Annotated in this window: 36 protein-coding genes and 2 pseudogenes; 22 read left to right on the forward strand and 16 right to left on the reverse strand. The window is 71.6% G+C overall.

Annotated features, from left to right (window positions below):
• The 3 genes and pseudogenes from FVS66_RS04240 to FVS66_RS35400 form a co-directional block, all read left to right on the forward strand.
• Positions 1-2,039, forward strand: a pseudogene (locus FVS66_RS04240) (hypothetical protein); the annotation flags it as partial.
• A 105-nt stretch (positions 2,040-2,144) separates the two neighbouring features.
• Complete coding sequence (locus FVS66_RS04245) at positions 2,145-2,522, forward strand: hypothetical protein (RefSeq protein ID WP_149179625.1); 378 nt, start codon at positions 2,145-2,147, stop codon at positions 2,520-2,522.
• Positions 2,522-3,010, forward strand: a complete 489-nt coding sequence (locus FVS66_RS35400; RefSeq protein ID WP_222946893.1) for a hypothetical protein — start codon at positions 2,522-2,524, stop codon at positions 3,008-3,010. The genes FVS66_RS04245 and FVS66_RS35400 overlap by 1 nt, the downstream gene beginning before the upstream one ends.
• 463 nt (positions 3,011-3,473) lie before the next feature.
• On the opposite strand, the pseudogene FVS66_RS04255 reads toward FVS66_RS35400, so the two are convergent.
• Positions 3,474-4,115 (reverse strand): annotated as a pseudogene (locus FVS66_RS04255) (Clp protease N-terminal domain-containing protein); the annotation flags it as partial.
• Between the two features lie 372 nt (positions 4,116-4,487).
• Between FVS66_RS04255 and FVS66_RS04260 the strand changes: the two are divergent.
• Complete coding sequence (locus FVS66_RS04260) at positions 4,488-5,579, forward strand: acyltransferase domain-containing protein (RefSeq protein WP_262386804.1); 1,092 nt, start codon at positions 4,488-4,490, stop codon at positions 5,577-5,579.
• Between the two features lie 199 nt (positions 5,580-5,778).
• Here FVS66_RS04260 and FVS66_RS04265 read toward each other — a convergent pair whose 3' ends face one another.
• A complete protein-coding gene (locus FVS66_RS04265) occupies positions 5,779-6,339 on the reverse strand; it encodes an SUKH-4 family immunity protein (protein WP_149179628.1) in 561 nt (186 codons plus the stop codon).
• A 281-nt stretch (positions 6,340-6,620) separates the two neighbouring features.
• Positions 6,621-7,991 (reverse strand): Fic family protein, encoded by a 1,371-nt coding sequence (locus tag FVS66_RS04270; protein WP_149179629.1) that lies wholly within the window; start codon positions 7,989-7,991, stop codon positions 6,621-6,623.
• 278 nt (positions 7,992-8,269) lie between these two features.
• Here FVS66_RS04270 and FVS66_RS04275 point away from each other — a divergent pair, with 278 nt between their 5' ends.
• Together FVS66_RS04275 and FVS66_RS04280 are read left to right on the forward strand one after the other, a co-directional pair.
• The gene (locus FVS66_RS04275) at positions 8,270-9,451 is read left to right on the forward strand and encodes a helix-turn-helix transcriptional regulator (protein ID WP_149179630.1); all 1,182 of its coding nucleotides are present in this window, start codon (positions 8,270-8,272) and stop codon (positions 9,449-9,451) included.
• Positions 9,452-9,529: 78 nt separating this feature from the next.
• Positions 9,530-9,730, forward strand: a complete 201-nt coding sequence (locus FVS66_RS04280) for a hypothetical protein (protein ID WP_149179631.1) — start codon at positions 9,530-9,532, stop codon at positions 9,728-9,730.
• Between the two features lie 250 nt (positions 9,731-9,980).
• Here FVS66_RS04280 and FVS66_RS04285 read toward each other — a convergent pair whose 3' ends face one another.
• Entirely contained in the window at positions 9,981-10,778 is a 798-nt protein-coding gene (locus tag FVS66_RS04285) for an exodeoxyribonuclease III (protein WP_149179632.1), read from the reverse strand.
• Positions 10,779-10,846: 68 nt separating this feature from the next.
• Between FVS66_RS04285 and FVS66_RS04290 the strand changes: the two genes are divergently transcribed.
• A complete protein-coding gene (locus tag FVS66_RS04290) occupies positions 10,847-11,332 on the forward strand; it encodes a GNAT family N-acetyltransferase (protein ID WP_149179633.1) in 486 nt (161 codons plus the stop codon).
• A 160-nt stretch (positions 11,333-11,492) separates the two neighbouring features.
• On the forward strand, positions 11,493-12,533 hold the full coding sequence (locus tag FVS66_RS04295) for a peptidase (RefSeq protein ID WP_149179634.1): 1,041 nt from the start codon (positions 11,493-11,495) through the stop codon (positions 12,531-12,533).
• Between the two features lie 107 nt (positions 12,534-12,640).
• Here FVS66_RS04295 and FVS66_RS04300 read toward each other — a convergent pair whose 3' ends face one another.
• The 3 genes from FVS66_RS04300 to FVS66_RS04310 form a co-directional block, all read right to left on the reverse strand.
• Positions 12,641-14,161: a ricin-type beta-trefoil lectin domain protein gene (locus tag FVS66_RS04300; RefSeq protein ID WP_187645378.1), complete on the reverse strand. Its 1,521-nt coding sequence runs from the start codon at positions 14,159-14,161 to the stop codon at positions 12,641-12,643.
• A 630-nt stretch (positions 14,162-14,791) separates the two neighbouring features.
• Positions 14,792-16,234, reverse strand: coding sequence for an aspartate ammonia-lyase (aspA, locus tag FVS66_RS04305; RefSeq protein ID WP_149179636.1), 1,443 nt, complete (start codon positions 16,232-16,234; stop codon positions 14,792-14,794).
• A gap of 215 nt (positions 16,235-16,449) precedes the next feature.
• Positions 16,450-17,454, reverse strand: a complete 1,005-nt coding sequence (locus tag FVS66_RS04310) for an asparaginase (protein ID WP_149179637.1) — start codon at positions 17,452-17,454, stop codon at positions 16,450-16,452.
• A 134-nt stretch (positions 17,455-17,588) separates the two neighbouring features.
• On the opposite strand from FVS66_RS04310, the gene FVS66_RS04315 reads away from it, so the two are divergent.
• The gene (locus FVS66_RS04315) at positions 17,589-18,044 is read left to right on the forward strand and encodes an Lrp/AsnC family transcriptional regulator (protein ID WP_149179638.1); all 456 of its coding nucleotides are present in this window, start codon (positions 17,589-17,591) and stop codon (positions 18,042-18,044) included.
• A gap of 27 nt (positions 18,045-18,071) precedes the next feature.
• On the opposite strand, the gene FVS66_RS04320 is transcribed toward FVS66_RS04315, so the two are convergent.
• The gene (locus FVS66_RS04320; protein ID WP_149179660.1) at positions 18,072-18,701 is read right to left on the reverse strand and encodes a MerR family transcriptional regulator; all 630 of its coding nucleotides are present in this window, start codon (positions 18,699-18,701) and stop codon (positions 18,072-18,074) included.
• A 155-nt stretch (positions 18,702-18,856) separates the two neighbouring features.
• On the opposite strand from FVS66_RS04320, the gene FVS66_RS04325 reads away from it, so the two are divergent.
• The 4 genes from FVS66_RS04325 (at position 18,857) to FVS66_RS04340 (ending at position 22,610) form a co-directional block, all read left to right on the forward strand.
• The gene (locus FVS66_RS04325) at positions 18,857-20,476 is read left to right on the forward strand and encodes an NAD(P)/FAD-dependent oxidoreductase (protein ID WP_149179639.1); all 1,620 of its coding nucleotides are present in this window, start codon (positions 18,857-18,859) and stop codon (positions 20,474-20,476) included.
• Complete coding sequence (locus FVS66_RS04330; protein WP_149179640.1) at positions 20,473-21,372, forward strand: alpha/beta fold hydrolase; 900 nt, start codon at positions 20,473-20,475, stop codon at positions 21,370-21,372. The genes FVS66_RS04325 and FVS66_RS04330 overlap by 4 nt, the downstream gene beginning before the upstream one ends.
• Positions 21,369-22,259 carry an SDR family oxidoreductase gene (locus FVS66_RS04335; RefSeq protein ID WP_149179641.1) on the forward strand — a complete coding sequence of 297 codons (891 nt, stop codon included), beginning with the start codon at positions 21,369-21,371 and terminating at the stop codon, positions 22,257-22,259. Before FVS66_RS04330 ends, FVS66_RS04335 begins: the two co-directional genes overlap by 4 nt.
• A 99-nt stretch (positions 22,260-22,358) precedes the next feature.
• The gene (locus FVS66_RS04340; RefSeq protein ID WP_149179642.1) at positions 22,359-22,610 is read left to right on the forward strand and encodes a hypothetical protein; all 252 of its coding nucleotides are present in this window, start codon (positions 22,359-22,361) and stop codon (positions 22,608-22,610) included.
• 241 nt (positions 22,611-22,851) lie between these two features.
• On the opposite strand, the gene FVS66_RS04345 is transcribed toward FVS66_RS04340, so the two are convergent.
• The gene (locus FVS66_RS04345; RefSeq protein WP_149179643.1) at positions 22,852-26,106 is read right to left on the reverse strand and encodes a S41 family peptidase; all 3,255 of its coding nucleotides are present in this window, start codon (positions 26,104-26,106) and stop codon (positions 22,852-22,854) included.
• A gap of 238 nt (positions 26,107-26,344) precedes the next feature.
• Here FVS66_RS04345 and FVS66_RS04350 point away from each other — a divergent pair, with 238 nt between their 5' ends.
• Both FVS66_RS04350 and FVS66_RS04355 read left to right on the forward strand, forming a co-directional pair.
• Positions 26,345-26,917, forward strand: a complete 573-nt coding sequence (locus FVS66_RS04350) for a TetR/AcrR family transcriptional regulator (RefSeq protein ID WP_149179644.1) — start codon at positions 26,345-26,347, stop codon at positions 26,915-26,917.
• A gap of 214 nt (positions 26,918-27,131) precedes the next feature.
• Positions 27,132-29,414, forward strand: coding sequence for an MMPL family transporter (locus FVS66_RS04355; RefSeq protein WP_149179645.1), 2,283 nt, complete (start codon positions 27,132-27,134; stop codon positions 29,412-29,414).
• Between the two features lie 64 nt (positions 29,415-29,478).
• On the opposite strand, the gene FVS66_RS04360 is transcribed toward FVS66_RS04355, so the two are convergent.
• Positions 29,479-29,841 (reverse strand): SsgA family sporulation/cell division regulator, encoded by a 363-nt coding sequence (locus FVS66_RS04360; protein WP_262386805.1) that lies wholly within the window; start codon positions 29,839-29,841, stop codon positions 29,479-29,481.
• 268 nt (positions 29,842-30,109) lie between these two features.
• Here FVS66_RS04360 and FVS66_RS04365 point away from each other — a divergent pair, with 268 nt between their 5' ends.
• From FVS66_RS04365 to FVS66_RS04380, 4 genes are all read left to right on the forward strand, one after another.
• Positions 30,110-31,246, forward strand: a complete 1,137-nt coding sequence (locus tag FVS66_RS04365; RefSeq protein WP_149179646.1) for an energy-coupling factor ABC transporter permease — start codon at positions 30,110-30,112, stop codon at positions 31,244-31,246.
• Between the two features lies 1 nt (position 31,247).
• The gene (gene cbiQ, locus FVS66_RS04370) at positions 31,248-32,009 is read left to right on the forward strand and encodes a cobalt ECF transporter T component CbiQ (protein ID WP_149179647.1); all 762 of its coding nucleotides are present in this window, start codon (positions 31,248-31,250) and stop codon (positions 32,007-32,009) included.
• 92 nt (positions 32,010-32,101) lie between these two features.
• Complete coding sequence (locus tag FVS66_RS04375) at positions 32,102-32,869, forward strand: ABC transporter ATP-binding protein (RefSeq protein WP_262386806.1); 768 nt, start codon at positions 32,102-32,104, stop codon at positions 32,867-32,869.
• A gap of 48 nt (positions 32,870-32,917) precedes the next feature.
• Positions 32,918-34,081 carry a serine hydrolase domain-containing protein gene (locus tag FVS66_RS04380; RefSeq protein ID WP_149179649.1) on the forward strand — a complete coding sequence of 388 codons (1,164 nt, stop codon included), beginning with the start codon at positions 32,918-32,920 and terminating at the stop codon, positions 34,079-34,081.
• Between the two features lie 62 nt (positions 34,082-34,143).
• Here the strand turns inward: FVS66_RS04380 and FVS66_RS04385 are convergent, their stop codons facing one another.
• Both FVS66_RS04385 and FVS66_RS04390 read right to left on the reverse strand, forming a co-directional pair.
• The gene (locus FVS66_RS04385; RefSeq protein WP_149179650.1) at positions 34,144-34,350 is read right to left on the reverse strand and encodes a DUF397 domain-containing protein; all 207 of its coding nucleotides are present in this window, start codon (positions 34,348-34,350) and stop codon (positions 34,144-34,146) included.
• The gene (locus FVS66_RS04390) at positions 34,340-35,227 is read right to left on the reverse strand and encodes a helix-turn-helix transcriptional regulator (RefSeq protein WP_149179651.1); all 888 of its coding nucleotides are present in this window, start codon (positions 35,225-35,227) and stop codon (positions 34,340-34,342) included. Before FVS66_RS04390 ends, FVS66_RS04385 begins: the two co-directional genes overlap by 11 nt.
• Before the next feature lie 463 nt (positions 35,228-35,690).
• On the opposite strand from FVS66_RS04390, the gene FVS66_RS04395 reads away from it, so the two are divergent.
• Both FVS66_RS04395 and FVS66_RS04400 read left to right on the forward strand, forming a co-directional pair.
• Positions 35,691-36,089 carry an ATP-binding protein gene (locus FVS66_RS04395; protein WP_149179652.1) on the forward strand — a complete coding sequence of 133 codons (399 nt, stop codon included), beginning with the start codon at positions 35,691-35,693 and terminating at the stop codon, positions 36,087-36,089.
• The gene (locus FVS66_RS04400) at positions 36,079-36,276 is read left to right on the forward strand and encodes a hypothetical protein (protein ID WP_149179653.1); all 198 of its coding nucleotides are present in this window, start codon (positions 36,079-36,081) and stop codon (positions 36,274-36,276) included. Before FVS66_RS04395 ends, FVS66_RS04400 begins: the two co-directional genes overlap by 11 nt.
• 135 nt (positions 36,277-36,411) lie before the next feature.
• Here FVS66_RS04400 and FVS66_RS04405 read toward each other — a convergent pair whose 3' ends face one another.
• Positions 36,412-37,263: a helix-turn-helix transcriptional regulator gene (locus tag FVS66_RS04405; RefSeq protein WP_149179654.1), complete on the reverse strand. Its 852-nt coding sequence runs from the start codon at positions 37,261-37,263 to the stop codon at positions 36,412-36,414.
• Between the two features lie 27 nt (positions 37,264-37,290).
• Positions 37,291-38,037: a DUF6879 family protein gene (locus FVS66_RS04410; protein WP_149179655.1), complete on the reverse strand. Its 747-nt coding sequence runs from the start codon at positions 38,035-38,037 to the stop codon at positions 37,291-37,293.
• Between the two features lie 592 nt (positions 38,038-38,629).
• Between FVS66_RS04410 and FVS66_RS04420 the strand changes: the two genes are divergently transcribed.
• On the forward strand, positions 38,630-39,286 hold the full coding sequence (locus FVS66_RS04420; protein ID WP_149179657.1) for a class I SAM-dependent methyltransferase: 657 nt from the start codon (positions 38,630-38,632) through the stop codon (positions 39,284-39,286).
• Between the two features lie 31 nt (positions 39,287-39,317).
• Here the strand turns inward: FVS66_RS04420 and FVS66_RS04425 are convergent, their stop codons facing one another.
• On the reverse strand, positions 39,318-40,169 hold the full coding sequence (locus FVS66_RS04425; RefSeq protein ID WP_149179658.1) for a DMT family transporter: 852 nt from the start codon (positions 40,167-40,169) through the stop codon (positions 39,318-39,320).
• Positions 40,166-40,666: a YbaK/EbsC family protein gene (locus FVS66_RS04430; protein ID WP_149179659.1), complete on the reverse strand. Its 501-nt coding sequence runs from the start codon at positions 40,664-40,666 to the stop codon at positions 40,166-40,168. The genes FVS66_RS04425 and FVS66_RS04430 overlap by 4 nt, the downstream gene beginning before the upstream one ends.
• Positions 40,667-40,829: the final 163 nt, after the last annotated feature.

The raw sequence follows: 40,829 nt of genomic DNA on the forward strand, positions 1-40,829 counted from the left end.
AGGCGGCCGCCGAGGCCGACGCCGCCGCCGCGCGGGCCACCCGGGCCGCCGGCACCGCCCAGTCCCTGGCCAACAGGGCCGCCGCCGCTGCCCGGGTGGCACGCGACGCCGCCAACAGCGCCGCCACCCACGCGGAGAACGCCGCCAAGGCGGCCGACGACGCGGCCGCCAACGCGGGCAAGGCGATCGAGTACGCCAAGCGGTCGACCGCCTACGCCGAGGCGGCCGTGCAGGCGGCCACCACGGCCTCCAACGCGGTCAAGGAGGCCCAAGCCGTCGAACAGGCGGCACGCGACGCCGAGACCGCCCGCATCGCCGAGGACGAGGCACTCGGGATCGAGGAGGCACGCCTCGGGGCGCAGGCGGAGCTGGACGACGCCAACCAGGTCAACAGGGCGCGCACGCAGGCCGACCAGACCGCCACGGAGATCAAGGACCTCATCGCGGCCGCCGAGGCGGCGCTGGCGTCCGGAGACACCGCCACCGCCGTGACGACCGGCCGGAAGGCCGCCGTCAAGCTCCTCGACTCGGCCGGTACGTGGACCCGGGAGGCCGCCGAGTTCGCCCTCGCCGGCACCGACCACGACGTGGTCAACTGGATCAGCGCCGACCGCCTGCTCGCCCAGGGCCAGGACGACCGGGAGAACGTCCTCGCCATCGCGAAGGCGGCCCCGGTCACCGTCGCCACGGCCGCCCACCAGGCGCTGGCCTCCGAGGACCCGAACGCGGTCCGCGCCTTCCTCGACCACGGGGTCATCGAGGCCGCCGCCGAGGACAACCGCGTCATGGTGCTGAACATCCTCAACCAGAGCCCCGGCTCCGCCGTCAAGGCGAAGGCCGAGGCGGCGCTGAACGACGGCAGCGCCCTGGCCCTCCACCGCTTCCTCAGCGTCGAACTGTCGGAGGCGACGAAGGAGGACGACAACGTCGAGGTGTTCCGCCTCCTCGACTCCGGCGGCCCCTACATGCGCTCGGCGGCGAGGATCGTCCTGCAGGGCTCCGCCCGCATGCGGCGCGCCTTCGTCCTGCGCGACAAGTTCAACATCGCCCGCCTCGACCAGGACCACGCCACGCACGTCGCCGCAGTCCGCGCCGCCATCGCGCACGCTGCGAAGATCGCCGCGAAGGCGCTCGAGGACGCCGCCCTGGCGTCCAAGGCGGCCGCGGAGGCCCGTCAGGCCGCGCAGGAGGCGTCCGAGTGGGCGGCGAAGGCGAGCGGCTACGCCAGCGATGCCGCAGATTCCGCGGCGCAGGCGAAGTCGTACGCGGACGCCGCGGACAAGTCGGCCGCCGACGCGGCCCAGTCGGCGAAGAACGCGCAGGCGGCCGCGGCCACCGCGCGCGGTGCGGCCCGTACCGCGAACTACTCGATGCGGCAGGCGGCGGCGTCCGCGAAGCAGGCGGTGACCTTCGCCGCGAACGCGCAGGCATCCGCCACCCAGGCGCAGGCATCCGCCCAGCAGGCCGGCCAGGACGCACAGGCCGCCGCCGACGCCGCCAGCGAGGCCCGCTCGATCGTGGCGGCCAAGCGGAGGGCCGAGGCCGAGGCGGAAGCGCAGCGGGCGGCCGAGGAGGCGCGGCAGCACGAGCAGAACGGGACCAACCCGTCCGACAGCCCCGAGAACGACGACGACGGCGACACCAAGTTCTGGGGCCTGTGGCCCGAGGACACCGGTGACCCCAAGGACTGGGCGGACGCCACCGGGCACTGGAGCACGCTCTTCGGAACCGCCTCGGTCGTGCTCGGCGTGGGCGCCCTGGTCTTCCCGCCGGCCGCACCGGTGCTCGGGGCGCTCGCGCTGGGCGCCGGTGTCATCTCCTGGGGTCTGCAGGGGGTCAGCGCCTACTTCAAGGGGAAGGGCTACGGCTGGCGGAGCAGCGAGTTCCATGAGGCACTCGGCCTGTTCGTGGTCGGCGGCATATTCCTCGGCAAGGGCAGGCTGCTCAGCAAGTTCGGTTTCGCCGAGGAGATCGGTGCCAAGGTCTCGGGCGTCGTCGAGGACACGGCGACCGCGGTGATCGGCTGGCTCACCTGGTAGGTACCGTTCGCATGCCGGCGGGGGTGCCGCGTGCTCGCGTCGCGGGCACGCGGCACCCCCGCCCCACCAGGCATGTCAGTCCGCAGGACCGGCGAAAGGCAGACCGTGCTGACCTCTTCATTCTCCGTCACCGAGTGGTGGATAGCCGCCATCGTGTCCGGTATCGCCCTGGCGGTGGCGGTGCAGTCCATGGTCACCACGAGAAAGGACAAGCTGAAGGCGGTACTGCTCCCGCTGGCCGGTGCGGCTTTCCTCGTTCTGAGTTCGGCGGCACGCGGGTACGAGGGAGAGACCCCGCTGATGCTGTTCACCGCGACCATGCTGGGCTTGACGGCCACGAGGATCATCTTCGCCCGGTACCTCAGGCGTCAGCTCGATCTGGTGCGTTCCGGGCAGCCCATGAAGGAACTGACGGCCCTGCAGACCGTCGTCTTCTTCGTCACCTTCACGGCCGTCGTGGCGGCCATCGCGGTCTTCCTGTGATGGTTCTCCGGATCCTCGCGGTGCTGGTCCCCGAGATGGTGATCACCTGCATGCTGCTGCGCTGGCTGCCGGTGAGGCAGGAGCGGTGGATACCGGCGATACCGCTTCCGGTGATCGCCGTGGTGGCGCTGCTGCTGCGGTTCGTCGCGCAGGTGCCGTGGTCGGCCGCGCTCGCCGCGTGCACGGGCTTCCTGTGGGGTGTCGTGCCGGCGCTGGCGCCGTTCCGCGGGTGGGTGTCGTCGTGGACACTTCCCGTGCGGGGGGATGCCCGTCTGCGGGCGCACGAGGTGGCGCTGGTGGCGCTGGGCGTGGTGACGCCGCTGTCGACGAAGGGGACGAAGGCGGCGATGGAGAAGGCGTTCGCGGTACGCCAGGTGACGCGGGCGCGGGGCCCGTTCCCGCTGATGGCCGGTGTGGCCCTGCTCGTGCTCCCGGTGGTGTGCGCGGTGGGCGCCTGGTCGGCCGCCGACGCGCTGGGGTGGGCCTGAGAGCCGGGCGTGCGAGATCACAACGCCCGCGGGGTCATGGGCGTTCGTGCTGTGCCACCGCTGCACATCGGGCTGGAGGCGATCACACACCTTCGCCTGGCGGATGTCATCGATCCACATGTTGCGGCAGACCTTGCGCAACCAGCCGCGACGGGCGTTCACGTCCACGTCGGCGATCGATGACCACCGTTCCGCGGCCGCCATGAAGGTTTGCCGCACGAGGTCTGCCGCGGCGGCTTCGTCGGCTCCCATCCGCACCATGGCGTAGCGCGTCAAGTCGCCCGCTTCCCTGTCCCAGAGGGCCGCCATCTGTTCCGCGACCTCCTGCGGGATGCGCCGTTGTGTCATTCACGTCACCCCCCGGTCTGTTGCTGGGGCGCCCCCCACGCATAAGGCTGCGGCGGCAGCGGTTTTCCACTGCAGCAGGCAGCGAGGGCCCGGACCCAGTGTGCGTTCTGCCGGGCCCTCGTCGTGCGCGCGTCAGTCCGTCGGGGACTCCGGTTCTGTGATTGTGATCGAGGCGAGCGCCTCCGCGATGTCGGTCTCGGCCTTCGAGGCGCAGGGCCTCGCGGAACGTCAGCTCCAGGACCTTCTTCGCGTCCGTGTCATACGGGATCAGCAGGGGGACCTCGTCGGCCTGCGGGGGCAGCGTCGGCGTCACCGCGTTGCGCACCGCCGCCGCCGTGAGCGACTCCGGCTCGGCGAGCAGGCCGAGGGCAAGGTGGCCGGGCAGGATCTGCGCGTTGCCGGCCGCCCGGGCCTCCTCCTGCGCCGCCACGACCACGCTGCGGGCGCGCGGGGTGAAGCGGCTGAACCCGGCGTTCGGGTCCATCTTCGCAGCGTCCGGGTCCTTCGGCACGAACCGCTTCTGCGCGGCCTGCCGGGTGACGCCCATGCTACGGCCGATGTCCGTCCAGGAGGCGCCGGAGCGGCGGGCCTGGTCGACGAAGTGGCCGATGAGGTGGTCGGCCAGGTCCCCGAGGTGGTCGGCCGCGAGGACCGCGTTGGAGAGCTGGTCGAGTGCGTTGGTGTGGACCTTCTTGATGGCCTCGATCAGGTCGTCGAGGCGTACGGCAACGTTCGTACCGCGTGGGTTCGTCGTCATGATGCAACCGGCAGGTTGACGCCTCGAAAGCGTCAACCACCAGTTGACACGGCCGGGCTTGGGGCCGGGCCGGGATGGTCGTGGTCCTCTTCGTAGACCCGGCCGCGAAGGTCGCATCCTTCAGGCTGTCACGTCGCAGATGCGGGTGCTGTGCATTCCCGGAGACCCCGTTCATGTGGTTCACCGTCCCAATCTCGACGTGCCCGGAGCCGGGATGCTGGAGGGCGACAAGTTGCCAGCCGAGTGTCTCCGGCAGCGGGGCGTCGGCGGAGGCCCAGGAAACGGCCAACGCCGCGGCGCGGAAGACGAGTTCTTCATCGTGGGTGGGTGGTTGCGGGGCCGTGAGTGTCGTGATCTATATTTATCGTCGTGATGACGATAAAAGCAAGTGCCGACGCGGTCGAGGTCCGGGCAGCCTTGGGTCTGGGTGAGGAACACCGTGAATGGACGGAGGCGCTGGAGTGGACCCCGGCCGACGACCATGAGGCCGAACTCCCCGCAGGGCAGCAACTGACGTCCCTGCTCACACGGCTGAAGCTACCGGTCGAGGATCAGGCGGAGATGGCCGAGGCGGCGGAGGAGGCAATCGAGCCCGACACGCCCTGGCGCTGGCTCCTGGACCGCACGGTCGCGTCCCTGCGCGCCACGATGGGCCTAGACACCCTCATGCCCCCACGCCCCGCCCTCACCACCGACAGCCCGACCGGCCGATGGCTCACGGTGCTGGCCTGCCTCGCCGTCGTACCGGACGTCCGCGCCCTGCACGCGAGGATGGAGGTGCCGGACGAGGTGTCGTGGGCGAGCCTGGGGATTCTCGGAGAGAAGGCGGCGGTACGGCGAAGGACGCTGGCGGGGGCGCGGGCGGGGGCGGGAACCGAGGTCGAGGCTGAAGCCAAGGCCCCTTTCTCATACGACAACTACCTCCTTCCGGTGTTCCAGGGTCGTCGCTACCGCCTTGACGGCTTGGACTGCCGGGCGTCGAACGTCTCAATCGACGTACGACTGCCCTACGGCACAGAGCCGTTCGGAATCCTCCCCGACATGGCCTGGGCTCATGAGATCCACTACTTCTTCCGCCGCCTCCCCCGGCGGTACGCGGACGGGGTGCGGTTCGGCTACGACGCCATCCCCTGCCGCATCGGCAGTTGGATCAACGACCCCGCTGTAGGCGACTACCTCCCCGAGGACCACGAGATCCGCCGCTTCATCCGCAAATGCCAGCACTTCAGCCACTATGGCCCCGGCCCGGCGGACGAGACGGGCCTCACCTCCGGCGACCGGGACGCTCTCGAACAAACCTTCGGGCAATCGCCTGCGAACCGTGAAACAGCCCTCCACCTGACCCCCACCACCCCGGTCCAGCAAGCCGTCCTGGAACACCTGGGGGCCGGCAATCACTGGGCTCTGGATCACTGCGGACAAGCCATCTGGGACTACTCGCCATATCCGCGGAGGGCGACATGAGAAGAAGGGCCGGGGCCCTCGCGCGAGCGTCAGCCGACGCCCTGATCAGGAGGGCTGTCCCGCAAGTGATCTCAGACATGCTCCTCATGGGTCGTCGGCATAGATCCGTGATCCGGTCAGGGCGACGTTGTGGAGGCGGCGATGCCGAGCATGGCGTGGTGGACGCCGACGCCCTTCAGACGGCACTGCCGGGCCGAGGTCAGTACAGCCACCGATCCAGGAGCCCCGGCCAGAGAAACCCCTCGTAGCCTATGAAGGCCGCAGAGTCGGTCTCCTTCAGCTCCTCTGCCAGCCGGTTCAGCTCGGCGAAAGCCTGCTCTTCCTCCTCTTCGGAGAGGTACTCCTCGGGGCCGTCCGGCTCGCTGAGAAGCTCTGAGGCAGTGACGCAGCTTCCGTAACGGTGAAGGGCGTCGAGCCACACGTCGACACTCGAGTTGGCGAACCGTGCCTCCCCGTCCGGCATGACGAAGTAGACCACCCCGGTCTCCGGCTCGACGCCGAACGATGACCACTCGGCCGGCTCATCGGGGTCCGCCTGCTCGGTGAGACGGTAGAGCGGGCCGCGGGATGTGAGCAGGACCGGATCAGCCTCGCTCTGAATCACGACTCGCTCGATGAGACGTGGAGCTACCGGAATGCCCACCTCGACGAGCTGCACCTTCATGAAGTCCGGGATCCGCCAGCCAGCCACAACGTCCCGTCTGGCTCGCGCGACATGGCCGAGACCGGCCCACTCAGTCAGCTGGTCATGCGTCGCCATCGAACGATCCTCTTCGGTCGGCTGCAGTCCTGACCCCATCGGGCCGACCTCTGCTCATGTGCCGAAGCACGATGGTTGTCACCATCGGCGGCCCACTGACTTGCGGCTTCAGCATGGCGAGGCAGGGTAGTTGTCACCAGGTCGGCACGCTACTTGTCACCAGCAGCGCGGAAAGCGCGGCAGTTGTCACCGGCTCCAGCGTTCCACCGCCATTGGACCTGCACGACGGCCGTGTGACCGAGCAACTCAGCATGGTCTCATCAGCGCCTCATTCCCAACCACTAGGAGTCGAGGGAGGCGGTGTTGCGTCGGGTCTCCGCGAGGTGGATGTCGATGTACCGCGTGAGGGTCAGCGCGTCCTGCGGCTCGTCGGCCTGGAAGGTGACGCGACGCAGCAGGCTGACCCCGTCGAGCGCGACGCCCTCGCGGGCGAGGACGAAGACGAGGGCGAGGAAGGCGGACCGGGCGTTGCCGTCGTCGAAGGGATGGAAGAAGCACACGTCGAGATAGGCACGTGCGGCCCGGGCGGTGAGGGGAAGGGGCCGCTCAATGTGGTGGGCGCTCTCTGCCAGGCAGGCGTCGAGGCGGGATCGGGTGTCCGGGCCGATGCCGTAGCGTTCCCGGCCACCCTTGGCGAAGGCCGGCAGGTCGCGGAACGGCGGCGGCTGCGGTGTGCCCAGGACATGCTGCTGCCAGCGCTGGAGCAGCTCGAAGTCGAGGGAGGCGCTGCGCGCCGCGTCGGCCCGCAGCAGGTCTAGGGCAGCGAGCAGGCCCCGTGCGCGTGCGGGATCCAAGACGCCGTCGAAGGAGCGTATGTCCTCCGCCGCCCCGTCGCGCGACGGGGCCACTGGTTCGTCCCGGCCGGCTTCCGGAACCTCCTGCCATGGCACGGTTTCGCGCACCGCGAGCCAGCGCTCAAGGTGGTCCGGCGCCGGCCTGGCGGATCGTGCGCCGTCGTCCGGCCGCAGCGACAGTGCGAGCTGCTCCGCGACATCCTCGACCAGCACAGGGTCGGGGCCGGTCCAGCTCGCGAACCGCCCGCCGATCGCCTCGTCGACCAGCTCCTGCGCGACGTCGGGAGCGACACCCCAGCGGCTGAGGAACCAGATGAGCACTTGACGGCAGTGTCCGTGCCAGCCGCTGCCGCAGCCGGTGCGGTCGGTCACCTGCAGGATCAGGTTTCGGGCGGCGCGCTCCCACAGGATCCGCTGGTCCTCGACCTCGGACAGGTCCAACGGGTACGCGTCGAACCACCTGGCGAGGCTCTCCAGCCACTCGCGCCACTCGCACAGCGCCGCGACGACACGGGAGAGAGTCTCCTGCGGTGTGGTGATCGAGTCCCGCGGGCAGCACCAGTTCCCGACGGGTCCTCCGTCGAAGTCGCCTTCGTCGTGCGCCCAGCGCCAGCCCACGGTCCAGCGGCCGTAGTGCTCGGCGAGGGCGTGCGACATGGCGTCGGCCCAGGGCTGTCCCTCGCCCCAGCTCCAGGTGTTCATCGCCAGGTCACCGGAGGGGATGTCGGGGCGGCTGGGCACCCTCCGGGCGGGCCCGAGCGACCGCACCACCTGCGGCGCCGACGCGCTGTCGAAGAAATGACGGGCGGGATCCACATCGTCCCAGGTCAGAAAACTGGGCGCCAACTCGACAATCACCGCGCCAGCCTGCCACGTCCACCCGACCGTGGTTCAAGCGGATTACCGCAGGGACGGAGAAATGTGCGGAAGGGGGCCCTTCGTGACAACTGTGGGGCTCGAGGTGTCAATTGAAGTACTCAGATGTCGGCCGAAGGGGTCTCATTCCGTCAGCCGCCCTGCGCGGGACCGCCCTGCGATCTTGGTGAGGCCGCACTTGCGGGACAGTCCTTTATCCGGCTGTACTGCGCCAGCGGCCAAGCCCTCTGCGGCACCGTGCGTAGGCGTACTCTCGGCCTATGCCTGCCAACTTGGGTGACCGGCTCAGGGACGTTCGCAAGCGTCGGGGGATGACCCAACAGAAACTCGCCCGCGAGTCCGGTGTGTCTGTGTCGCTGATTCGGAAGCTTGAACAGGGTGAGCGGCAAGACGCCCGCCTGGAGACCGTGCGTCGGCTCGCTGCGTCGCTCAGGGTGCCCACCATGCGCCTTGTGACGGAGTCGGCGGAGGACGGAGCGAGCCTCGCCACCCTTGACCAGTGGGCGCCCGTCAGAAGGGCGCTGACAGCCCCGCTGAGGGACGTAGCCGAGCTGGACGAGCCGCCAACAGCGGAAGGGGTGCGCGAGGCGCTCGGTGCTGCTGTGCCCCTGTTCTCCGGGGACCGGTTCGGGGAGTTGCAGGCACTCCTGCCCCCACTGATTCGGGATGCTGACACCGTGGCACGCCTCGATCCCGAGGGGCGCGCTGTCCGCGTGCGTCTATTGCAGCTCACCGGTTGGCTTCTGACGCAGACCCGGCAGTTCGAAGCGGCTGAGTGGTGCCTGGGGGCTGCCCTGGACGGCTCTGCGGACCGGCTGCAAGGTGCGTCCACGGTCAACACGATGTGCTGGCTGCTGCTGCGGCGGGGAAAGCTCGGTGAAGCGCGGGAGTTGGCCACTCAGTGGGCCGACGACACGGAACCCCGGCTCTCACGGGCGACCCCGGATGAACTCAGCGCGTGGGGGTGGCTGCTGCTGCGTCTGTCGGCTGCCGCCGTACGGGACAACCGTGCCGAAGAGGCGGAGGACGCGTTGAGGTTGGCCCACTCTGCCGCCGTGGCCCTGGGACGGGAGTTCGCCCCCGGGAGGGACTTCCTCCGGGCGTTCGGCCCCGTCACGGTGGCGCTCAAGCGAACCGAGAACGCCATGGTTCTGGACCGTCCGGACGTGGTGCTCAAGCTTGCCTCGAAGATCCCGGCGGCAGGCTTCCGCTCCACGTCGAACAACCGCAACCGTCACCTCCTGGACGTGGCCGACGCATACGCCCGGACACGGCAGTACGGGCAAGCCGTCGACACCTTGGCGAGCATCCGCAGTGCTGCCCCGGAGTGGCTGCCGAACCAGCGTTACGCCCGTGACATTCTCGGCCGCGTCGTGGCCGGGCGCCGGACGCTGACGGGGGAGATGCGCTCCCTCGCTGACACGGTCGGGCTGCCCGTGTGACACCCCGTGGCACTTCCTGTTGATCTTGAACAGAACTGCCATTGTTGCTGGTCGGGCTGATCTCTAGCGTCGCATGGCATGACCACCGAACCCACGCGCTACAGCGCGCCCCCGGTTGAACTGCCGTTGCGGCTGGACCTGGAACCGACCCCTGTTGAGGGGTGCCCTGGTTGCACCGAGCTCGCCTCCGTACGGGACCGTGCCCGCGCCGGGGGCGACATGACGACGGTCTCCGACTGCAACGTCCGTCTTCGTCGACACCCGGAGGGCCACCAGTGATCCCCCGCGACGCCGAAAGCGCCCCTGTGGACGATGGAAGGCCGTTACTCACCTTGCGGGTGTCTCGGGACAGCGGGCGCACGTGGGGCGCTGAGACGGTCGTCCGCAGCGCGGAGAACCTGACTCCGTTGCTGTCCTCCGTATGGCCGCTCTGCCAGTGCCCGAAGTGCAGGAGTGCGTAGCGCCCATCAAGCGACCCCGTCCGGCGACGGCGAGCGACCCAGCCGGGCGGGGCCCTCCGCTGCCGCCGCTACAGGTTGAACACCGCTGTCACGGGCGCGTGGTCGCTCCACCGCTCCGCATGGCTGGCGGGCCGCTCCACGTACGCCTTGACGCACCGCTCCGCCAAGCCGGGCGAACTGACGATCAGATCAATCCGCCAGCCCGTGTCGTTGTCGAAGGCGCGGCCCCGGTAGGACCACCAGGAGTACGGGCCCTCCTGGTCCGGGTGGAGGGTGCGGACGACGTCGACGTACGCCGCCTCGTCGAAGACGCGGCCGAGCCAGGCGCGCTCCTCGGGGAGGAACCCGGAGTTCTTCCGGTTGGCCTTCCAGTTCTTCAGGTCGGCCTCCTGGTGGGCGATGTTCCAGTCGCCGCACACCAGGACCTCGCGGCCGTCGGCCGCCGCGCGCTCCTTGAGCTCCTTCAGGTACGGGAGGAACGCGTCCATGAAGCGGATCTTCTCGTCCTGCCGTTCCGTGCCGACCTCGCCGGACGGGAGGTAGAGGCTGGCGACGGTGACGCCCGGCAGGTCGGCCTCCAGGTACCGGCCGGACGCGTCGAACTCGCTCGCGCCGAAGCCGACCCGTACGGCGTCCGGCTCACGCCGTGTGTAGAGGGACACACCCGCGCGGCCCTTCGCGGCGGCCGGGGCGTGCGCCGCGTACCAGCCCTCGGGGGCCCGCACCGCGTCCGGAATCTGGGCCTCCTCGGCCCGTACCTCCTGCAGGCAGACCACGTCGGCGGCCGTGTCGGCCAGCCACTCCACGAAGCCCTTCTTGGCGGCGGCGCGCAGGCCGTTGACATTGGCGGTCGACACAGTGAGCATCCCGGCACAATACGACAGAAGAACCGAGCGACCCGCCACCCCATCCGCATAGAAGTACGATCTGCCGTATGAATATTCAGCCCATGCCTTTCGATCACCCCGACGCCGTCAAGCTCAGCGACCAGGTCCAGCTGGAGTACGCCGAGCGGTACGACGGCGAGGGGGACGTCACCCCACTCGATCCGGCCACGTTCCGGCCGCCGCGCGGTCTCTATCTGATCGCGTACGACGAGTGGGACCGTCCCGTCGCGACGGGCGGCTGGCGTGCGCAGGAGGAGAACGGCGAGGGGTACTGGGACGGCGACGCCGAGCTGAAGCGGATGTATGTGATCCCCGAGGCGCGGGGCCGGGGCATAGCCCGGCGCATCCTGGGCCTGCTGGAGGAGGACGCCCGTGCGGCGGGCCGTCTCCGGATGGTCCTGGAGACCGGGGACATGCAGCCCGAGGCGATCGGCCTGTACACGTCCAGCGGGTACGCGCCGTGCGCCAAGTTCGGCTACTACCGCACGTATGACGCCAGCCGCTGTTTCGCGAAGACGTTGACGGGTCAGTAAAGAAACAGTGACGCGCCCCTGACAATTGTCGGGTGGCGTGGCACGCTGCCTCACGCAGCTCGATCCGGTACCGCGATCCGCTCCCCATCCCTTCGTTCCCCCCACCACCCTGCCCGGGCGGCCGCCCCAGGCTGCCCCGGCACGGCAGAAGGAGACATGTGTGAGACGCCATCGCTCCTCCACGGGCATCCTGCTGACCGCCGGAGCCCTGCTCGCGGGCGCCCTGACCGCCGCCACTCCGGCGAGCGCCGCCCCCGCCCCCGCCCCCGACACCGCGGCCCCCGCCACCCACGCCGTCACGGCCGCCGAGCAGCGGGGCGCCGCCGGATTCTGGACCGCCGAGCGGATGCGCGGGGCCACCCCGCTCGATCTGCTTCTGACCCCCGCCCAGGCACGGAAGTTCAGGGCGCCGCAGCCGGGCGGCAGGCCCACCACCGTCGCACCGACGGCGCCCACGGCTCCGACCGCCCCCGCCGCTGAGGCGGACAGCGCCGCGGAGCCGGTCCTCGGGGCCCTGGCCTTCCCGCAGTCGGGCGGCCCCTGGTCCGGCGGGGGTGCGGTCGTGAAGACGTCGGGCCGGGTGTTCTTCACCTTCGACGGCCGTACCGCCTCCTGCTCCGGCAACGCCGTGACCAGCCAGAACCAGTCCACCGTCATCACGGCCGGGCACTGCGTGAAGTACCAGGGCAGCTGGCACACCAACTGGGTCTTCGTCCCGGCGTACGACAACGGCAAGGCGCCGTACGGGCAGTGGACCGCGACCAAGACCCTCACCACGCCGCAGTGGCAGGCGAGCGAGGACATCAACCACGACGTCGGCGCCGCCGTCGTCTCCCCGCTCAACGGTCAGAAGCTGACGGCGGTCACCGGTGCGCAGGGTGTCCAGTTCAACGGCGGCTACAACAAGCCGATGTACGCCTTCGGCTTCCCGGCGGCCTCCCCGTACGACGGCTCCAAGCTGATCTACTGCAGCGGGAACTCCTCCAAGGACTTCCTGTTCTCGCAGGACCACAGCCTGGGCTGCAACATGACGGGCGGGTCGAGCGGCGGCCCCTGGTTCACCGGCTTCAGCGAGGCGTCCGGCACCGGCCTCCAGGTGTCGGTGAACAGCTTCGGCTACACCTTCCTGCCGAACCGCATGTTCGGGCCGTACTTCGGCAACGAGGCACAGGCCCTGTACAACGAGGCCCAGACCTCCTGAGCCCAGACCTCCTGAGCCCAGACCTCCTGAGCCCGGACCGCCCGCGCCGGCCGGCCTTTACGCCGGCCGGCGCGGGCGACGGCTTCACGGGACTCGGGGCGGCCCGCTCAACGGGCCGTGCGTCGGCCGTGCGACGGGCTTTCGTTCTCCGCGCCGTTCGGGCCTTCCTCCCGGGCCTCGTCGAGTTCGGGCGTCCCGGTGCGGTAGTCGGCGGCGTGCGTCCTTACCGGCTCGGGATCGTCGGTGGACGCCTGCTCCGGCCCGGCGGCCCGCTGTGGTTCCGGCTGCGGCCGGGGTGTCGTCGCCGCCTCCGGGGCCGGTACCGATTCCGCTTCCCGCTCCGGTTCCCCGTCCGCCCGCGGTCGCGGCTCGGGCAGGGTCCCGGGCTGTGTCCCCTGCTGCGACCGCGTGTCCGGTGTGGAGGGGAGGTCCGTGCCGCCGCCGGTGTCCGCTCCGGTCCCGGCCCCGGTCAGCCACCGCTGGGCGGGTGAACCGTCACGTAGCCGTGTGACCACGGTCGTTCCGGCGGCCGGCGAGACCGGGGCGAGCGCCAGGGCCTCGCTCCAGCGCGGGAGTACCGCGCCCTGGATGGTCAGGTCGTACCGTACGGCGGTGGCGACCGCAGGCTCGCACGCGGTGAGGACGACCGTGCCGTCGGGGCGCCCGGAATCGGGGCACAGCTGGGGTGCGGCGGCACTGCGCAGCAGCCCGTCCGGCTCGTACGTCCACAGCTGCGTCGCCGCGCCCGTACAGGCCGCGAGGGTCAGCTCCGCCCCGGCCAGGGGCCTGCCGTCGCGGATGTCGAGGCAGAGGCCGCCCGCTCCCGCGTTGCGCAGCGAGGTCCGCAGGGCGCCCTCGACCGGGTGTCCGGCCTGGGCGGGCGGCGGTGCGGGCGGCTCGGTCTCGGGCGGCGCGGGCGCGCTGTCGCTCACCGGCGAGGTGGTCGGCGGCGCCGGTTCCACCGGCGGCCGCGCCGTACCGCCGCCTCCGCTCCCCGGCCACAGGGCGGCCACGGCGGTCAGGAGCAGGAGGCCGGTCACTCCGGCACCGACGCCGGTCAGCAGCGATCCGCCGCGGCCCCGGAGCCGCGCGGCCAGGCGGCCGCGTACGTCCCTGGAGTGCCGCCTCGCGCGGCGGCCCGAGCCGCCCGGCCCGCCGCGCGGCCGGGACCGCCCGGGGCGGGATTCGAGATAGCGGGCGGCGGCGTCGCCGAGCACCGCCTCGGCGAGCAGCAGGGAGAGCCGTCCGCCGGACTGCCGCAGCTGGTCGGCGGCGTACCGGCAGTACGCGCACCGCGCCAGGTGGAGCTGTATGTCCGGGATGAGCGGGCCGGTGCGGCGCAGCGAGATGTCCAGGAGCCGCCCGTAGTGGCGGCACTCCGCGTCGGGGGCCAGCTCGTGGTGGGCGCTCACACAGCGGGCGCGGAGCAGTTCGCGGGCGTCGTCGAGGCTCTCTGCCGCGCCGCGCGGGTCCATGGCGAGGAGGGCGGCGGGAATGGACAGCCCCTCGGCCTCGACCTCCCGGTGCCACAGCAGTACCTGGGCCGGGACGGGCAGGCTCCGAAATGCGTGGGCGACCAGTCGGCGGTTCTCGGCGGGCTCACCGGGGCGGCGAATTCCCGGGAGCATTGCGGCGACCGGGCCATTCTCGGCCCATGTGCGCAGAACATGAGACGCGCTCACCAAGAAATACGGCCGCAAGGCGCCCGGGGGACCGCCTTGGCCTTCCGCACGCTCTTCGGGAGCGCACAACTTTTCGAGCGCCTGCGCGAATGTCGCAGACGTGACGAGGGTCGCCGTATTCCGCGAAGGCGTGAAGAGGGACACGTAGTCGAGTACCGGCTGCCAGTGCCTGGCCATCAGCGCGGCACCGGGAAAGGGGTCCGGGCCAGGCTCTTCGGCTCCGGTGCGCAGCGCCCCGACCAGGTTCTCGTCGGAGCCCCCGGAGTTCGGCCCGTAGGGAGTCTGCATGGGGCTTCTTTCCATCCAGGACAAGGGAGGGGCGCCACTTGGTGCATACCTTCGCGGACGCTTCGTTTTACGATCGTCCGCTCAGTAGGAAAACCTGCCTGGTGGGCTGTGAGGAGCCTCACTTTTGCACAACTTCCCCTTCCGGAACAAGAGTTCCGGAGAGGGGCCCTCGGGTCGGCGTGATGTTGTCGGTGATTGTCGGCGAATGTCGGCTGGCACCGGCACGTGCCGGCGGGCGCCCGCCGGCGCCCGCCGGCGTCGGTGGGTGTCAGCGGGCGTCGGTGGGTGTCAGCGGGCGTGCGGTCGGGCGAGGTTGTCCGGGTGGAGGATGCCACCGAGTTCGTCCTCGGTCAGGAGGCCCTTCTCCAGCACGAGTTCGTGGACGCTGCGGCCGGTCCGCAGGGCCTCCTGGGCGACGGCGGTGGCCTGCTCGTAGCCGATGTGCGGGTTGAGCGCTGTGGCCAGGCCGATGGAATGGGCGACGAGGTGCGCGAGGTGCTCGCGGTTCGCGGTGATGCCGGTGACGCAGCGCTCGGCGAGCGTCAGGCAGCCGGCCCGCAGGTGCGTGAGGCTCTTGAGCAGGCTGTGCGCGATGACCGGCTCGAAGGCGTTCAGCTGGAGCTGGCCCGCCTCGGCCGCCATGGTGACGGCCATGTCGTTGCCGATGACCTCGAACGCGATCTGGTTGACCACCTCGGGGACGACCGGGTTCACCTTGCCGGGCATGATGCTCGAACCGGCCTGGACGGGCGGCAGGTTGATCTCGCCGAACCCGGCGCGCGGCCCGCAGGAGAGCAGGCGCAGGTCGTTGCAGGTCTTGGACAGTTTGACGGCGATCCGCTTGAGCACCCCGGACAGCTGCACGAACGCGCCCGCGTCCTGGGTGGCCTCGACCAGGTCGTCGGCGACGGTCAGCGGCAGCCCGGTGATCCGACGCAGATGCCGGGACGCGCGCGCCGCGTACTCGGGGTGGGCGTTGAGCCCGGTACCGATGGCCGTGCCACCGAGGTTGATCTCCCGGATCAGCTCGCACGCCTCGCCGAGCCGCTTGCGGTCCTCCTCCAGCATGACGGCGTACGTGGCGAACTCCTGCCCCAGCGTCATGGGTACGGCGTCCTGGAGCTGCGTACGCCCCATCTTGAGGACGTCCGCGAACTCCTCGGCCTTGGCGGCGAAGGCGTCGCGGAGCACCTCCATGGCGTCGAGGAGGCGCTGGGCGGTGAAGTCGAGGGCGATCTTGACGGCTGTCGGGTAGACGTCGTTGGTGCTCTGCCCGGCGTTGACGTCCTCCAGCGGGTGCAGATGCCCGTACTCGCCCTTGGCGTGGCCGAGGAGCTCCAGCGCACGGTTGGCGACGACCTCGTTGGCGTTCATGTTGGTCGAGGTGCCCGCGCCGCCCTGGATGACGTCCACGACGAACGCGTCGTGCAGCTTGCCGCCCCGGATCTCCTCGCACGCGGCGACGATCGCGTCCGCCTTGTCCGCACCCAGCAGCCCGAGGTCCCGATTGGCCAGTGCGGCCGCCTGCTTGACACAGGCCAGTGCGGCCACCAGCTCGGGGTACGCCGAGATGGGCGTCCCGGTGATGGGGAAGTTCTCCACGGCCCGCAGGGTGTGGACCCCGTAGTAGGCGTCGGCGGGGATGTCCCGGTCACCGAGCAGATCGTGCTCGGCCCGGAAGGCGGGGGAGGGGGCAGGGGCGGGGCTGGGGTGCGAGGGCGTGTCGGCCATGGCGGCGGTAGGGCTTTCTGTAGGCAGGGCGGGGCGGGGCAGGGAGGGGTGTCGGTTCGTCGCGGGCATGCGTTCCGCCGGGGCGGTGGGGCCCCTGCTCGATCGAAGCCGAGAGCTCGGGGAGGGTGGGCACAACGGACGTGCATGCCCAGGGTGTTGTGGGGCCGGACGGCGGGGCGGCCGGACGGCGGGGCGGCGGGTCGGTCGGCGGTGGCCTACGCCTCGACGAGCTCGGCAGTCACGGCCTCGCCGAGTGCGTGCCGCAGAATCCGCGTGCGCTCCTCGGACTCCGTCGCCGCGAGCAGCGCCGTCAGTACGGCGATACGCGCCTGCCCCGCCCGCAGCGTCCCGGTCGGCACGGCCCCCGCCGCGACAAGGTCGACTGCGCCGCCGTGGGTGTAGATCTGGGTGACGGGCCCGGACTGGACCCGCGTGGTCAACGCGACGAGAACACCCCGCGCGCGGGCGGCGGCGACGGCGGCGACGATCTCGGGTGTGGCGTTGCCCGCCCCGGTGGCGACAAGGACGATGCCCTGCGCGCCGGCCTCGACGGCGGCGTTGAGGAGCACCGGGTCGCCGTCGGCGTGGTGCATCACCATGTCGACGCGCGGCGGGGTGTCCGGCATGCCGGGCAGGGGCAGAGGATCGGGCCGCCGCGGGTGCCGCAGTACGGAGATCTTGCCGAACCCGATGTTGCCGATGCGGGCACCGGACGGGTCGCGGAACGCGTCGGCGTCGAGGGTCTCGGTCTTGACGGTGCCGCGCGCGGCGTGGACCTTGCCGTCGAAGGCGACCAGGACGCCGAGCCCACTGGCGCGGGAGGCGGTGAGGAGCGCGTCGTGGAGGTTGCGGGGCCCGTCGCCGTCCTCGGCGTCCAGCGGCTGCTGGGCGCCGGTGAACACGACGGGGCGCGGGTCGTCGTGGTGCAGGTCCACGAGGAAAGCCGACTCCTCCAGGGTGTCGGTGCCGTGCGTGACGACGACGCCGTCGACGCCCGGGTCGGCGAGCACCTCGTGCACGGTGCGGAGGAGGGTGAGCTGGTGCGCGGTGGTCAGCCGAGGGCTGTTCACGCTGAACAGGTCGACGACCTCGACCGTGACGCCCTCGGGCACGGCGGCGGTCGCCATGACCTCCTGTCCGTGCGCGTCTGCGGCGAACCCGGAACCCTGCCAGCGGCTGGCTATGGTCCCGCCGGTGCTGATGACGACGATCCGTCCCACGGTGTCCCGACCTTTCCTCGCGCAGGTCTGCGACGTGACATGAAATGTTCGAACGCAATGATAGGAGACTTGTCGCGCAATTTGATCGCCACTTCTCCCCTGCATCCCAAGTCTGACTGGTGAATAATTGCGTCATGGACGATATCGATCGCGCCATCTTGCGTGAGCTCCAGCAGGACGGCCGGCTGAGCAACCAGGAGCTGGCCCAGCGGGTGGGCCTGACGCCGTCCCCCTGTATGCGCCGCGTGCGGCAGCTGGAGCAGGACGGGGTGATCCAGGGCTACCGAGCGGTGATCGACCCGGAGGCGGTGGACCGCTCCTTCGAGGTCCTGGTCTCCATCGAGGTGAAGCGCGACCGCGAGGTGGTGGAGGCGTTCGAGGCCGCGCTCCAGGAGATCCCGGACGTCATCGAGGCGTACCGGCTCTTCGGCAGCCCCGGCTGTCTGCTCCGCATCGCGGTGGCGGACCTGCGGGCGTACGAGCGGCTGTGGATCGAGAGGCTGACCGCGCTGACCGGCGTCACGGAGGTCAACTCCCAGATCGTCATGAAGCGCATCAAGGAGCCGCGCGGCCTGCCCGTGGGCGGCTGACACCGGGCCCCGCGCGAGCGGCAGGGGTCAGTTCCCGCCCCGGATGTCCCGCAGTCGGCGGTCCAGGGCCATCGACAGTTCCGCCTCCACGACGCTCTTCGCCAGGGGGCGCAGCCGGCTGACGTCCTCGTCGCGCGTGTGGGTGTGGAGCAGGTCCGTGAAGAGCTCCGCCAGGGCGTCCGTGTGGGTGCGGACCCGCCGGGCGGCCGCCAGTACCGCCGACAGGGGGACGCCCTCCTTGACGAGGGCCGCCGAGACGTCGAGGAGGCGGCGGCTGACGTGGACGATGTCCTGGCCGTCCGTCGCGAGGTAGCCCAGGTCCAGGGCGGCGGCGAAGTTGTCGGCGGTGACCTGGTCGCCGAAGTGGTCGGCCAGCTGCTCCGGGGTGAGCCGGACCGGCTCCTCCTCCGTCGGCTCGCCGAGGCCCAGCACCTCGCCCACGTCCCGGCCGCTCTCGAAGGCGGAGGCCAGGTCCGCGATGCCGTTGAGGGTGTGGCCGCGCTCCAGCAGCGCGGCGATCGTGCGCAGCCGGGCCAGGTGCTGAGGGCCGTACCAGGCGATGCGGCCCTCGCGGCGGGGTGGCGGTATCAGGCCGCGTTCGCGGTAGAAGCGCAGCGTACGAGGGGTGATGCCGGCCTCCTCGGCCAGCTCCTCCATGCGGTACTCACGGTCCTCGCCCTCGTTCGCCACGCCGCCAACCCTATGTCGTACCGGGGGTAACTTTTGCCTGCGAGACCCCTACCGTCGAGTAAGGAGCTGCTCTACCCTCCCGGACAGTGCCAGTGATTGCTGGCAGAGTCTTGGGAGGCGGCATGAGCGAGCACGCGCGCGAACACGTACGAGTGGCGGTGATCGGGTCCGGCTTCGGCGGCCTCGGCGCCGCCGTCCGGCTGCGCCGCGAGGGGATCACCGACTTCGTCGTCCTGGAGAGGGCGGACTCCGTCGGCGGCACCTGGCGCGACAACAGCTACCCGGGCTGCGCCTGCGACGTCCCGTCGCACCTGTACTCGTTCTCCTTCGCGCCCAACCCCGACTGGCCCCGCACCTTCTCCGGGCAGCCCCACATCCGGGCCTATCTGGAGCATGTCGCCGATGTCTTCCGGCTCCGGCCCCATCTGCGGCTCCGTCACGAGGTGCTGACGGCGCGCTGGGACACGGACGCGCTGCGCTGGGAGATCGAGACCTCGCAGGGCACCCTCACCGCCGATGTGGTCGTTTCCGCGACCGGCCCGCTCTCCGACCCCAAGATCCCCGACATCCCGGGCCTCGACGGTTTCCGCGCGGAGGGCGGCAAGGTCTTCCACTCCGCGCGCTGGGACCACGACTACGACCTCACCGGCCGGCGGGTCGCCATGGTCGGCACCGGCGCGTCCGCCATCCAGATCGTCCCCGCCGTCCAGCCCGAGGTCGGCCGCCTCACCCTCTTCCAGCGAACCCCGCCCTGGGTCATGCCGCGCGTGGACCGCGGTATCACCGGCGTCGAGCGATGGCTGCACCGGCAGCTGCCGTTCACCGGGAAGGCCCGCCGCGGTCTCCTGTGGGGCATCCGCGAGCTCCAGGTCGGCGCGTTCACCAAGCGGCCGGGCGAACTCGGCCTGGTCGAGTCGCTCGCCAAGGCCAACATGCACCGGGCCGTCAAGGACCCCGCCCTGCGCGCCAAGCTCACCCCGTCGTACCGCATCGGCTGCAAGCGCATCCTGCTGTCCAACGACTACTACCCGGCGCTCGCCCGGCCGAATGTCGACGTCGTCGCCTCGGGCCTCGCCGAAGTGCGCGGCCGTACCCTCGTCGCCGCCGACGGCACCGAGGCCGAGGTCGACGCGGTCGTCTTCGGTACGGGCTTCCATGTCACCGACATGCCCATCGCCGACCGCGTCGTCGGCGCCGGCGGCGTCACCCTCGCCGAGGCGTGGAAGGACGGCATGGAGTCGCTGCGCGGCGCCACCGCCGCCGGCTTCCCCAACTGGATGACGATCATCGGCCCCAACACCGGGCTCGGGAACTCCTCCATGATCCTCATGATCGAGTCCCAGCTGAACTACATGGCCGACTTCCTCCGCCGGCTGCGCCTGCTGGGAGACGGAGCCGCCCTCGCCCCGCGCCCGTCCGCCGTCGCCGCGTGGAACCGGCGCGTGCAGGCCCGCATGGAGCGCACGGTGTGGAAGTCCGGCGGCTGCGACAGCTGGTACCTCGACGCCAGCGGCCGCAACACCACGCTGTGGCCGGGCACGACGTCCGAGTTCCGGCGTGCCACGCGGGCCGTCGACATCGGCGAGTACGAGATCGTACGGGCGCCGGAGAAGCCCCCTGCCGAACCGGCCGAGGCCGCCGAACCGGCCGAGGCCGCCGAACCGGCCGAGTCGGCGGAGGCCGCCGCGGCCGCGAAGCCGAAGCGCGCCGCCTCGCGCGGCGAGAAGGAGGCCACGGCATGAGCCCCTCCCCCCGGGCCCTGACCGCCGTCTCCGCCGACGGCTCACCCCTGCACGTCGAGGTGTACGGCCCCGAGGGCGCCCCGGCGGTCGTCCTCGCGCACGGCTGGACCTGCTCCACCGGCTTCTGGGCCGCCCAGGTGCGGGACCTCTCCGCCGACCACCGGGTCGTCGTCTACGACCAGCGCGGTCACGGCCGCACCGCGGCGCCCGCCGCCGGGGCGTCCGGCTACTCGACGCGCGCCCTGGCCGACGACCTGGAGGCGGTGCTGGCCGCCGCCCTCGCGCCGGACGAGAAGGCCGTGCTCGCCGGGCACTCCATGGGCGGCATGACCCTGATGGCCGCCGCCGGCCGCCCTGCCCTGCGCGCCCACGCCGCCGCGGTCCTGCTGTGCAGCACGGGCGCGTCGCGGCTGGTCGCCGAGTCCCTCGTCGTACCGATGCGCCCGGGCCGCGTACGTACCCGGCTCACCCGCGGCATCCTGGGCGCCCGCGCCCCGCTGGGCCCGGTCACGCCCGTGTCGAAGGCGATCCTCAAGTACGCCACGATGGGCCCCGGTTCGGCGGCCGACCGGGTCGCCGAGTGCGCCCGGATCGTGCACGCCTGCCCGCGCGCCGTCCGCGTCGCCTGGTCCCATGTGCTCGCCGGGCTGGACCTCGAAGCCGGCGTACGCGAACTGGCGGTGCCCACCGCGGTCGTCGCCGGCACCGCCGACCGGCTCACCCCGCCCGTCCATGCCCGCGCCCTCGCGTCCGCCCTGCCGCAGTGCGTCGGCCTCGACGAGCTGCCCGGCATCGGCCATATGACACCGGTCGAGGCGCCCGAGGCGGTCACGGCGCGGCTCCGCGACCTCGTCAGCACGTACATCCGTACCGACCAGAGGGAAGAGGCCGTATGAGCAGGAGGCGCAGGGCCGGCCTGGAGGGGCAGGTCGCCGTCGTCACGGGCGGTGCGCGCGGCGTCGGCGAACTGCTGGCCCGGAAGCTGTCCGCGCGCGGCGCGAAGGTGGCGCTGGTCGGCCTCGAACCGGACGAGCTGAAGCGGGTCTCGGGCCGACTGCACACCGAGAGCGACTGGTGGCACGCGGACGTCACCGACCACGAGGCGATGGCCCGGGTCGCGGGTGAGGTCAAGGAGCGCTTCGGCAAGGCCGACATCGTCGTCGCCAACGCGGGCGTGGCCTCCGGCGGTCCGTTCGCCGACTCCGACCCGGCCGCCTGGCGGCGCGTCATCGAGGTCAATCTGATCGGCGGCGCGGTCACCGCCCGCGCCTTCCTGCCCGTACTGACCGAGAGCCGCGGCTACTTCCTCCAGATCGCGTCCCTGGCGGCGATCACCCCGGCCCCCATGATGACCGCGTACTGCGCGTCCAAGTCCGGTGTCGAGGCGTTCGCGCACAGCCTGCGCGCGGAGGTCGCGCACCGGGGCGTTCGGGTCGGCATCGGCTATCTGTCGTGGACGGACACCGACATGGTGCGCGGCGCCGACCAGGACGACGTGATGCGGGAGCTGCGGCAGCGACTGCCGTGGCCGGCGAACCGCACGTACCCGCTGGGCCCGGCCGTCGACCGGATCGTCGCGGGCGTCGAGCGGCGCTCGGCGCATGTGTACGCGCAGTGGTGGCTGCGCGGTATGCAGTCGGTCCGCGGCTCTCTGCCGGGCCTCATCGCCACGGTGGGGCAGCGCGAGGTACGCCGTTTCGAGCCCCGGCTCGCGAGCGTGTCCAAGGGCCTGGTCGGGGCGGGTGGCGAGGCCGACGAGCGGGCGCGTGCGGAGCGTGACTGATCGAAATGCGCGGTATGTCGGGCCGTGCCAGGCTGGTCGGTGCCGGGGCCGGTGAAGGCCCCGGATCCCCCCCCACTTCCACGTAGGAGTGAATCCCGGATGGGCATATCGGACCAGTTCAAGGACAAGGCGCAGCAGCTCCAGGAGCAGGGCAAGCAGCGTGCCCGGCAGGCGAAGGACGAGGCGCAGGAGCGCACGCAGCGCAAGGGCAGGCAGCCGGCGCCGCACAACCCGCAGGGCCCGACCCCGCAGAACCCGAACCGACAGGGTGGGCGACGGCCGGGCGAGCGCCAGGCGGACGAGGAGATGCGTGAGGCGCAGGACCGTCTGAACCAGGACTACGACGCCTGACGCGGCTTGCGCACCGTGTGCCCGGGCAGGGCTGCCTGCCCGGGCACACGCGTGTGCGGCCCCGGCGGGGCCGGGCGAATGGGGGCGGCACTGTGGCCGGTCCCGCTGTGCCCGTCCGTTCCGCCCCGCGGAAGGAACGGGCACAGCGGGCCCGTTCCGCCCCGCGGAAGGAACGACGACTGCCCGGCGACTGTGCCCACACCGACGACTCGCCCACAGCGGGACCTGCGGGAACGCCCCCTCAACCGCGCGGCGGCAGCGGGGGCCTGCTGAGGTTCGGTACGGCGGAGTAGTCGGGGGGCCGGGAAGCCGGGTTCTTCGACAGGAGGTCCAAGGCGACCTCCACCGCGTCGGCGAGCTGGCGGTGACGCCCCTCCGCCCAGTCCAGCGGGGTGCGTTCGACCTCGATGTCCGGCTCCACGCCGTGGTTCTCCACGCCCCACCCGTACGCCTCGAACCACGCCGCGTTCATCGGCACCGTGATGACCGTGCCGTCGCCCAGCCGGTGGCGGCCGGTCATGCCGACGACGCCGCCCCAGGTGCGCTGGCCGACGACCGGGCCGAGGCCCTGGAGCTTGAACACCGCCGTGATCATGTCGCCGTCCGACGAGGTGGCCTCGTCGGCGAGCGCGACGACCGGGCCGCGCGGGGAGTTGGAGGAGTACGAGACGGGCTGCGCGTTCCGGGTGAGGTCCCAGCCGAGGATCTTCCGCGTCAGCTTCTCGACGACCAGCTCGCTGATGTGGCCGCCCGCGTTGCCCCGTACGTCCACGATCAGCGCGGGCCGCGACATCTCCATGCGCAGGTCGCGGTTGAACTGCGCCCAGCCCGAGCCCCCCATGTCCGGGATGTGCAGATAGCCGCACCGGCCGTCGCTCAACTCCCGTACGACCTCGCGGCGCTTGGCCACCCAGTCCTGGTACCGCAGCGACCGCTCGTCCACCAGGGCCACGACCGCGATGCGCCGGGACCGGCCCGGCTCGCCCTCCGCCGGGGCGAAGGTCAGCTCGACGGTCGTCCCGCCGGCCGCCGCGAGCAGGGGGTACGGGCCGGTCACCGGGTCCACCGGCCGCCCGTCGACGTGGGTGAGGACCGCGCCCTCCCGAATGCCGGTGCCGGCCAGCGGCGACCGCGCCTTGGAGTCCGAGGAGTCGCCGGCCAGGATGCGCTTGACGACCCACTTCCCGTCCCGGCAGACCAGGTTGGTACCCAGCAGTCCCATCGCCCGCTGGTAGTGCGGAGGGCCCTCGTTGCGGCGCGCGGGCGTGACATACGCGTGCGAGGTGCCCAGCTCGCCGAGGACCTCGCGCAGCAGGTCGGCGAACTCGTCGGGCGACGCGACCCGTTCGACGAGCGGCCGGTACTGCTCCAGGACGGCGTCCCAGTCGATGCCGCTCATCCCCGGTTCCCAGAAGTACGCGCGCGTGATGCGGCCCGCCTCCGCGTAGGCCTGCCGCCACTCCGCGCCCGGGTCCACCTCGTGCTGGATGCGGCGTGCGTCCACGTACACGGTGGTGTCGGGGTCGCCCGGCTCCGTCGCCGGGACGGCCCGCAGCTCGCCCTCGTCGACCACGACGAGCCGGGTGCCGTCGCCGCTCACCCCGTACCAGTCGAGGTGGGCGACCAGTTCGGTCTTGCGGGCCTTGGTGAGGTTGAAATGCTCCAGCGTCGGCCGCTCGGACGGGTCCGACGGGTTCACGAACGTCTCGCCGAGCGCGCCCGAGATGGGCCAGCGCAGCCACACCAGGCCGCCGCCGGCCACCGGGTGCAGCGACGAGTACTTGGACGCGGCCACCGGGAACTGCGTCACCCGGCTCTCCAGCCCCTCCACCTCGACCAGCACGGTCCCGTCGCCCGCCCGCTCCTCGTCGCCCGGGTCGAGCCCTCCCGCCGCCGGGCGCCCCTCGGGCGACAGCGCGAACGGCGACGGCGTGGTGGACGACAGCGGTACGAGATAGGGGCGGCAGCCCAGCGGGAACGACAGGTCCCCGGTGTGCACGTCGTACACCGGGTCGAAGCCTCGCCACGACAGGAACGCCAGATAGCGGCCGTCCCGTGTGAAGACCGGGCTCTCGTCCTCGAAGCGGCCCTTCGTCACGTCGACGACCAGCCGGTCCTTGATCCGGGCCATCTTGATGTTCCGCAGCGACCGCCCGATGAACGGGTGCGACCAGGTGAGCCACGCCCCGTCGGGCGAGAAGGCGAGATCGCGGACCGGGCCGTTGACGGACCGGATCAGCTCCGTCACCTCTCCTTCGGACTCCTCCGACGCGTCCAGGAGAAGGAGCCGCCCGTCGTGGGAGGCGATCGCGAGCCGCTCGCCGTCCGGGTCGGCGACCATCTCCAGCACCCGCCCCAGCTTCCCAGCCGCCAGCCGGCGCCGCTCCCGGTCGCCGCTCGCGCGCGGCAGATACGCGACCTCGACGGCGTCCTCGCCCTCCGCGTCCGTCACGTACGCGACCCGCCCGCCGCTGCCGAGCATCTCCGGCAGCCGCACCCGTACGCCCGGGGTGTCGGCGATCGACCGGGCGGGCCCGTCGCGGTGCGTGAGCCAGTACAGGCTGCCCCGTACGCAGACGGCGCTTGCCCGGCCGGTCTCGTCGACCGCCACGGACTGCATGTGCTGGGCGGCCGGGATGTGGTATTTGCGCCGCCCCGGACGCGGCCCGCCGAGCCGTACCTCCAGCTTCCGCGGCCGCGAGTCCGGGGTCAGGGCGTCCACGGTCCACAGGTCGCCGGCGCACTGGTAGACGACCCGGTGCCCGTCGGAGGAGGCGTGCCGGGCGTAGAACGCGTCATGGTCGGTGTGGCGACGCAGGTCGGAGCCGTCGGGCAGGCACGAGTACAGATTGCCGACGCCCTCGTGGTCGGAGAGGAACGCGATCCTGCCGTCCACGAACATCGCGCAGTCCAGGTGCCCGCCGATGTCCGGCAGCAGCCGCTTCCCGTGCAGCCACAGCCGCCCGCTCGCCCCGCCCCGGTACCGCTTCCAGGCGGCCGGCTCGTGCGGGGGCCTGCCGGTGAGGAGCAGGGTGCGGTGCTCGCCCTCGACATCCGCGACCTGGATGTCGGCGCACGGCCCCCAGGGGAGGCGGCGGCCGGGGTCGCCCTCCACGGAGACCTTGTACGCCCACGAGAAGTGCGAGAACGGCTGCCCGTGCGAGGCCACCGCCAGGATGTTGCCGTCCGGGTCCCAGCCGCACACCCGGGTGTCGAGCGCCCCCCAGTGGCTCAGCCGCCGCGCCGGGCCGCCGTCCACCGGGACCAGATGGATCTCCGGGTCGAGGCTGCGCCAGCTCGTGTACGCGATCTGCCGCCCGTCCGGCGAGAAACGCGGATGGCCGATCCTCGTCCGGTCCACGGTGAGCCGCCAGGCGCGGCCGGGGGACTCGCCCTCGGGGGTGAGGGGGGCGATCCACAGGTCGTCCTCGGCCGCGAAGCACAGCAGGTCCTTGTGGAGGTGGGGATACCGGAGGTACGCGCCGTCGCTGCTCACACAGCCATGCTTTCCGCGCTCCGGGGGTGCGGCAACTCGGCCGGGGCCTCGCTCAGACGTTCGCCCCGACCCCGCCCGGGGCGCCCGACCCCGCCCCGGGGCTGCCCGCGGCGGCCCGCTGCCGTGCGACGGTCGCGTGACGCGTACCACGTACGAAACGGTTTCGTTTCGCAGTTCGGTGTCGTACGCTCTTCCCGTAGGAAGTGTACGAAACCGTTTCGTTCGGAAGTGGCGCACCATGGCACGCAGCAGACTCACTCCGCAACGCGAGTCGGAGCTGTACGAGGCCGTCATCGACCTCCTCGGTGAGGTCGGCTACGACGGACTCACCATGGACGCCATCGCCGCGCGCACGCACTCCAGCAAGGCCACCCTCTACCGCCAGTGGGGGAGCAAGCCCGAGCTGGTCGCCCAGTCCCTGCGGAACCACAAGCCGGTCCGGATCGCCGAGATCGACACCGGTTCGCTCCGCGGCGATCTGCACGAGATGGTCCGGCTCTCCGACGACTGCCAGATGGAGCGGGACTCCGCGATGATGCGGGGCCTCGCCCATGCCATCCACGACCACCCCGAACTCCTCCAGGCGCTGCGCGAGCTGCTGATCGAACCCGAGATGACCGGGCTCGACGCGGTGCTGCGCCGGGCCGTGGGGCGTGGCGAGGTCGCGACCGACAACCGGGCGCTGTCCCTCGTCCCGCACATGATGATCGGCGCCTTCATCGCCCGGCCTCTCATCGAGGACCGGTCGGTCGACCAGGAGTTCCTGACCGAGTACCTGGACGCCGTGGTGCTGCCCGCACTCGGCGTCTGACGGGCCCGCCCCCTGGGGCGGACCACCAGGGCCCGACCGGCCCGGGCGTTTCCCCGCGCCCGTACCGGATCGGCGCCCACCGGCTCTCCGGCCCCCAGCCGACGGGCCGCCGGAAGATCAAGCCGGAAAGCACCAGTCTGACGCGAACCGCTCACGCTGTCGGGCCACTCCCCATGCCCTGTCGTCCCACCTTCACCTCCGGGAGTACGCCCCAGTGGCCACGTTTCTCTACAAGCTAGGCAGGTTCGCCTTCCGGCGACGCCATGTCGTGATCCTCTTGTGGATCGCGTTGCTGACGATCGCCGGAGTGGGCGCGGCGACCGCGCCCGCCGCGACGTCCGGCTCCTTCTCCATGCCGGGTACGGAGGCCCAGAGGGCCTTCGACCTCCTTGAGGAGCGGTTCCCCGGCGGCAGTGCCGACGGCGCGAACGCCCGGGTCGTCTTCAAGGCCCCGGACGGCCAGAAGATGACCGACCCGGCCAACAAGACCCGAGTCGACGAGGCCGTCGCCGAGCTCAGGTCCGGCTCCGACCAGGTCGCGAACGTCACCGACCCGTACGCCGCGCAGGCCGTGTCGCAGGACGGCACGACCGCGTACATCCATGTCTCGTACAAGGCCAACGGCATGGAGCTGACCGACGAGACCCGCGAGGCGCTCAAGGAGACCGGCGAGGAGGCGCGCGACGCGGGCCTCACCGTCGAGATCGGCGGCGACGCCCTCCAGGCCGCGCCCGAGACCGGCACCGGCGAGATCATCGGTGTGATCGTCGCCGGGATCGTCCTCGTCATCACGTTCGGTTCGCTGATCGCGGCCGGTCTGCCCCTGGTCACCGCGATCATCGGCGTCGGCATCGGCGTCTCGTCCATCACGGCTCTCGCGAGCGCCCTGGACCTCGGTACCACGACCGGCACCCTCGCCTCGATGATCGGCCTCGCCGTCGGTATCGACTACGCGCTCTTCATCGTCTCCCGCTACCGCGCCGAACTCGCCGAGGGACGCGACCGCGAGGAGGCGGCGGGCCGCGCCGTCGGCACCGCCGGGTCGGCGGTCGTCTTCGCGGGCCTCACCGTCGTGATCGCCCTGGTCGGCCTGGCCGTCGTCAACATCCCGATGCTGACGAAGATGGGCGTCGCCGCGGCCGGCACGGTCGCCATCGCCGTCCTCATCGCGCTCACCCTCATACCGGCGCTGCTCGGCTACGCGGGCAAGCGCATCGTGGGCCGCAAGGCCCGCAAGGCCATGGCGGAAGCGGCGACCACGGCATCCGGGACGTCAGCGACGTCCGGGACCTCTGGCGCCTCCGCCGCATCTGCCGCCTCCGCCGCCCCCGCCGCCTCGGGCGTCGACCTGGCCAAGGGGGAGCAGGAGGAGGAGCCCAAGGCCAACGCGGGCACCCGCTGGGCCCGCCTCGTCCTGCGTCGCCCGGTCGTCGTCCTGCTCGTCGGCGTCCTCGGCCTCGGCGCCCTCGCCGTCCCGGCCGCCTCGCTGGAGATGGGCCTGCCCGACGACGGCGCCCAGCCCACCTCCACCACCCAGCGCCGCGCCTACGACCTGCTGTCCGAAGGCTTCGGGCCCGGCTTCAACGGCCCGCTGATGGTCGTCGTCGACGGCGACAAGGCGGCCGCGGACAAGGCCGCCGAGCAGATCAAGGGCCTCGACGGCGTCGCCGCCGTCACCCCGCCCACGCCCAACAAGGCCGGCGACGCGGCCATGGTCACCGTCGTACCGAAGGACCGCCCGTCCTCGACGGAGACCGAGTCCCTGGTCCACGAGATCCGCGACACGACGGGCGACAACGTCCTCGTCACCGGTCAGACCGCGATGAACATCGACTTCTCGCAGAAGATGAACGACGCGCTGCTGCCGTACCTGGCACTCGTCGTCGGCCTCGCCTTCCTGCTGCTGATGGTCGTCTTCCGGTCGGTGCTGGTGCCGCTCAAGGCCGCGCTCGGCTTCCTGCTCTCGGTGGTCGCCGCCCTCGGCGCGGTCGTCGCCGTCTTCCAGTGGGGCTGGCTCGGCTCGCTCTTCGGCGTCGAGCAGACCGGCCCGATCATGAGCATGATGCCGATCTTCATGGTCGGCGTGGTCTTCGGCCTCGCGATGGACTACGAGGTCTTCCTCGTCACCCGTATGCGCGAGGCGTACGTCCACGGCGAGCGCCCCGGCGAGGCGATCGTCACCGGCTTCCGGCACGGCGCCCGGGTGGTCACCGCCGCCGCGGTGATCATGATCGCGGTCTTCGCGGGCTTCATCGGCTCCAGCGAGCAGATGGTGAAGATGATCGGCTTCGGTCTCGCCACGGCCGTTCTTTTCGACGCCTTCATCGTCCGGATGGCGATCGTCCCGGCCGTGCTCGCCCTGCTCGGCCACAAGGCGTGGTGGCTGCCGCGCTGGCTGGACCGGGTGCTGCCGAATGTCGACGTCGAGGGCGAGGGCCTGCGCAAGGAACTCGCCGACGACGACCCGGAGGCGGAGCGGGAGCTCGTACGGGTCTGACGCGACCGTCCAGCGGCCCGTTCGGCCGCCGGACCCGCCGCCACCATGCCGCGTCGTGCGCGTATCAGCGCGAGACCGGTGTGGTGGCGGCGTACGTGCGCCGCAGGAAGCGCCGCAGCGCCGACGAGTCGAACTGCACGACCTCCGTGCCGTCCGACGAGTGGAACTCCACGACGGTCTGCACCCGCCCGCACGGCCAGACGTCGATGTCACCGCCGTGTGTGGGGGAGGCGAGGCCGGTCTCCAGGAGGGTGCGGGGGAAGGTCCACGTGCTGCCGCCGGGAAACACGAACCGTACGGCGGGGGGCTCGGAGCCGGGGTCGTAGCGGAGTGCCACCCGGACGCGGCGGGAGAGCGGCCCGTCGGTCACGACCAGCCCTCTGGCGCGGACCTCGACGCGGGGTGGGCCTTCGGTGCCCGCGTCCACGGCGTCGGCGGGCGTTTCGTCGGGGTGCGCCGCGTCGTCCGGGCCGGGCTGATCCGAACGCACGTCATAGGAGTGTCCGTCGGCGGGGCGCATCATCGGGCTCCTCACACTCACCGTCACCTGAGAGCTCGTGTACCCCCTAATATCCCACCCATCCCCGGAGCGTGCCGGACCCCTCATGTGACGGGGCCGCTCTTGCACATTCTTTGCAGGAGCGGCCATCATCGAACGGCCAGTCATCGCCGAGCGCCGGAAGCGGTCCCACTCCATGCATGTGCCCGACGGATTCATCAACGCGCCCGTGTCCGCGGCGGCCGGTCTGGTCGCCGCCGGTGCCGTCGCCGCTGGCCTGCGCGGCGCCCGCCGGGAGCTGGACGAGCGGACGGCGCCGCTGGCAGGTCTCGTGGCGGCGTTCATCTTCGCCGTGCAGATGCTGAACTTCCCCGTCGCGGCCGGCACCAGCGGCCATCTGCTGGGCGGGGCGCTGGCCGCGATACTGGTCGGCCCCTGGACCGGAATGCTCTGTATCGCGGTCGTCCTGCTCATGCAGGGTGTGCTGTTCGCGGACGGCGGGCTCACCGCGCTGGGCGTCAACATCACCGTCATGGGCGGCGTCACGGTACTCGTCTCGTACGCGCTCTTCCGCGGCATGGTGAAGATCCTGCCGCGCACCCGCCGCTCGGTGACCGTGGCCACGTTCGTGGCGTCGCTGGTGTCCGTACCGGCGTCGGCGGCCGCGTTCACGCTGATCTACGCGGTCGGGGGCACCACCGACGTACCCGTGGCGAAGGTCCTCACCGCCATGCTCGGCGTCCACCTGCTGATCGGCGTCGGCGAGGCGCTCATCACCACGGCGACGGTCGGCGCGGTCATCGCCGTACGCCCGGACCTGGTGTACGGGGCACGGGGGCTGTCGGCGCCGCTGAAGCTGAGGGTCGGCGGGGAACTGGTCGACGCGGCACCCGCTTCCGCTCAGGCTCCGGCGCCGGCCGGGCGTGCCACCGGAAAGCTCTGGGCGGCCGGGCTGGCCGCCTCCCTCCTCCTGGCAGGATTCGTCTCCTTCTACGCCTCCGCGAGCCCGGACGGGCTGGAGAAGGTCGCCGCCGACTACGGCATCGACGAGCAGGCCCGGGAGCACGCGGCGGCGGACTCGCCACTGGCCGACTACGGCGTCAAGGACATCCTGGACGCCCGCCTGTCCGGGGGGCTGGCGGGCACGATCGGCGTCGGCGCGACGCTCGCGCTCGGGATGAGCGTGTTCTTGGCGGTGCGCCGACGCCGTACACCGGGTGCGTCGGGCGCTTCGGGGGCGTCGGGCGCGTCGTGCGCGTCCGCCGTGTCGGCCGCGGAGGCCGGTGCGGCGTCGGACGCGTCGGACGCGGCCCGTGCGAAGGAGACGGCCTGACATGGGGGCGGGCCACGCCCACAAGCTCTTCCGGCACGGGCACTCGCCGGTCCACGCGCTGCCGTCGCACACGAAGCTGGTCGCGGTCTTCTGCTTCGTGGTGGTCGTCGTCTCCACACCGCGCGAGGCGATGTGGGCGTTCGGCGCCTACGCGCTGCTGCTGGCGGCGGTCGCGGGGCTGGCCCGCGTGCCGGCGCTCTTCCTGCTGAAGCGGCTGGCGATCGAGATCCCGTTCGTGGCCTTCGCGTTTCTGATGCCGTTCGTGGTGCCGGGGGAACAGACGACGCTGCTCGGCGTGAGCGTCTCCGTCCCCGGCCTCTGGGACGCCTGGAACGTCCTGGCCAAGGGCACGCTGGGCGTTGCCGCTTCGGTGCTCCTGGCTGCGACGACGGAGCTGCGGGCGCTGCTGCTCGGCCTGCAGCGCCTCCGCCTGCCCCCGCTGCTGGTCCAGATCGCCTCGTTCATGATCCGCTACGGCGATGTGATCACGGACGAGATGCGCCGTATGTCCATCGCCCGCCGCTCGCGCGGTTTCGAGGCGAAGGGCGTACGCCACTGGGGAGTTCTCGCCAAGTCGGCGGGCGCCCTCTTCATCCGCTCCTACGAGCGGGGCGAGCGCGTCCACCTGGCGATGGTGAGCCGTGGGTACACGGGATCGATGCCGGTGATCGACGAGGTGACGGCGACGGGCACGCAGTGGGCACGGGCGGTGGCACTCCCGATGTCGGCGCTGCTGGTCTGTCTGCTGGGATGGACGCTATGACAACGCCCCCGCCGCCCCCACCCTCTCCGACCCCGTCGACCCCGTCGACCCCGTCGACCCCGCCGACGCCGTCGATCCCGCCGAGCCCGTCGATGTCCTTCGTACCGTCCCTGGAGGTGCGGGGCCTGGCCTACGCCTACCCGGACGGCCACCAGGCGCTCTTCGGGGTCGACCTGACCGTGGAGCGCGGCGAGCGGGTGGCCCTGCTGGGACCGAACGGCGCGGGCAAGACGACGCTCGTCCTGCACCTGAACGGCATCCTGACAGCCGGCGCGGGCACGGTGTCGGTGGCGGGCCTGCCGGTCGAACCGTCGAACCTGGCGGGGATCCGCCGCCGGGTCGGCATCGTCTTCCAGGACCCGGACGACCAGCTGTTCATGCCGACGGTCCGGGAGGACGTGGCGTTCGGCCCCGCGGCGTCGGGCGTACGGGGCGAGGAGCTGGAGGCCGTCGTCCGGCGGGCCCTGGCGCAGGTCGGCATGGAGGAGTACGCGGACCGCCCCCCGCACCACCTCTCCTTCGGCCAGCGGCGCAGGGTCGCGGTGGCGACGGTCCTCGCGATGGAGCCGGAGATCCTCGTCCTGGACGAGCCCTCGTCCAACCTGGACCCGGCCTCGCGCCGCGAACTGGCCGACATCCTGCGCTCCTTGAACGTCACCGTCCTGATGGTCACGCACGACCTGCCGTACGCGATGGAGCTCTGCCCGCGCTCGGTGATCCTCAGCGAGGGCGTGATCGCGGCGGACGCCCCCACGGGCGAGCTGCTCGGGGACGAGGAGCTTATGCGCAAGCACCGGCTGGAGCTGCCGTTCGGCTTCGACCCGGCCGCGAGGCCGACCCGGAATCCGGGCGCGCACTGAGCCGTTGCACCATGGGGTGACGGACCCCGAGAGAAAGCGCGTGGAGAAGTGGACGTCCAGGGCACGGCGGACCCCGGCTGGGAGCCGGTGAGGGACGCGTTCACGCGTAACTTCGACCAGCGCGGGGAGCGGGGCGCGGCGGTAGCGGTGTACCGGGACGGCCGGAAGGTCGTCGACCTGTGGGCGGGCACGCGGGACGTCGACGGCTCCGCGCCCTGGGCGGTGGACACGGCCCAGGTGGTCCGCTCGGTGACGAAGGGTGTGGCGGCGGCGGTCCCGCTGCTGCTGCACCAGCGGGGGCAGCTGGACCTGGACGCGCCGGTGGGGACGTACTGGCCGGAGTTCAAGGCGTCGGGCAAGGAGCGGACGCTGGTACGCCACCTGCTGTCCCACAGGGCGGGCGTACCGGTGCTCGACACGCCCCTCTCGCTTGAGGCGGCCCTCGACCTGGAGGCGGGCGCGGCGGCGGTGGCGGCCCAGCCGCCCGTCTGGGAGCCGGGCACGGACCACGGCTACCACGCCCACACGTACAGCTGGCTGCTGGCGGGTCTGGTGCGGCGGGTGACCGGCCGGCCCATCGGCCGCTGGATCGCGGAGGAGATGGCCCGCCCGCTGGGCCTGGACCTGTGGCTGGGGCTGCCGGCGGAGGAGGCGCACCGGGTGGGCCGCACAGGCGCGCCGGCGGAGAGGGAGGCGCCGTCGGGCGGGTCTCTGGTGCTGCGGCCCAAGCGGTCGGTGGCGGAGGCGTACGCGGACGAGGCGTCGCTGACGAGACGCGCGTTCGCGGTGATAGCCCCGCAGCCGGACGAGAACGCACCCTCGTACAGGGCGGCGGGGCTCCCCGGCTCCGGCGGCATAGCCACGGCTCGCGCCCTCGCCCGCTTCTACGCGTCGCTGCTGGGCCCGGTGGACGGCCACCGCCTGTTCGCCCCGGCGACGCTGGCCCTGGCCCGCACGGAGGAGTCTGCGGGCCCGGACCGCGTCCTGGTGGTGGACACCCGCTTCGGCCTCGGTTACATGCTCCACGGTCCCGCGTCCCCGCTCCTTTCCCCCGGCTCCTTCGGCCACCCCGGCCGCGGCGGCTCCCTCGCCTTCGCCGACCCCGAGTCGGGCATCGCCCTCGGCTACGTCACCAACGGCATGCGCAAGGGCGTCACGGCGGACCCGAGGGCCCAGGCGCTGGTACGGGCTGCACGGAAGGCGATCGGGTAACCGGCCCGGCGGGGTCCCTTCCGGGCGGGTCCCTTCCGGGGGCTCCCGGGGCGGGCATGCGCTCAGGCCGCGCCGCCGCGCCGCCCGGCTCTCAGGCTGCTGAGGAAGACGCCCCACGGAGCGGGGGAGAAGTGGAGCAGGGGCATGCGGAGGTTCTTGCTGTCGCGTATCGCGAGGCTGTGATCAGCGGTGAGCGCCACTTCCAGACAGTCGCCCTGCTGGTCGGAGAACGAGGACTTGTGGAACGGGGTCACGGCCTCAGACTTCACAGCTGCTCACTTCCTTGTTCGACGCGGACTCTTTGAGGATGTGCCGAAGACGCTGCGCGCTCTCCTCGGGTGACAGCGCGGCCGAGCGCAGCCGGTCGAAGACCTTCGCGTAGAGAGCCAGGTCCTCCGGACGCTCCACCACCGTGGTGTTGGCGACGTTCCGCACGGTGACCGCTTCGACGTTCGGTTCGATCCCGAACGAGAAGGCGACGAACGCGCCCGACATGCCCGCGGCCTTGCTCGCCGCTGCCGGGAGGAGCTGCACGGTCACGTTCTGGCGCTGCCCGGCATCAAGGAGGTGTTCGAGCTGGCCCTCGCGAATCGTTGGCTCGTCCATCAGCGCGGTGACGGCCGGCTCCCAGATGACGGCGGTGAAGTCGACGACGCCCTCCTCGATCCGCTTCTGGCGCTCCATGCGGACCTTCACCAAGTCGTCCGCCCGCTCTGGTGAGATGCAGGCGGGGCCGAAGGTGATGACGGACTCCGCGTACTCCCGGGTCTGCAGGAGCCCGGGGATCAGCGCAGGTTCCCAGGAGCGGATGTAAGTGGAGTCGCTCTCCAAGGTGATGTGGTCGGCGTAGTCCGGCCTGACGGTCTCCTGGTAGTCGAGCCACCAGCCGCGCTGGTTGCTGACCCGCGCCAGGTTCTCCAGGCGCGTTCGCTCGCCCGTGTCCTCGACTCCGTAGCGGTCCAGGAGCGTGCGCACCTCCAGCGCGGAGGCCGAGACCTGCCCGCCCTCCAGGCGGCTCACCTTGGTCACGGACTTCATGATGGCCGCGGCGGCAGCCGCTTGATCCAGACCGACGGCCTCACGGTAACGCTTCAGGGCGGCCCCCAGCCTGCGGCTGCGGACGGTGGGCCTTCCGCCTGCGGGCAATGTCCTCTCCTTTCAACGCGCCTCTCAGTGTGCCGCCTTCGCGTGGACGCGACAGCCGGTGATGTCACGTCAGTCGGGGCGCAAATTTGTGAACGAGCCACTTGCGGTACATCGAGGCAGGGCTCTAGCGTGAGTCATGTCACGCATTGCATGTGATCGATTGCGGTGAGTCGTCGCATGTCGTGCCGTCGGGCACGACGAAGCCGCATGGAGAAGGAGACCCCCGCGACCGTTGCACCGGTCCGGGGGCGTGGCCAACGCTTCAGAGGAGCGTCAACGTGGTGAACCTTATCGTCCGTATCTGCGAGCCGGTGTTGCGACTGCTGCTGCCCCCGTCGGGCCGCCGACGGCGCGTCACCGGTCCCCCGTTGCCCATGCCGACGCCGTCGTTCCACTGCGCGTGCTGTGGACTGCTTCGCGGCGAGGGCAGCCGCCTCGTGCGTCCGTATGCGGGGGTGCGCTGATGGACGGCGGCGGCGTGGTGGTCCTGCGGTGGATCTGCGGGCCCCGCAGCGTGGGCCTGGCCAGGCGCGAACTGCGGGCCGCGCTGGCCGGTTGGAAACTGGCGGCGGTCGAGGATGCGGCGCTGCTGGTGCTGTCCGAGCTGCTGACCAACGCCGTGCGGCACGCGGGGGTCGCGGGGCGGCCCGTGGAGACCCGGTTCGCCCGGATGCCGTGCGGGCTGCGGATCGAGGTCCACGACGCCTCCGAGCGACGGCCCCGGCCGACGGCGCGGGAGGAGGGCGGCTGGGGTCTGCCCCTGGTGGCCGCGCTGGCCACGCGGTGGGGTGTGACCGGCCGGGCCGAGGGCGGAAAGTCCGTGTGGGCCGAGCTGGAGGAGGCCGGCCCCGATGCGCACTGACGCCCGACTGCTCGCCCTGCGAGTGAAGCCGGGCGACCAGGTCCGGGTGCGCGGGGTATGGCGTGAGGTACGGGCAGCCCGCCCTGTCCGGGACCGCGTGGGCGTCGTCGCGGTCGTCCTCGTCTTCACGACAGGCGGCACCTGGTGGTGCCCGGCCACACTCCCTGTACGGGTACGGCGCGAGTAACCGGGCTCGCGCAGCCGGCCTTTCAGCGCGTCGACGGCGGAACAAGTGCCTGCTGGAACGGGCGCAGCCCGGCGTTCTGATGCTGCCCACATCGTTGCCTCCTCGTACCGCTGGACCGGTACGAGGAAGGGAAGCTCACCGGCCGTCCAAGGCCAGGCGCGCTTGGTGGATCACCTGCCGTGCTTCGCAGCCGAAGACGGCGGACTCCTTCAGGGTCCGCCAGACCCGCAGATATGTGGCGATGTTGTCCGTGTCGTCGAGCCACAGCTCGGCGTGCCAGTCCTCGACCACGACAAGGCGCTCGTCGTAGATCCAGAACCCGTTGGCCGGGTGGATCTTCAGAGGCGCTGTGAAGGGGATGACGCCGAGCTCGACGGTGTCGAGCCCGATGACGCTCAGGAGCCGGTCGTACTGAGCGGCGAGGACCGAGGGCGGGCACACACGGGCGCGCAGAGCGCCCTCCCACATCAGGATCTCGTACCGCCTCCCGGGCGCGTACAGACCTTCCTGGCGCTGGACTCGGGCGCGTACCGCGTCCTCGGTGTCGCGTGGGGACTGTATGAGCTCGGCGTGCCGGTCGAACACGGCGCGGGCGTACTCGGCGGTCTGCAGCATGCCCGCGATCAGGCAGTTCTCCCAGATGCGGAGTGTCTTGGTGCGGTCGTGCTCGGCGGTGATGTTGTCCTGGACGGGCCTGTGCCCGGAGGCGAGCTGTCGGCGCCATGACCGGGTGTGGGACTCCAGGCCCTTGAGGCGGGCCTGTAGTTCCTTCGCCGCACCGGGCTGCTCCGTGGCCTCCGCCCATGCCTGGAGGTCGGTGGCGGTGGCGGTCTGACGTCCGTTCTCCAGCTTGTAGATCTTGGAGTGGGGCCAGCCGAGCCGCTGCGCGAGCTGGGGACCGGTGAGCCGGCCGCGGGGCCCTGACACGCGGAGTTCGCGCAGGCGGGCGCCGAGGGCGATCCGTGCCTTCTGGAAGTCGGTGCTCACCGGTCCCACGCTACTTCGTGACGGGCCTCACGTGCCCAGGCGGGCGGCGAACTCCTCGTACTTGACCGCGTAGTGCCAGGCCGCGTCACGGACCTGGGCGTACCGGTTGACCGCCACAGGTTCCGTGATCAGCTCCGCGTTGAGCAGGTTGTCGTCATCGTCGAAGTCGAGGAGCGCGACGTACCGGGAGTCGAACAGCCAGAAGTCCTCGGCCGGGAGGCGCAGGCGGTCGGCCTCCTCGCGCCACAGATTGCGGATGTCCTCGCCGACGGCGCAGTTCCGCTTGGCGTTGTCGAGCAGGTAGAGCTGCCCCGGCGTGGGCGGGTTGTCGACGATCCGCACCCGCTCGAACCGCTTGCCCTGTGCCGTGTGGGCCCGCACGTTGGTACACCACCGGTCGTTGTAGTCCCACTGGACGGGCTGCCCCGCGATGAACTGGGCGTACGTATCGGTCGCCTCGTCCGAGGCGAACCGGCGGCGCGTCTCCAGTCGCCAGGCGGTGTGCTCGAAGCTCTCGAACAGCTTGCCGAACTCCTCCAGGTCGATGAGTCGCCGCGTACGGTCGCCCGTCTTGGGGCCGAAGTCGACGAGCAGTTCGCGCGGAACGACGATCGGCACCTCGCCTTCGCCCAGGTGCTGGAGCCGGGCGAGGTCCTGCGGGTCGGTGAGCGGCGGACCATGCACGATGACCTCGCCGCTGTCCAGGTCCTCATGGATGGCCGGGCAGCCACCACCGCCCGAACCGGTGCCGTTGAAACGCAGACGTCGTGCCATGGTCAGGCCCCTTCGCTGGTAGATCGACGCGTTCAGCATTCACGATCCAGAGCGCCTGGCGGAACAACGCCTGGAAGGCCACGCAAGACCATCCGGGAACAGTGGGCGGGTGGGGTAGAACAATCGAGAACATCGCATGGTGGGCTCCAAGTACGCCTTCGTAGCGTCCTGTTCATGGGAAGCGACACCGCGATGGATGACCCCGTACATCTCCTCCTCCCTGCCGTTGAGCCGACGCCCGTGCGTGACTGCGAGACCTGCGTCGCCCTCGGTGGACAACGGGGCAGGGCGCGCCTCAGCGGCGACCTGTCCCTGGTGACGGACTGCAACGTCAGGATCCGGAACCACCCGCATACGGGGTTCAGGACGTGAGACCTCAGATCGCGCAGGAAGCCACAGCTTTGCTGACCTTGCGGGTGTCCCGTGACGGAGGTCGTACCTGGGAGGCACGCCGCACCGTCTACAGCACCGACCGCTTGGCCCCGCTCGCTACGAGCGCGTGGCCGCCCTGTGAGTGTCCACGTTGCCGACGTGCTGCGCCCTGATCCGGCGCGCTTCTGACGTTGTCAGTGGTCGCCGCGAGAATGTCTGGATGACTCGACTGGGTGCTGCCATCGCCTCTTACTGGGACTCCGCTTCCGCATCGTTCGACGACGAGCCTGACCATGGACTGCGGGGCGCTGTCACCCGCGAGGCTTGGCGGCGGCGGTTGCGAGAGTGGGTGCCCGCGGGGGCGGGTGACGTTCTTGACGTCGGTTGCGGTACCGGGTCGCTCGCGTTGCTGCTCGCTCAGGACGGGCACCGGGTGACGGGGGTCGACTTGGCGCCGGGGATGGTGGAGCGGGCTCGGGGGAAGTTCGCGGAGGCCGGGCTTCAGGGGCGGTTTCTGCTGGGGGATGCCGCTCGGCCGCCTATGGGTGAGGAGACCTTTGACGTGGTGCTCGTGCGGCATGTCGTGTGGACGGTGCGCGAGCCCCTGGGCGCGCTGAGGGAGTGGGTCGGGCGGCTGCGGGACGGCGGGCGGCTTGTGATGGTTGAGGGGCGGTGGGGCGAGACTGGCGGGAGCGGCGAGCCGTACGTCCCCGGGGGTGAGGCGTTGCCCTGGGGCGGGGGTGTTCCGGCTGATGAGCTTCTGCGTGTTGTGGCGCCGCTCCTCCGTGAGGTGCGCGTCGAGCCGCTCAGTGACGATGCCGCGTTGTGGGGCGGGCCGGTCCACGACGAGCGGTATGTGCTTCTCGGGCGTAGGTGATCTCCGGTACAGCCGGCCCGGCGGGTAGCTCTCACACCACGTGCAGCATCAAGCCGATGCCCAGGACCATCAGGCCAGCCGCCGCGATGCGCGGCGTACCGAAGCGTTCCTTGAAGAAGACCGCGCCGATCGCCGCGCCCACGATGATGGACGACTCGCGCAGCGCCGCGATCGGGGCCAGGGGCGCTCGGGTCTGGGCCCAGAGGACCAGGGCGTACGCGGTGATGGAGAGGGCCGCGCCCAGGAGGCCGAGGCGGAGGTGGGGGCGGAGTTGGGCCGCCAGGGCGCCGCGGCGGCGGTACAGGGTGTACGCCGGGATCGCCACGCCCTGGAGGAGCATCAGCCACGCGATGTAGCCCAGCGGGGTGCCCGACGCGCGTACGCCGACGCCGTCCACCACCGAGTACACGGCGATCGCCAGGCCCGTGGCCCCGGCCGCAAGCAGCGCGCCCCACTCCGGGCGGCGGCCCGCGCGGCGTACGCCCCACAGGGCCAGGCCCACCAGGCCCGCGCTGGCCACCGCGACGCCCGCCAGCTGCCGGCCGTCCGGGACCTCGTGCACGAAGACCGCCGCCAGGGCCGTCACCACCAGCGGCGCCGTCCCCCGCGCGATCGGGTACACCTGCCCGAAGTCCCCCAGAGCGAAGGAGCGCATCAACAGCGCCATGTACGCCAGGTGCACCGCCGCCGAGAGGAGGAGCCACGGCCAGGCGGCCGCCGCCGGAAGGGTCGCGAAGCAGGCCAGCGCGGCGCCCAGCAGCGCTCCTCCGCCCGAGATCAGGGTGAAGGAGACCAACTGGTCCCGCAGATGGTGCGCCAGCGCGTTCCAGCTCGCGTGCCCGATCGCCGCCAGCAGGACCGCCGCCGCGACCAGCGGTGTCACGCGGGGCGCTCGCGTACGTCCACGAGGCGGCCGCCCGCGTGGGCGATGAGCGTCTTCGGGTCCAGCGGGAACACCGTGTGCGGGGTGCCGGCCGCCGCCCACACCACCGGGTGGTCGAGCAGGCCACGGTCGGCCAGGACGGTCGTACGCGTGCGGTGGCCGAAGGGCGGTACGCCGCCGATCGCGTAGCCCGTCGTCTCGCGGACCACGTCCGGGTCCGCACGCTCGACCACGGAGACGCCCAGCTCCTCCCGGACCCGTGTCACGTCCACCCGCGACGCGCCGTCCATCAGCACCAGGACCGGGACACCGTCCGCCGCGAACACCAGCGACTTGACGATCTCGCTCGGCGCGCAGCCGACCGCGGCCGCCGCCTGCGCCGCCGTCCTTACGGCGTCCGGGTAGCGGCGGACCTCCACCTGGAGGCCGAGGGCGCGCAGGGCCTCGGCGAAGCGGGGGTGGGCCAGGGGCAGGGATGTGTTGGTGCTGTCGTCCATGCCGCCGCACGGTAGCGGCCGGTGTACGGCGCACGCGACCCGCTTTCCGCCCGCCGCGAGACGTCCGGCCGCTCCTCCGTGGCCGCCACGTCGCGCCACGCGCGCAGCGGGTCGCGCCACGCGCGCAGCGGGTCGCGCCGCGCGCGCAGCCGGTCGCGCCACG

This window comes from Streptomyces sp. TRM49041, from assembly GCF_008271805.1.
Lineage (GTDB): Bacteria > Actinomycetota > Actinomycetes > Streptomycetales > Streptomycetaceae > Streptomyces.

What these genes read in the sequence shown, in the direction of transcription:
- FVS66_RS35400 (WP_222946893.1), top strand. Translation starts at nt 2,522, where the DNA reads ATGGTTCTCCGGATCCTCGCGGTGCTGGTCCCCGAGATGGTGATCACC.
- FVS66_RS04260 (WP_262386804.1), top strand. Translation starts at nt 4,488, where the DNA reads ATGACGATAAAAGCAAGTGCCGACGCGGTCGAGGTCCGGGCAGCCTTG.
- FVS66_RS04265 (WP_149179628.1), bottom strand. Translation starts at nt 6,339, where the DNA reads ATGGCGACGCATGACCAGCTGACTGAGTGGGCCGGTCTCGGCCATGTC.
- FVS66_RS04275 (WP_149179630.1), top strand. Translation starts at nt 8,270, where the DNA reads ATGCCTGCCAACTTGGGTGACCGGCTCAGGGACGTTCGCAAGCGTCGG.
- FVS66_RS04280 (WP_149179631.1), top strand. Translation starts at nt 9,530, where the DNA reads ATGACCACCGAACCCACGCGCTACAGCGCGCCCCCGGTTGAACTGCCG.
- FVS66_RS04285 (WP_149179632.1), bottom strand. Translation starts at nt 10,778, where the DNA reads ATGCTCACTGTGTCGACCGCCAATGTCAACGGCCTGCGCGCCGCCGCC.
- FVS66_RS04290 (WP_149179633.1), top strand. Translation starts at nt 10,847, where the DNA reads ATGAATATTCAGCCCATGCCTTTCGATCACCCCGACGCCGTCAAGCTC.
- FVS66_RS04300 (WP_187645378.1), bottom strand. Translation starts at nt 14,161, where the DNA reads ATGCTCCCGGGAATTCGCCGCCCCGGTGAGCCCGCCGAGAACCGCCGA.
- aspA (WP_149179636.1), bottom strand. Translation starts at nt 16,234, where the DNA reads ATGGCCGACACGCCCTCGCACCCCAGCCCCGCCCCTGCCCCCTCCCCC.
- FVS66_RS04315 (WP_149179638.1), top strand. Translation starts at nt 17,589, where the DNA reads ATGGACGATATCGATCGCGCCATCTTGCGTGAGCTCCAGCAGGACGGC.
- FVS66_RS04320 (WP_149179660.1), bottom strand. Translation starts at nt 18,701, where the DNA reads ATGGAGGAGCTGGCCGAGGAGGCCGGCATCACCCCTCGTACGCTGCGC.
- FVS66_RS04325 (WP_149179639.1), top strand. Translation starts at nt 18,857, where the DNA reads ATGAGCGAGCACGCGCGCGAACACGTACGAGTGGCGGTGATCGGGTCC.
- FVS66_RS04330 (WP_149179640.1), top strand. Translation starts at nt 20,473, where the DNA reads ATGAGCCCCTCCCCCCGGGCCCTGACCGCCGTCTCCGCCGACGGCTCA.
- FVS66_RS04335 (WP_149179641.1), top strand. Translation starts at nt 21,369, where the DNA reads ATGAGCAGGAGGCGCAGGGCCGGCCTGGAGGGGCAGGTCGCCGTCGTC.
- FVS66_RS04340 (WP_149179642.1), top strand. Translation starts at nt 22,359, where the DNA reads ATGGGCATATCGGACCAGTTCAAGGACAAGGCGCAGCAGCTCCAGGAG.
- FVS66_RS04350 (WP_149179644.1), top strand. Translation starts at nt 26,345, where the DNA reads ATGGCACGCAGCAGACTCACTCCGCAACGCGAGTCGGAGCTGTACGAG.
- FVS66_RS04365 (WP_149179646.1), top strand. Translation starts at nt 30,110, where the DNA reads ATGCATGTGCCCGACGGATTCATCAACGCGCCCGTGTCCGCGGCGGCC.
- cbiQ (WP_149179647.1), top strand. Translation starts at nt 31,248, where the DNA reads ATGGGGGCGGGCCACGCCCACAAGCTCTTCCGGCACGGGCACTCGCCG.
- FVS66_RS04375 (WP_262386806.1), top strand. Translation starts at nt 32,102, where the DNA reads ATGTCCTTCGTACCGTCCCTGGAGGTGCGGGGCCTGGCCTACGCCTAC.
- FVS66_RS04395 (WP_149179652.1), top strand. Translation starts at nt 35,691, where the DNA reads ATGGACGGCGGCGGCGTGGTGGTCCTGCGGTGGATCTGCGGGCCCCGC.
- FVS66_RS04400 (WP_149179653.1), top strand. Translation starts at nt 36,079, where the DNA reads ATGCGCACTGACGCCCGACTGCTCGCCCTGCGAGTGAAGCCGGGCGAC.
- FVS66_RS04410 (WP_149179655.1), bottom strand. Translation starts at nt 38,037, where the DNA reads ATGGCACGACGTCTGCGTTTCAACGGCACCGGTTCGGGCGGTGGTGGC.
- FVS66_RS04420 (WP_149179657.1), top strand. Translation starts at nt 38,630, where the DNA reads ATGACTCGACTGGGTGCTGCCATCGCCTCTTACTGGGACTCCGCTTCC.
- FVS66_RS04430 (WP_149179659.1), bottom strand. Translation starts at nt 40,666, where the DNA reads ATGGACGACAGCACCAACACATCCCTGCCCCTGGCCCACCCCCGCTTC.